Source organism: Phytopseudomonas dryadis, assembly GCF_004327355.1.
Taxonomy (GTDB): Bacteria; Pseudomonadota; Gammaproteobacteria; order Pseudomonadales; family Pseudomonadaceae; genus Aquipseudomonas; species Aquipseudomonas dryadis.
Genome location: NZ_QJUM01000023.1, coordinates 55,402 through 101,594, shown reverse-complemented (window position 1 = coordinate 101,594; position 46,193 = coordinate 55,402). Strand labels below are relative to the sequence as shown.

35 protein-coding genes (1 of these 35 running past the window's edge) are annotated in these 46,193 nt (G+C 67.2%); 14 read left to right on the top strand and 21 right to left on the bottom strand.

Annotated features, from left to right (window positions below):
• Positions 1-32 precede the first annotated feature (32 nt).
• The 21 genes from DNK34_RS18715 to DNK34_RS18615 form a co-directional block, all read right to left on the bottom strand.
• Positions 33-1,388, bottom strand: a complete 1,356-nt coding sequence (locus DNK34_RS18715; protein ID WP_131176630.1) for an efflux RND transporter periplasmic adaptor subunit — start codon at positions 1,386-1,388, stop codon at positions 33-35.
• Entirely contained in the window at positions 1,385-2,155 is a 771-nt protein-coding gene (locus DNK34_RS18710) for an efflux RND transporter periplasmic adaptor subunit (RefSeq protein ID WP_131176629.1), read from the bottom strand. The genes DNK34_RS18715 and DNK34_RS18710 overlap by 4 nt, the downstream gene beginning before the upstream one ends.
• Positions 2,145-3,848, bottom strand: coding sequence for a TolC family protein (locus tag DNK34_RS18705; protein ID WP_131176628.1), 1,704 nt, complete (start codon positions 3,846-3,848; stop codon positions 2,145-2,147). The genes DNK34_RS18710 and DNK34_RS18705 overlap by 11 nt, the downstream gene beginning before the upstream one ends.
• A gap of 23 nt (positions 3,849-3,871) precedes the next feature.
• Positions 3,872-11,194, bottom strand: coding sequence for a putative Ig domain-containing protein (locus DNK34_RS18700; RefSeq protein ID WP_131176627.1), 7,323 nt, complete (start codon positions 11,192-11,194; stop codon positions 3,872-3,874).
• 37 nt (positions 11,195-11,231) lie between these two features.
• Complete coding sequence (locus tag DNK34_RS18695) at positions 11,232-12,776, bottom strand: hypothetical protein (RefSeq protein WP_131176626.1); 1,545 nt, start codon at positions 12,774-12,776, stop codon at positions 11,232-11,234.
• Positions 12,777-13,226: 450 nt separating this feature from the next.
• Positions 13,227-13,676 (bottom strand): YbaN family protein, encoded by a 450-nt coding sequence (locus tag DNK34_RS18690; RefSeq protein ID WP_131176625.1) that lies wholly within the window; start codon positions 13,674-13,676, stop codon positions 13,227-13,229.
• Positions 13,677-13,767: 91 nt separating this feature from the next.
• Entirely contained in the window at positions 13,768-14,346 is a 579-nt protein-coding gene (locus tag DNK34_RS18685) for a TadE/TadG family type IV pilus assembly protein (RefSeq protein WP_131176624.1), read from the bottom strand.
• The gene (locus tag DNK34_RS18680; RefSeq protein WP_131176623.1) at positions 14,343-14,858 is read right to left on the bottom strand and encodes a TadE/TadG family type IV pilus assembly protein; all 516 of its coding nucleotides are present in this window, start codon (positions 14,856-14,858) and stop codon (positions 14,343-14,345) included. The genes DNK34_RS18685 and DNK34_RS18680 overlap by 4 nt, the downstream gene beginning before the upstream one ends.
• 3 nt (positions 14,859-14,861) lie before the next feature.
• Positions 14,862-15,713 carry a tetratricopeptide repeat protein gene (locus tag DNK34_RS18675; protein ID WP_165497330.1) on the bottom strand — a complete coding sequence of 284 codons (852 nt, stop codon included), beginning with the start codon at positions 15,711-15,713 and terminating at the stop codon, positions 14,862-14,864.
• A 14-nt stretch (positions 15,714-15,727) separates the two neighbouring features.
• Positions 15,728-16,726, bottom strand: coding sequence for a type II secretion system F family protein (locus DNK34_RS18670; protein ID WP_131176621.1), 999 nt, complete (start codon positions 16,724-16,726; stop codon positions 15,728-15,730).
• Complete coding sequence (locus DNK34_RS18665) at positions 16,723-17,712, bottom strand: type II secretion system F family protein (RefSeq protein WP_207401612.1); 990 nt, start codon at positions 17,710-17,712, stop codon at positions 16,723-16,725. Before DNK34_RS18665 ends, DNK34_RS18670 begins: the two co-directional genes overlap by 4 nt.
• Positions 17,712-19,079: a TadA family conjugal transfer-associated ATPase gene (locus tag DNK34_RS18660; RefSeq protein ID WP_131176620.1), complete on the bottom strand. Its 1,368-nt coding sequence runs from the start codon at positions 19,077-19,079 to the stop codon at positions 17,712-17,714. The genes DNK34_RS18665 and DNK34_RS18660 overlap by 1 nt, the downstream gene beginning before the upstream one ends.
• Positions 19,080-19,092: 13 nt before the next feature.
• Entirely contained in the window at positions 19,093-20,322 is a 1,230-nt protein-coding gene (locus tag DNK34_RS18655; RefSeq protein ID WP_131176619.1) for a CpaE/TadZ family protein, read from the bottom strand.
• A 31-nt stretch (positions 20,323-20,353) separates the two neighbouring features.
• Positions 20,354-21,004, bottom strand: coding sequence for a CpaD family pilus assembly lipoprotein (locus DNK34_RS18650; RefSeq protein ID WP_131176618.1), 651 nt, complete (start codon positions 21,002-21,004; stop codon positions 20,354-20,356).
• A gap of 11 nt (positions 21,005-21,015) precedes the next feature.
• Positions 21,016-22,566 (bottom strand): type II and III secretion system protein family protein, encoded by a 1,551-nt coding sequence (locus tag DNK34_RS18645; RefSeq protein WP_165497329.1) that lies wholly within the window; start codon positions 22,564-22,566, stop codon positions 21,016-21,018.
• A 42-nt stretch (positions 22,567-22,608) separates the two neighbouring features.
• Positions 22,609-23,541: a Flp pilus assembly protein CpaB gene (gene cpaB / locus DNK34_RS18640; RefSeq protein WP_131176617.1), complete on the bottom strand. Its 933-nt coding sequence runs from the start codon at positions 23,539-23,541 to the stop codon at positions 22,609-22,611.
• Positions 23,542-23,556: 15 nt separating this feature from the next.
• The gene (locus tag DNK34_RS18635; RefSeq protein WP_131176616.1) at positions 23,557-24,120 is read right to left on the bottom strand and encodes a prepilin peptidase; all 564 of its coding nucleotides are present in this window, start codon (positions 24,118-24,120) and stop codon (positions 23,557-23,559) included.
• 21 nt (positions 24,121-24,141) lie between these two features.
• Complete coding sequence (locus tag DNK34_RS18630; protein WP_131176615.1) at positions 24,142-24,342, bottom strand: Flp family type IVb pilin; 201 nt, start codon at positions 24,340-24,342, stop codon at positions 24,142-24,144.
• 113 nt (positions 24,343-24,455) lie between these two features.
• On the bottom strand, positions 24,456-25,862 hold the full coding sequence (locus DNK34_RS18625; protein ID WP_131176614.1) for a sensor histidine kinase: 1,407 nt from the start codon (positions 25,860-25,862) through the stop codon (positions 24,456-24,458).
• On the bottom strand, positions 25,849-26,514 hold the full coding sequence (locus tag DNK34_RS18620; protein ID WP_131176613.1) for a response regulator transcription factor: 666 nt from the start codon (positions 26,512-26,514) through the stop codon (positions 25,849-25,851). The genes DNK34_RS18625 and DNK34_RS18620 overlap by 14 nt, the downstream gene beginning before the upstream one ends.
• Positions 26,515-27,432: 918 nt before the next feature.
• Positions 27,433-30,186 (bottom strand): ATP-binding protein, encoded by a 2,754-nt coding sequence (locus DNK34_RS18615; RefSeq protein ID WP_131176612.1) that lies wholly within the window; start codon positions 30,184-30,186, stop codon positions 27,433-27,435.
• 152 nt (positions 30,187-30,338) lie between these two features.
• Here DNK34_RS18615 and DNK34_RS18610 point away from each other — a divergent pair, with 152 nt between their 5' ends.
• The 14 genes from DNK34_RS18610 to relA form a co-directional block, all read left to right on the top strand.
• A complete protein-coding gene (locus DNK34_RS18610; protein ID WP_131176611.1) occupies positions 30,339-31,046 on the top strand; it encodes a response regulator transcription factor in 708 nt (235 codons plus the stop codon).
• Position 31,047: 1 nt separating this feature from the next.
• Positions 31,048-32,379: a sensor histidine kinase gene (locus DNK34_RS18605; RefSeq protein WP_242675213.1), complete on the top strand. Its 1,332-nt coding sequence runs from the start codon at positions 31,048-31,050 to the stop codon at positions 32,377-32,379.
• Positions 32,380-32,476: 97 nt separating this feature from the next.
• On the top strand, positions 32,477-34,573 hold the full coding sequence (locus DNK34_RS18600; RefSeq protein WP_131176610.1) for a TonB-dependent receptor domain-containing protein: 2,097 nt from the start codon (positions 32,477-32,479) through the stop codon (positions 34,571-34,573).
• 86 nt (positions 34,574-34,659) lie between these two features.
• A complete protein-coding gene (locus tag DNK34_RS18595) occupies positions 34,660-35,613 on the top strand; it encodes an alpha/beta hydrolase (protein WP_242675355.1) in 954 nt (317 codons plus the stop codon).
• Positions 35,603-35,899, top strand: a complete 297-nt coding sequence (locus DNK34_RS18590) for a DUF3649 domain-containing protein (RefSeq protein WP_131176609.1) — start codon at positions 35,603-35,605, stop codon at positions 35,897-35,899. The genes DNK34_RS18595 and DNK34_RS18590 overlap by 11 nt, the downstream gene beginning before the upstream one ends.
• A gap of 4 nt (positions 35,900-35,903) precedes the next feature.
• Positions 35,904-37,490, top strand: coding sequence for a PepSY-associated TM helix domain-containing protein (locus DNK34_RS18585; protein WP_131176608.1), 1,587 nt, complete (start codon positions 35,904-35,906; stop codon positions 37,488-37,490).
• Entirely contained in the window at positions 37,487-37,813 is a 327-nt protein-coding gene (locus tag DNK34_RS18580; RefSeq protein WP_242675354.1) for a DUF3325 domain-containing protein, read from the top strand. Before DNK34_RS18585 ends, DNK34_RS18580 begins: the two co-directional genes overlap by 4 nt.
• A gap of 163 nt (positions 37,814-37,976) precedes the next feature.
• The gene (locus DNK34_RS18575) at positions 37,977-38,912 is read left to right on the top strand and encodes an ABC transporter substrate-binding protein (RefSeq protein ID WP_131176607.1); all 936 of its coding nucleotides are present in this window, start codon (positions 37,977-37,979) and stop codon (positions 38,910-38,912) included.
• A complete protein-coding gene (locus tag DNK34_RS18570; protein WP_131176606.1) occupies positions 38,909-39,922 on the top strand; it encodes a FecCD family ABC transporter permease in 1,014 nt (337 codons plus the stop codon). Before DNK34_RS18575 ends, DNK34_RS18570 begins: the two co-directional genes overlap by 4 nt.
• Positions 39,919-40,974 carry a FecCD family ABC transporter permease gene (locus tag DNK34_RS18565; RefSeq protein ID WP_131176605.1) on the top strand — a complete coding sequence of 352 codons (1,056 nt, stop codon included), beginning with the start codon at positions 39,919-39,921 and terminating at the stop codon, positions 40,972-40,974. Before DNK34_RS18570 ends, DNK34_RS18565 begins: the two co-directional genes overlap by 4 nt.
• A gap of 13 nt (positions 40,975-40,987) precedes the next feature.
• On the top strand, positions 40,988-41,806 hold the full coding sequence (locus DNK34_RS18560) for an ABC transporter ATP-binding protein (RefSeq protein WP_131176604.1): 819 nt from the start codon (positions 40,988-40,990) through the stop codon (positions 41,804-41,806).
• A 143-nt stretch (positions 41,807-41,949) separates the two neighbouring features.
• Positions 41,950-42,855, top strand: coding sequence for a cysteine synthase CysM (cysM, locus tag DNK34_RS18555; RefSeq protein ID WP_131176632.1), 906 nt, complete (start codon positions 41,950-41,952; stop codon positions 42,853-42,855).
• Positions 42,855-44,204: a 23S rRNA (uracil(1939)-C(5))-methyltransferase RlmD gene (rlmD, locus tag DNK34_RS18550; protein WP_131176603.1), complete on the top strand. Its 1,350-nt coding sequence runs from the start codon at positions 42,855-42,857 to the stop codon at positions 44,202-44,204. Before cysM ends, rlmD begins: the two co-directional genes overlap by 1 nt.
• 146 nt (positions 44,205-44,350) lie before the next feature.
• Positions 44,351-46,193, top strand: the 5' portion of a protein-coding gene (gene relA / locus DNK34_RS18545; protein WP_131176602.1) for a GTP diphosphokinase. Its footprint extends 401 nt past the window's final position; only the first 1,843 of its 2,244 coding nucleotides appear in the window; the start codon lies at positions 44,351-44,353; the stop codon falls past the right edge of the window.

The window sequence follows — 46,193 nt, the reverse complement described above, 5'->3', positions numbered from 1 at the left end:
AGAGGTGTATAAGAGACAGGGGCGGGGCTCATCTACCAGCCCAGGTGGACGCGTAACGCGGCCAAAGGCCGGCGCAGCAGGTAGCTGATCAGCAGGGTGCGTTCGCCATACAGCTTGGCCGTGCCCTTGAGACCGACCCGCAGGCGCGGGTCGGCCTGGTCGAAACCGGCCTGCAGGCGGTAGGCCATGCTGCCGTCCGCGCTCGCCGAGGCGCGGTAGCCATAGCGCTGCAGCGTGGCCGGCATGGGGCTGCCGGGCTGGCTGTTGAGGAACAGCAGCACTTCGGCGCCGGGCTGCAGGGCGATGGCATCGGCCACCGGCAACTGGATTTCCAGGCGCGTGTCGTGCGGGTCGGCGACCTGCATGATGCGCTCGCCCAGGGTCACCGGGCGGCCGATCCAGTCGCTGGGGTCGTCGAAGATCGCCACGCCATCGCGCGGCGCCAGGATCAGGCTGCGCTGCAGGCTGTCCTGCAGGAAGGCCTGGTCGGCGCGGGCCTGGTCGCGGCGGGTGATCAGCTCGGCCAGGGCGGCCTTGGCGCGCTCGTCGAACAGCGCCTGCTGACGCGTCTGGCGCAGTTGCGCATCGGCCGCGGCCAGGGTCTGCCGGGCCGATTCCAGACGGCTTTCCAGTTCGCGACGGTCCAGTTGCACCAGCGGCTCGCCGCTCTTCACCGCCTGGTTGGGTTGCACCAGGATACGTTCGACCACCGCCTGCTGGGGCGCGCGCAGCACCGCCGGCTCACGGGGCATGACCTCGGCCGGCGCCAGGACGGTCTGGTGTACCGGCAGCAGGGCCAGCAGCAGGGCCAGCGCTGCCGCCACCAGCAGCAGCCGGCGTGGGCGCACGCGCAGCAGACTGCCGGCCGTGCGTTGGCGGGCGCCGAGCAGGCTGGCCCAGGCGTGGGCATAGGCGTCCTGCAGCAGCTCGAGCAGGGCCCGTTGCGAACGCGCCAGCGTCTGTTCGCGGTTGAGCAGCAGGCTGCCGAGCACTCGGCCGTCGCGGCTTTGCAGCGGTACCCGCAGCAGCTGCGGCGCCAGGTATTCCTGCCACTCGGCGTGCGCCCCTGGCGCTGCGTCGGCGACGCCCAGTTCGCGCACTTCGCCGGCCCAGGGCTGCTGATCCCAGTGCCGGCACAGACGGCCGAGAAACAGCATCAGCGGCGCATTGGCCTCCACCTGGGCGAGCCCGGAGCAGGCGCTGATGCGGCCGCTGTCGGCGCGCCAGAGAAAGGCTTCCCGATAATCGAGCAACTGACGGGTGTCGTTGACCATCAGGAAGCCGAGGCTGGCGGCATCGTCCTGGGCACGGGCGCGCCGTTCGAGTTGCAAGAGCACGGCCATGCGTTCGGCACGCTTGTCGTGCAGGGGCGCGACGCTGGCGTTCATGGGCCGTCCGTCGGCGCTTGCAGGTGCGCCACGCCGCTCATGCCCGGCAACAGACCGGCGCTGTCGCCGGTGATGCGGGCGAAGACCTTGAGCGACTGGCTGAGCGGGTCGATGGCCGCGCCCAGGCGTTCGACCTGGGCCGGGTAGCGTTGCCCGGTTTCATCCAGTTGCACCTCGAAATCGACGCCGGCCTTCAGCCAGGACAACCAGGCCGACGGCACGATCAATTCCAGTTGATAGGCGCTGTCGTCGTAGATCGCCAGCAGCTCGGTACCTTCGGCGACATGCTGCCAGCGTTGCGCCATGCGCTGCGAAACGCGCCCGGCGAAGGGCGCATCGAGGGTGCAGCGCCCGAGCATGGCGCGGCCCACGCCGCTGTCCGCCTGGGCCACGGCCAGGTCGGCCTGGGCCTGGGCGACCTCGGCCTGGCTGATGGATTCCAGGGCATCGAGGCGCTTGGCCACGTCCAGTTTCTTCTGCGCCCCGCGCTGGGCGGCTTCGCTGCGGGTGAGCTGGGCGCGTTGCACCGAGCAGTCGAAGGCCGCCAGCCGCTGGCCTGCCTTGAAGCGTTCGCCTTCCTTGATCGTCAGTTCGGTGAGCTTGCCGCTGATCTCGCTGGACAGCACCGTCTGGCGGATCGGGCTGAGCTGCACGCGCAGTTCGCCACCCGGCTCATCGGCATGGGCGAAGTTGGCCGCGGTGGCGATCAGGATGGCCAGGATGGAGGACCAGCGGCCCTCCCTGGCAAGCGCCCGGTCAGCGGCCATTGACCTGCTCCAGCGGAACCAGTTCGGCACCGCGCAGCGAGCCGAGGCTTTCCCACATATCCAGGCGCAGGGTTCTGGGCTGCGCCTGCACCGCCTGGGCGACCAGCGGCGTGGCCGCTGCGGCGCTGACCTGGGGCGTGGCCACGCCGTAGGCGTTTTGCTGGGCGGCGGCGATGCCGGCCGGGACCACGCCCTGGCCCTGGTTCAGGCGCACGGCGTTGCCGGCGATGGCGCGGGTCAGCTCATCGACGCTGCTGCCGGCGATGCGCTGCGGCAGCGGGTCGAGGCCGGCGGCCTGGTACACCGCGCCGTGGGCGACCTGCAGCTCGGCGAAGGCACGGTCGCGGGTGCGCGTGGCCAGCACCGTCTCGGTGGCGGTGCGCACGCGTTCCAGGCGGCTCTGCGCCTGGCTGGAGAAGGCGCTCTCGCTCTGCCGCAGGATGCCGCGCTGCACCTGCTGCAGCTCGTTGGAGCGGGCGAACACCTGGCTGGAGCGCTCGAACTCGCGCCAGGCCACGTTGACCTGGGTGAGCACCGCCATGCGCATGGCCTGGCGGCGCAGTTCGGCGACTTGCAGGCGGGCTTCGCCGGTCTTCTTCACGGCCGGGTAGGCCAGCACGTTGAACAGGTTCCAGCTGACCTGCATGCCGGCGTCGGCCCAGTTGTCGTTGACCAGGTAGCTGTTGCTGTCGTAGTTGGCGCCGACGAACAGGTTGGCGCCGGGCAGCAGCTTGAGCATGGCGGCGCGGGTTTCCAGCACGGCGTTGCGCGCCTGGTAGCTTTCGCTGCGGATTTCCGGGCGCTGGGTCATGGCGGTGACTTCCAGGTCGGCCAGGTTGTAGGCCAGGCCCGGCTGGGTGTAGCTGGCATCGCTGGGCAGTACCAGGCTGAACGGGGTGGCTGGCGGCAGGTTCATCAGGCTGGCCAGGCGCGCCTTGGACACGGCCAGTTCGCCTTCCACCACTTCCAGCTGGCGGATCATTTCCAGCAGGCTCTTCTGGTAGCGCAGCGATTCCAGCGGCGGCACCAGGCGCTGGCGCTCGGTCTGCCGCGCCTGTTCCAGGGCACCGCGGGCGTCGCTCAGGGCACGCTGCACCTCCGGCTGCAGGCGCTCGGCGCTGGCCGCCTGCCAGTAGGCTTCACGCACCTGCTGGACGATGTCGGCGACCACCTTGCGCCGCGCCTCCTCGGCGGCCAGCACCTTGTTGGCCTGGGCCTTGGCGCTGAAGTAGCTGACCCCGAAGTCGAGCACGTTCCACGACAGGCGCAGGTTGGCGTCGCGGCTGGAGCGGTCGCTGCTGGTGGACGGCTCGAGGGACTCCTGGCCGGTGGTGACCGACTCGCTGGACGAACCGGCGACGTTGTCGCGTCCGCGCCAGCCGGCCGTGGCGGCCAGTTGTGGCAGCAGGTTGAGGTTGCTGACCGCCAGGCTGTTGTCTTCCAGCGCACGCTGCATCAGGCCCAGGCGCTGCTGCAGGTTGTACTTCACGGCCCGGGCCATGGCCTCGTCCAGGCTGATGGCGCGGGTCACCGGTTCCTGGCTGTCGAACATGGCGCGGCGATCCTGCTGCGCTTCGGCCAGTTGCTGCTCGGGGGTGAGTGCTTCCGGCGTGATGGCACAGGCGGACAGGCCCATGGCGGCACAAGCGATGGCCAGGCGCAGGGTGGAGCGGTTGAAAGCGTTGCAGTTCATTTATCGAAGATCCTTGGCAGTGTTCAGGCAATGTGGCGTGGAGTGACAGCGACCGGCTCCCCAGCCAGGTCACTGAGTTGCTCGAGCAGATCGAGGGCCTCGCTGAGCAGGGCGCCGGAGCTGTCCTGGCGCAGGCGCTCGGGCAGCGACTCGGCCTGTGGCGCGGTTGGCGGCGCGGCTTTGTCGGGCACGCCCTCGCCACGGATTTCCACCGGCGTGCGCTGTTCCCTGCCGTCCGCATCGCGGCTGATCAGGAGCAGGCGCAGCACGCCGTCGCGTTGCAGGCGCGCACTGTCGATGCGCAGCTCGCCGCTGCGCACGTCGAACGCGGCCCAGCTCGGCAGCGGCAGGCCATTGGCCAGGGTGACGCGTTGCGGCGTGGCGCCATCGGGCAGCGCGCCGGGCAGGCTCAGGCTGACGCTGCGGCCGCTGCCGCCGTTCAGCTCGACGCTGGCGCGCAGGGTGCCGCCGACGAAGCTGAAACTGCCGCCGTCGAAGCCCGGGTAGCCGCTGTCGCTCAGCACCCGGTCGGCGCCGGCGAGCTGCTGGGCCAGCGACGTGCGGTCGTCGCTCAGGCCGCTGCCGCTGGCGCGGAGCAGGGCCGGCTCGTTCGCCGCCGAACCTTCCAGCGCGAAGAGGTCGGGGGCCAGGGCCGGGCCGCCGAAACCGGAGCCGCCCGGGATGGCGGGGCGAGGCTGGAAGCCGGTCCTCAGTTCCGGTGCTGCCGGATCGCCGGATTCCGTTGCAGCGGCGCCGGCGACGACCAGGGTCAGGCTGCGTTCGGCGCTGGCACCGGCGGGATCGGTGACCTTGAGGGTCAGCACGATCTCGCCGGCGGCGGTCGGTGTGCCCGCAATGCTGCGCGTGGCCGGATCGAAGTTCAGCCCCTCGGGCAGGCCCTCGACGCTCCAGGCCAGGGTATCGCCATCGGCATCGCTGAACAGGCTCTCGGGCAGGGTGACGCTGTAGGCTTCGCCGGCGCTGGCTTCGGCCAGCGCGTAGTCGCCATCGCCGGTGACCGGCGCGCTGTTCTCGGCGGCGGCCTCGGCCACGCTCAGGGTCAGGTTGCGCTCGGCGCTGGCACCGGCGGGATCGGTGACCTTGAGGGTCAGCACGACCTCGCCGGCGGCGGTCGGTGTGCCCGCAATGCTGCGCGTGACTGGATCGAAGCTCAGCCCCTCGGGCAGGCCCTCGACGCTCCAGGCCAGGGTATCGCCATCGGCATCGCTGAACAGGGTCTCGGGCAGGGTGACACTGTAGGCTTCGCCGGCGCTGGCACCGGCGAGGGCGTAGTCGCTATCGCCGACGACCGGCACGCTATTGCCCGCCTCCGCGGCGTTGATGGCGATGGTGGTGGTGGCCGTGCCGCCGTTGCCGTCGGAATCGCTGTAGGACACGCTGAGGGTGACGCTCTCGCCGCCGTCGCCGCCGTCGCCGCCGTCGCCGGTGTTGGCGTAGCCGACGCGGTGCAGCACCGAGCCGACCTGGGGCCAGGTGGCGCTGTCGCTGAAGGTGATGACCCACTGGCCGGCGACGCTGTCGTCGACCGTGGCCACGACGACGCCGTTCTGCGAGAACTGCCGGGTGGCGCTGTCGTAGCTCCAGCCCCAGTCGTTCTCCTCGGCGCTTTCGACCCGGTAGCTGAAGACGTCGTCGGCGCTGGCGCCGCCCTCGCGCACGATGGTCAGCACGGCATTGGGGTAGGTGCCTGTCTTGTCCTTGATGCTGCTGTCGCCGACGATCTGGATGGGCTCGTCGCCCACGGTATAGCTGTTGGTGGTGCCCTCGAGGATGACCTCGACGGGCGTGGTGTCGCCGCCGCCACTGTTCTCGTCGGTATCGCGGGCGGAGAGCACGACGATGGCGCCGGAGTCGGAGTCGGTCACGTAGACGGAGCGGCCGTCGGCGGAGACGGTGATGTTGGACGCGCCGCCGAGGGTCGAGCCGAAGGCTTCGCTGGCGATGCGGCTGACCTCGGTGAGCAGGCCGGTGGCGGTGTCGCGGCTGTAGACGATCAGGGTGTTGCCGCCGATGCCGCTGAGGGCGTAGACCGCCTGGCCGTCGGCGGAGACGGCGATGTCGGTGAGGTTGACGCCGGCGGCCATGCTGCCCAGCTCGGTCAGGCTGCCGTCGCTGCCGACGGCGTAGATGACGACCTTGCTGGAGCCCTGGCTGAAGTTGACGGTGTAGAGGTAGTTGCCGTCGGGGGAGACGGCCGCGTCCTTGGCGTTGCCGCCGACGCTGTTGCTGGTCTCGCGCACGTCGCCGAGGGCGCCGCTGGCGGCGTCGCGGGTGAAGGCGTAGACGCGCCAGCCGTTGCCCACGCTGATGTAGACGGCGCTGCCGTCGGCGGAGACGGTGACGCTGTAGCCGCCGTCCCAGCCGTTCGAGTTGGTGGCGTAGGCGCCGACCAGGGTCAGGCTGTCGTCGGCCGGGTCGCGCTGGAAGGCGAGTACCTTGCCGGCGGAGGTGGAGGCGTAGAGCGACAGGCCATCGCTGGAAACGGCCAGTTCGGTGATGCCGCCGAGGTCGCCGCTGGTGCTGCTGTCCAGCGTTGCCAGTTTGCTCAGTGCGCCGCTGTCGGCGTCGCGGGTGTAGACGACGATGTTGTTGCCGTCGTCGCCGGCGACGTAGACCAGGCCGCCATCGGCGGAGACCACGATGGAGGTGGCGGAGGCCAGGGCGCTGTCGCTCAGGGTCAGGCTGTCGATCAGGGTCAGGGCGCCGCTGGCGCTGTCGCGGGCATAGACCTGCAGGGTGCCGTCGCCGACCACGTAGAGCTGGCTGTCGTCGGGCGCGAGGGCGGCGGCGCGGGCGCCGGTGTCGCCGATCACGCTGTCGAGGGTCAGCTCGCTGCTGTCCACGTCGGCCGGTTCGACCTCGGGGAAGGTCAGCCCGCTGTCGCCGCTATCGCTATCGCTATCGCTATCGCTATCGCTATCGCTATCGCTATCGCCATCGCCGCTGTCCTCGCCGCCTTCCCCGCTGACGGTCAGGGTGAGTTCGCGGCTGGCCGTCGCGCCGGAGGGATCGGTTGCGGTGACGGTCAGCGTATAGCTGCCGGCGCTGGCGATGCTGCCGGAGAGGGTGAGGCTGGCGGCGTCGAAGCTCAGGCCGGCGGGCAGGCCGGAGACGCTCCAGGTCAGGCTGTCGCCGTCGGCGTCGCTGAACAGGGTCGCCGGCAGGGTCGCGCTGTAGCGCTCGCCGGCGCTGGCTGCGGCGAGGTCGTAGCTTTCCCCGCTGGCGAGCGGCGCCTGGTTGATCTCGGTGACGGCGAGCTGCAAGGCGATGCTGGACGCGGTGTACTGGTCGGCGATGGACGCCACCAGGGTGATGGCGCTGCCCGGGTTGCCGCTGGTATTGGTGTAGCTGATCTGCCGCAGGACCGCGTTGGCGACACCGCTGGTGACGTCGGCGGTGAAGGTGATGGTCAACGCGCCGCCTTCGCTGGCGAAGGTGGCGATGGCGTTGCCGTCGAGGTAGATGACACCGTCGGCCAGGGTCAGGCCGTTGTCCTCGGCGAGGCCGAAGCTGTCGTCCGGGTTGGCGCCGTTTTCGCGGACAAGGGTGATGCTGGCGCCGTTGTAGTTGCCGGCGCCGCCGGCCAGGGCGTCGTAGTCGGCGTCGGCGAGGCTCAGGCCGGTGGCGGGGGTGAGGGTGGTGCCTTCGGTGTAGGCGACGACCACCGCGGTGCTGATCTGGCCCAGGCCCTTGCCGTTCCAGAAGCTGCCGTAGTAGAGGGAGGAACCATCCGAGGACATGGCGTAGCGCAAGCCCTGCGCACCGCTGGTGCCCAGCGTAGCGGACGGCGTCAGCGTGCCATCGGCGTTGACGCGGAACATGAGGATGTTGCCGCCGTTGAGGCCCGCATACAGCGCGGAACCGTCGGATGAGAGCGACAGGCCCCAGGTCTGTCCTGGGTTGTAGGTGGCGGCGCTGGTAACGGTATTGCTGTCCTTGTCGTAGTGCAGCACCTGGATGCCGCTCGTGCCAAGTGACACATAGACGTAGCCGCTGTCGGTGGCGGCAATGCTGCGCATGAAGGTACTGCCGCCAGACCAGGTGGTGGCATGGGTCAGGCTACCGTCGTCGCCGACGGTGTAGATGGCGACCCGGGAGCTGCCGGCCACGTAGACCACGCCATTGGCAATGGCCAGCGCGTTGGCGCTGCTGATGCCGTCGGTGTAGCTGCCGAGCAGGCTCAGCGAGCCGTCATCGGCGGTGGAATAAGCGTAGAGAAAGCTGTTGGATACGACGTAGAGCGCCTTGCCGTCGTCCGACACCACCATCTGCCGGACGGTGGACGAATCGGCGATCTCGACGCTCAGGCCGGTGGCGGCGAGGGTGCCGTCCGCGCCCACCTGCAGCGTCGTGACGGTGTAGGTGCCCGAACTGTTCTTGCCCACCAGGTACACGTACTGGCCGTCGGCGGAATACACCGCCGAGGAGGCGCTGTCCAGACCGTCGATTTCGATGCCGTTACTGTCGTCGCCGTCATTGCTCGTGCCCTGCACGAACTTCTGCACCAGTGTCAGGTTGCCTTCGCTGTCACGGCTGTAGACGTACAGCGTGCTGTTACCGCCAGGCGTCACCGTGTGTCCGCCTGAGTCATTGCCTACGATCAGCAGGGTGCTGTCGTCGGATGACAGTTCCAGGCTGTAGACGTTCTGACTGAAACCGCTGAGGTCGCCTTCGGCGGTATAGGTCAGGTCGATGTCGTCCGTGCCCAGCTGCGGCGCGCTGTTATCCGCTTCGGCCTGGGTCATCACCCGCAGCGTCAGGCTGCGCTCGGCACTGGCGCCCTGCTCGTCGGTGACGGTCACGCTGATGGTGTAATCGCCCACCGCGCTGGTGGTGCCGGAGAGGATCAGGCTGGCGGCGTCGAAGCTCAGGCCCTCGGGCAGGCCGCTGATGCTCCAGCTCAGGCTGTCGCCATAGTGGCTGTCGGCGTCGCTGAACAGGCCGGCCAGGGAGACGCTGTAGGTGCTGCCTTCGGTGGCCTGGGCGAGCGTGGTGGATGCCTCGCCGTTGACCTCCGGCGCGCGGTTGGCGATCTGTTCGACCACCAGGTCCAGGGACAGCGAGGTGCTGGCGCCATAGAGGTCCGTGACCGTGACCGTCAGGCTGAAGGTGCCGATGGCCGTGGTGCTGCCGCTGATGCTGCGGGTGGCGGAGTCGAAGGCGAGGCCCGCGGGCAGGCCGCTGACGCTCCAGCTCAGGCTGTCGCCGTCGGCATCGCTGAACAGCCCGGCGGGCAGGGTGGTGCTGTAGCCGGTCTCGCTGGTGGCCGCGTCCAGCGCATAGTCGCTGGCGACCTCGGCATTCACCTGGGGCGTGCCGTTGACGCGCAGCATCAGCGTCTGGGCGTTGCTGCTCAGGCTGCCGTCGCTGCCGAGCACGCTCAGGGTGATCAGGCTGCCCGCGGCGGCGCTGGCGTTGGCGTAGGTGAGCTGTCGCAGCACCTGGTTGGCGACCGCGGAGGTGACGTCGGCGGTGAAGGTCACGGTCAGCGTGTCGCCGCTGGCGCTGAAGCTGGCGATGGCGCTGCCGTCGAGGGTGATGCTGTTGCCCGACAGCGCCAGCCCGTTGCCGCTCTCCAGGCCGAAGCTGCCGGTGGCGACGCTGGCGCTGACCGTGAGGCTGGCGCCGTTGTAATTGCCCGCGCCGCCGTTCAGCACGGCGTAGTTGGCGTCGCTGAGCGTCAGCCCGTCGGCGAAGGCCAGGGGGCTGTCCTGGCTCAGGCTCAGCAGGCTGGTGTAGCGGCTGACGCTGCTGCCGGCCAGCAGGATCGACAGGCCATCGGCGGAGACGGCGATGGCGCTGCCCGCGTTGTCGACGGCGATGCTGCTGACCAGGCTCAGGCTGCCATTGTCGGCCACCTGGTAGATAACGACGCTGCCGTCCGCGGTCGCCACGTAGAGCAGGCCGCCGTCGTCGTCCAGGGCGATGCCGCTGACGCCGGCGAGCGCCAGCGTGTCGAGCAGGGTCAGCGAGCCGTCGCTGAAACGGTAGATGCCGAGAGTGCCGGTGCCGGGGTCGCCGACGTAGAGGTACTGGCCGTCCGCCGACGTCGCCAGGCTAGCGTTCACCACGCTGACGCTGAGCCCGCTGGCGGAAACGTTGCCGAGCTCGCTCAGCGTCCCGTCGGCGTTGCGCTGGTAGATCACCAGGGTGGCCGGGAGGACGACCCCGGCCCCGGAGTAGAGCACGTAGACGTAGTCGCCGGCGGTGGCGATCAGGCCGCTGCGGCCGCCACCGTTGCCGCTGGCGCGGCCGAGGTAGGCGAGGGCGCCGGTGGCGGTGTCGCGGGCGAAGATGACCACGTCGTTCCACTCGGTGCTGACATAGACATAGGCGCCGTCGTCCGAGATCGCCAGCCCGCCGGTGGCGTTGCCGTTCTGGGTGGAGACCGTGGTCGCGCCGACGATCTCGCCGTTCTCGGCGAGGCTCAATTGCACCACGTTGCCATTACCGGACAGGGTATAGATAGATTTGCCGTCGCCGCTGACGACCATGTGGCTGATGTTGCCGAGGTCGTCGCTGGTGAAGGTCTGCAGGGCGCTCAAGGCGCCCGAATCGCTGACGGCGAACACCTGGATGCCGTTGCTGCCGGCCACGTAGGCGTACTGGCCGTCGGCGGAGTAGACCACTTCGTTGCCGTCGCCGATGCCCAGCTCGTCGAGGCTGATGGTTTCCCGCGCCTCCAGCGAGCCGTCGCTGTCCAGCACCGGGGCGACGTTGATCCGGTTGTCGATGCTGACGCTGGCGCTGATGGCGCTCAGGTCGGCGACCTGGCCACCTTCGTCGCTGAGGCTGTGCAGGGTCACGGTGACGGCGCCGCTGGCCACCGTGTTGTCCAGCGCACGGTAGGCGATGCCGTCGATCAGCGTCTCGACGTCCGTGGCTGTGCCGGCGGCGGAGGCGATGCTCAGGGTGATGGTGGTGGTACCGCCGCTGACCGAGACCTGGTAGGCATAGTAGTTCTCGGTGGTTCCAGCGCCGGTTTCCAGCCTGATCTCGGTGCCGTCGATCACCAGCGCCTGGTTGCCGCCGCTGGCATCCACGCTGATCACCAGGTCCGCCAGTCCCTCGTTGTCGCCGGCGAGCGTGACCGCGACGTTCTGGAACAGATCCACCGCCGGGAAGCTGTCCGTGCCGTCGGTGATGGTGAGCGTAGTGTCGACCGGCGTCGCGCTGGCGCCTGGCGCGCTGGCGCTGGCGTCGACCTGCGCGGCGACATCGGCGACGGTGGTGACGGCGGCGGCGTCGAGCAGGATGCGCGGTTCCAGGGCAAGCGCCAGTCCGGTGCGCTTGATGCGTTTGCGGGCGTTCGGGGTGGTGGTCATGGTGGCGTCCTGTCAGGGAATGCGGAAACGGCCCGGGTCACTCGACCAGGCGGGCGTAGTACTCGTGCTTGATCTGCTCGGCGATGGCGGCGAGCAGGTTTTCGATCTGCGCCTCGCCCTCGTTGAAGGTAGGGGCATTGGCGAACGTCATGCTGCCGGTGCCCTGGGTGCAGATCTGCAGGCCGGGGCCGGCGACCCGGTCGAACAAGGTGCGACCGAAGTCCATCGGGTCTCCCGGACGCACGCCGATGAAGTGGAACTTGAGGTTGCGCTGACGGAAGCTGTTGCAGAGACTTTCGAAACGGCGGGCGGCAATGCTGATGGAGTCACTCGTCCCGTCGATGGCCTCGCCTACCACGGCGCTGTTGTAGCTGTCGGTGTCGAACCAGTCGCCAGTGGTATTGGCCAGCATGACGATGATCTTGGCGTTCTGCTGCTCGCCTTCGGCGAAGTCCAGCGGCAGTTCCTCGTCGCCCCAGCCGTTGCTGCCGCGCATTTCCGGCGAGAGGGCATGCGCGGCCCAGCCCATGCCGATGGCGTAGTTGACGTTGAAGCCGGTGTCCATCAGGGCCAGGCGCTCCTCGAGCGCGTCGACGTCGTTGGTCAGCGGCAGTACGGCGGCGGTGGGGCAGCCCTTGTCGGCGACGATGAAGCGGGTGTCGTTGGTGCCGCTGGCCTGGCCGAAGGTCGGATTGGGGCCGACCCAGCTGAGCCATTTGGCGCCGGGGGTATTTTCGGGCAGGTCGGCGCGGTAGTAGACCCGGGTGAATTGCCCGCTGGGCGACTGATCCCAGAAATAGTTCTGGCCAGGGTTCAGGCCGCGGTTCATGCACATCAGGTCGGAGGCGAGGTCGGGCATGCGCGCGTCGGCCAGGCTGCTGGCCTTGCCCGTGCGGAACAGCGAGGTCAGCTCCACCGGGCTGATGGCCAGGCCCGTCGCCCAGCGGCGCAGCCTGGCGATGCTGGCCTGCCGGCCGCCTTCGATGTCGAAGACGTTGACCGCCTGGCCGTAGGGCACCAGGGAGATCCAGACGCGCTGGTCGCTGTCGCCGTCGGTTCCCAGCATGCGCACGGCGAAATCCTTGGCCAGGCGGCGCAGGGCGGCCAGTTCGGTCGAATTCTCGGAGAGGGTGTTGGGCAGCATCAGGGCGATCTCGGTGGCGCGGGCGACCACCTCGACGGTGGAGTGCACGCTGATCCGTTTCACCTCGCCGCCGAGCAGCTCCGGGTTGGCCTCGAAGGTCACTTCGACCGTGTAGCGCAGACGCTGCTGGTCGTCGCTCGTCTGGCTGAGGACGATGTTCTCGCGGCCGATCTGCTCGCCCAGGGTGCTGTCCATGCCCAGGTTGTTGAGCACGTAGCCTTCGGCCAGCACTTGCAGCGTTTCCAGCGGCTGGTCGCCGTTGATCAGGCGCTCGTTGCCCACCGCCATGGCGGCGGCGTCGGTGGCGCGCTTGACCTGCCCGGCGCTGTTGGTCATGCGGCTGGTATCCAGGGTATAGGCGGTGGCCAGCAGGGCGCCGCCGATGGCCAGCACCATGAACGGGGCGACGCTGCCGCGCTGCTGCCGGCGGCGGATCATGATTGCTCACCCAGGGACAGGCCGAACGACGGACGTGGTGGCAAATGCTGTGTCATTGAGCGGGTTCGACCTTACCGTAGGCTGTATCGGAGCATGGGATTTCAAAGGCGAACAAAGATAAGAATAATTCCCAATATCCAGCAATCACCGCTTCATTAAGAATGCTTAATGAGGGGCTGCGTCAGACGGCGATGCGGCCTCGACGCAACGCGCGGCATGGCCGCGGCCATTGCATGCAGCCTGCTGCCGGAGTACGCCTTGCGGGCTGTAGGAGCCGCGCCCCCGCAGCGAATCGTGGCCATACCGCGATTCTTGCAGCATGGCCGCCATCGCATCGCGCCGGGGGCGACGCTCCTGCAGGGGCGGCGGTTTGCCGCTGGTCTGCAGGCACGCCTGCTGCCCCTGCGAAAAGCCTGTTCTGGCGAAAAACCTTATCCGATCAGCATTGCCCTAGCGGCTGCGTTCCAGGCCTGCATCGGCCGGTCGTGGCGGTTCTGCCCGCGACCACAGCCACCCGGCGCCGCATGCCATGCCGGCGCCGGCCGACAGCAGCAGCCACAGCGGTGGCTGGTGCCAGAGCAGCAGGCTGAAGCACAGCAGCATGCTCAGGCTGGCGATCCACTTGCTGCGGCGCGCCACCAGGCCGGCCCGCCAGTCGCGCAGCAGGGGGCCGAACAGGCGATGTCGCTGCAGCCAGTGATGCAGGCGCGGCGAGCTCTTGGCCGAGGCCCAGGCGGCCAGCAGGACGAATTCGGTGGCGGGCAGACCGGGCAGGATCACGCCGAGAATCGCGCAGCCCAGGCTCAGGTAGGCCAGCAGCAGGTAGGCCAGGCGTTTGAGACGGTCTGACGCGTTGGCCTGGCTGGGGTCGCCGGGGTGCTGAGTGGGATGGGCAGGCATGCTGAGGGTCCGTTGGAACGAGCGCGCAGTAAAAGGGCAGGGGCAGCGGCCAGCAAGTTAAAAGGTCTTCATGTTCGCCGGCGGCCAGTGCTCACTCTTCGTCGTCCACGCCGGCTTCCTCGCTCAGCGCCTGGTCCAGTTCGACAGTGTTGTAGAGCATGCGGCCGAAGGCGATGGCCTGCATGTCCTTGTCCTGCAGCAGGCCATTGCTGAGCGCCAGGTCGTCGCTGTTGCGGCACAGCTGCACCACCAGCAATGAGGTGTCGAGCAGTGTCTGGTCATCGTCCGCGGCCGTTCGTTCTTCCGGCAATTCGCCGGTGTAGCGATCGCCTTCCGCGTATTCGGGGCACAGCCCTTCCGCGCTGCCGCGGCGCAAGGGTTTCCAGGACATGCTGCGGTCGATGCCGACCTTGCTGATCAGCAATTCGTAGTCGCCGAGGATATCGGGGCTTGCCGCCTGGTCGATGAGGGCCTGCAGGCCGTCGCGGTCCAGGCGGTTCTGCATGGACAGGGTATTGGCGATGGTCGTGGCCGACTGCTCCAGATGCGCACGGGCCAGGCTGATGTTGTACAAGTCGCCGATCAACAGCGCCGCGCCGATCAGCAGTGGCAGGGAGAGGGCGCTTTCCACCAGGGCGTTGCCGCGCTGCTTGCCGGGTGCCGCTCTCATTCTTCCGACTCCGTTTCGCTTTCGCTGGTCAGGTTGCCGAGCAGTTGCCGGTACTGGTACTGGAAGGCGTCGCCGAGACCGAACAGCGCCGGCAGCGGCGTGATGAAGCGCTGGCTCATGTCGACGGTGACGCTGAGTACCGGAGGCGAGGCATCGGCGGCGTCGAGTTCGGCATCGGCTTCGCCGCCACCGAACTGGCGCAGGTTGTCGAAGGCCAGCAGGTCAACCTGTAGCTCGCTCTCGTCGAGCAACCCGTAGGAACCTTCCACCAGGCGCGTCTCGATGGCCTCCTGCAGGGTGTCCGGGCTCTGTTGGTAGAACGCGCGATCCTGGCGGAAGTCCTGCAGGGCGCGTTCCAGGGACAGGCTGCCGACGCCGATCATCAGGGCGATACGCGCCAGCTCGAAGATCATCATCACGCCGAACAGCAGCACCGGCAGGATCAGCGCGGTCTCCACCGCGGTGACGCCGTCCTGTCGGCGCAGCAGCGCACGGGGATTGGCCGGGTGCATGGCTCAATCCCGCTCTTTCAGGGCCAGGGGTTGCTGGCTGGCGGCCAGCAGTTCGCTGGCCAGGGGCGCACCGCCCTGAATCCGCTCCCGGGCGGCGCGGAATCCGTCGAGAATCCGGGTGGCGTACTCCTCTTCCAGGTTGTCGAGCAGGACGCGCTTGGCCGTGTCGTCATGGCCGGCAATCACATAGGCCAGGGCGAGGTTGAGTTGTAGCGAGATATCGCCTTGTCCGCGTGCCTGGTTGAGCAGGCCGATGGCCTGGCTGCTGTCGCCATTGGCCAGCCAGGACAGGGCCAGGTTGTTCAGTGCCGGACTGTAGCCGGGATCGCTGTGCAGCGCCTGTTCGAACTGCTGGCGGGCCTGTTCGTCGTGGCCCTGCAGGTTCAGGGCCACGCCCAGGCCGTTGTGCGCCTGCGGGTTGGCGGAGTCGGTCTCGAGCGCGCAACGGAAATCCCCTTCGGCCCGCTGCGCCCGGCCGAGCGCCAGGTGTGCGCGGCCGACGCCGTTGCACAGTGCCAGGCGTTGCTCGGCGGGCATGGCCTGGATGTCGCCGCCCAGGCTCAGGCGTGCCCGTTCGTACAGCGCCAGGGCTTCCTGGGGCGGGCGCACCGCGGCGGCGACCGTGGCGTATTCCAGCAGGTAGCTGCCATCCAGCTGGCCGCGTTCGTCCATGCGCGCATAGACCTCGTGGGCTGCCTGCAGGCGCTGGTTGTCGCGCAGGGTGTGGGCCAGTTTCAGGGCCTCGCGCGCCTCCTTGCCGAGGGGCGCCTGTGAGGACAACGGCGCGATGCCGGCACAGCCGCTGAGCAGCAGTGCGAACAGGGCAGGCAGCAGGACGGGACGATAGGCGGGCATGGCGGATTCTCGTGTCATTGGCTGAGCAGGCGGATGACGCGCACCATGGCCGGTGCGCCCATCATCGCCACGATAGGGGGCAGGATCAGGGTCATCAGGGGCACGCTGAGCTGGGCGGGCAGCTTGCCGGCGCGTTCCTCCAGGGTGAGGATCAGGGTCTTGCGGCTTTCCTCGGAAATGGTGCGCAGGGCCTGGGACAGCGGGGTGCCGTAGCGTTCGGCCTGGATCAGGGTGGCGACCATGCTCTCGATGCCTTTGGCGCCGGTGCGTTCGGCGAGGTTGAGCAGGGCGCGCGGGCGGTCGCTGAGGATCTGCAGTTCGGCGTAGGTGTAGCGCAGTTCGTCGGCCAGCTCCGGGGCGGACAGGGTCAGTTCCTTGGACACCACTTGCAGCACCCGGCCCAGGGGCAGGCCGGCCTCGGCGCAGATCACCATCAGGTCGAGGCCGTCCGGCAGGCTGCGCTCCAGGCGCTCGCCGCGCCGGGCGCTGCGCAGCTTGAGCCAGACCTCCGGCAGGGTGGTGCCGACGAACAGGGCGATCAGGCCACCGGCCAGGCCGTTGAGACCCAGGCGCGAGCCGGGTTCCAGGACGCCGAACAGCACCACGCCGGCCAGCAGCAGACCGAGGGCATACTTGCCGACCATCAGCAGGCCGAGGGCTTCCTGGCTGCGCAGGCCGGCCATGGCCAGCAGGCGGCGCAGCGTGTGCCGATCGTGCTCGGTGCCGGAGAGGCTTTCGCCGAAGCGCGCCAACGGCAGCAGCAGGGCCAGCAGGCGCGGCGGCAACTGCAGGCCTTGCTGGCGCAGGATATCGTTGCTTTGGGCGGCATCCCGCTGGGCGGCACCCCGCTGGGTGGCGCCTTGCCGGGTGGTGCGTTGAGTGCCGGGTTGCAGGCGCTCGCGCAGGGCAACCGGGCGGCGCCGCTGATGCAGGGCGATCAGCAGCAGGCCGACACCGGCCAGCAGGATGGCCAGGGCAACGCTGGCCATGGGCTCGTCGAGCCAACTGTTCATGACACCCTCCTGACCATCAGGTGGGTGAGCGTCAGGCCCAGGGCCACGCTGCCGAAGGCGTAGAACAGCACGACGTTGCCGGTGGGATCGTTCAGCAGGAAGTGAAAGTCCTTGGGCGAGTTGAGGTACATGTAGCCCAGGGCGAAGGGCACCAGGGAGGCGACGATCTTCGCCGAGGCGCGGGCCTCGGAGGTCTTGGCCTGGATCTTCAGGTGCAGTTCCTGGCGGTCGCGCAGGGTGGTGGACAGCCGGTCCAGGGTTTCGCCCAGGCGTCCGCCGGCTTCCTGGTTGATGATCAGGATCACCGCGAAGAAGCGGTATTCGTTGAGCGGAATGCGCCGCGCCGAATCCTGCATGGCCTGGCGCAGCGGTACGCCGAGGCGCAGCCAGTTGTCGATCAGGGCGAACTCCAGGGCCAGCGGCCCGGACAGGTTCGGCCCGACCAGGGCGAAGGCGTTGCTCACCGGCACCCCCGCCCGTGCGGTGCGGGTCACCGCGTCGATGGCCTCCGGCAGGCTCTGCCTGAGCTCGCGCAGGTGCTTGGCCATGCCGTTGCGATAGCCCAGCATCGCCAGCACGACGAACGCCAGCAGGCTCAGCAGCAGGCCGGCGAGCAACGGCAAGGGCGTCTCGCGGCCGAGCAGCACGCCGATCATCAGGCTGGCCAGGGCGGTCAGCGCCACGCGCATGCCCAGATTGTTCTGCCAGCCCAGCACGCTGAGGCCCAGCCAGACCCGGGCGATGCGCGGGCCGAGCACGGGCAGCTCGGCGAACGGCGTGCGTTGCATATCGAGCAGGATGCCCTCGACCGTTGGCCGGTCGCCCGTGTGCTGGCGCGGGCCGTCCAGCGCTTCCTTGAGCTGCCGCAGGCGCTGCGTCACCGCCTTGTCGTTCTGCCCGCGGCCGGACAGGCTGCGCGCGGCGAGCACGGCGAGGATCACCGCGACGAATACCAGCAGGGTCAGCAGGTCGAGTACCGCGTCCATCAGTGCTGGCCCTCGAACAGGTGGGCGTGGCTGGCGTAGAACTGCGGGCGCTGGCCGCTGGCGAGGTACTGGCCGGCCAGGCGGCCCTGGGCGTCGATGCTGCTGGTCTTGAAGGCGAACAGCTCCTGGCTCTGGATCACGTCGTTCTCCATGCCGCAGACCTCGGTGATCGAGACGATGCGGCGGCCGCCGTCGCGCATGCGCTCGACCTGCACGATCAGGTTCACCGCGCTGGCGATCTGCCGGCGGATGGCTTCCAGCGGCAACTGCATGCTGGCCATCATCACCATGTTCTCCAGGCGCATGATGGCGTCGCGCGGGGTATTGGCGTGTACCGTGCACAGCGAGCCGTCGTGGCCGGTGTTCATCGCCTGCAGCATGTCGAAGCTCTCGCCGCCGCGCACCTCGCCGAGGATGATGCGGTCCGGGCGCATGCGCAGGGCGTTGCGCACCAGGTCGCGCTGGTCGACCTTGCCGGTGCCCTCGGCGCTGACCGGGCGGGTTTCCAGGCGTACCACGTGGATCTGCTGCAGTTGCAGCTCGGCGGCGTCCTCGATGGTGATGATCCGGTCTTCATCGCTGATCTTCTGCGACAGGGCGTTGAGCAGGGTGGTCTTGCCCGCGCCGGTACCGCCGGAGACGATGATGTTGAGCTTGGCGACCATGGCCCGGCGCAACACCTCGACCATCTCCATGGACAACGCGCCGCGCTCGGCGAGGTTCTCCAGGGACATGTTGCGGCGCATGAACTTGCGGATCGAGATGGTGGTGCCGTCGATCGCCAGCGGGTAGGTGATGACGTTGACCCGGCTACCGTCGGCCAGGCGCGCGTCGACCATCGGGTGGCTCTCGTCGATGCGCCGGCCCACCGCCGCGGCGATGCGCTGGGCGGTGTTGAACACGTGCTCTTCGTCGACGAAGGTGATCGACGACAGTTCCAGCTTGCCGAAGCGTTCGACGAACACCTGGCCGGCGCCGTTGACCAGGATGTCGTTCACCGAATCGTCGGCCAGCAGTGGCTCGATGGGGCCGATGCCGACCATCTCGTTGAGCATTTCCTCGGCGATGGTTTCCTCTTCCTGGCGCGACAGCTGCAGGCGGTTGTCGTCGCAGATGCGCCGGATCAGCGTCTCGATCTGCCCGCGCAGCTTGTCGCGGCCCATGGCCGCCGCCTTCAGCGGGTCGATCTGGTCGTACAGGTAGCCGCGGATCAGCTTGCGATGCTGGGCGCCGAGGCTGTCGCCGGGACGGGCCTGGGCGTTGCGCTGCACGCTGGTGGCGCGAATCTCCTGGGTGGATTCGACGGCCGGCTGCGCGGCGACGGGCTTGCGCGGTTCGCGGATTCTGTTGGGGTGGCGGATGAGCATGGGCAGGTTCCTCTCAGGCCGCGGGCCGCTGACGGTTCAGGGCCTGTTTGAGGCGGGCGATCAGGCTGCCCGAGACGCTGGCGTTGCGTTTCGGCGTGTGCCCGGTGGCCAGGTCGGCCAGCTCCAGCAGGGCATTCTGGAAGGCCGGCGCGCCCTCCAGTCGCAGCGGCCCGGCGAGCAGGCTGGTGGCCAGGGCGTTGCCGGCATGCGGCAGCAGCAGGTCGATGCGACGCTCGATGAAGTCCTCGAACTGGGCGCGTTCGACCACCGGCGCGGCATGGTCGCGTGCGGCATTGGCCACCACCAGCAGTTGCTGGCCTTCGCTTTCGTCACCGATCTCGCGCAGCAGGCGATGCAGGTTGCGCGCGTCCTGCACGCTCAGGTCGGTGAGCAGGATGCGTGTCTGGGCGTGGGCCAGCACCTCCAGGCTACCGGGCGGGCAGCCGGCCGGCAGATCCCAGATCACCTGATTGAACAGGCGGCACAGGTTGCCGCCGAGGTCGAGCAGGTGTTCGCTGTCGAACGCTGCGGCGTTGCGCAGTAGCGGGGCCTGGGCGAGCAGGTGCAGGCGTTCGTTGATCCGGCCCATGGCCCGTTGCAGCAGGCGGGTGTCGATCTCGCTGCTGGACAGGGCGCCGGCCAGGCCGGCTTCGCCGTCGTAGCCGAGCAGCAGGTTCTGGTCGCCGTTGCTGCGGTCGAAGTCGACCACCGCGGTGGCGGTGTGGCGCTGTTGCGACAGCAGCAGGCCGAGGCCGGCGACCACGGTGCTGGTGCCGCAGCCGCCGGAACTGCCGGTGACGGCGATGGTACGCCCGCTGCGCACGCCGTGGGGATCGCCGTGGCCGACGCCGCGGGCGCGAGCCAGGGTGCTGGCCAGCAGATCCAGCGATACCGGCTTGAGCAGGTAGTCGAATACGCCGCTGTGCAGCAGGCTGCGGTACAGGTCGACATCCTGTTTGCCGCCCAGGGCGATGATGTGGCAGGCCGGGTCGCAGACTTCGCTCAATTCGGCGAGCGATTGCAGGGGCAGCGGGTCGCCATCGAGGTCGACCAGCAGTATCTCCGGGGACGGATGGCGGCGGCTCCAGTCGATGGCGGCGGCCAGACCGCCGGCACGGGCCTGAGCGGCCGTGCTGCCGAGGCGGGCCAGGTGCTGGCCATAGTGGCTGGCCTGCTCGCCGTCGGCGGCGAACAGCATCAGGTCCGCCGGAGTCTGGCGTGTGTTCAGCGAGGTGTCATTCATGTCGCGGTTCTCTTTGCGCCAGCCGGTGGGCTTAGTCCTGGAAGTCGATGTCGAGCAGTTCGCGGATCTCGTCATCGTGGTAGCGGCCAACGGCGTTCACCGCCGCCATGCCGTCGCCGGCGTCCAGCGTTTGCGGGCGCATCAGGTCGCGGGGATCGGAGACCATGCGGGCGATGTTGGCGCGGTTGGCGCATCCCAGGGGACCGACCGCCTCATAGGGTTTGACCGTCCAGGCTTTCGGGTCGGCGATGCTGCAGTCCGGCACCGTGACCACCAGGGCCTCGGAGACCACCTGCAGGTCCCAGTCGCTGGCGCTCGCGGCTTCCAGCCGCGATGGCATGACGATTACCTGATCGGCTGGCGCGCCCTGTTCGCGCAGCACGTCGGCCAGGCGTGCGGCCAGGCGTTCGCCGGTGGGGGTGTAGGGCTGCAGGGTCAGGGTCTGCCGTGACAGACGGCCCTGGGCGCGCAACAGGGTGTTGAGGTTGGCCAGGGAGTCGGCGGTGAAACTGCCGTTACCCGAGGCCTGCAGCGACGCCACCAGGGCGGACGGCGCCACCCTGGCCTGAGCCGCCGTGTCATAGGGCGCGAAGCGGCTTTCGCGCAACTGGTTGACGTGGCGGTCGCAACCACTGGCCAACAGGACCAGCGCCAGGAGCGACAGCAAGGGACGAAGGGGCATGGCGGTTCTCCTCAGAACAGATAGCCGGCAGTGGCCTGGGCAGGCAGCTGGGCGTCGAGGGCACGGATGCCACGCCCGGGGGTCTGCAGGTCGCCGGGGGCGGTGGGCTCGACCACGTAGGCGGTGGCGATGATCACCAGTTCGGTATCTTCCTGGTCGCTGGTCTCGGTCTCGAACAGCCTGCCGAGGCCGGGAATGCTCTTCAGGCCGGGAACGTTGCTGACCTGCTGGCTGATGTTGCTGCGCAGCATGCCGGCGAGGGCGAAGCTCTGGCCGCTGGCCAGTTCCACCGTGGTATCGGCGCGACGTACCTTGAACGCGGGAATGGTGAAGCCCTCCAGGGTCACCGAACCTTCATCGGAGAGGTCGCTGACCTCCGGGGCGACGTGCAGGCTGATACGCTTGGGCGACAGCAGGGTCGGGGTCATGCGCATGATCACCCCGTACTGCTTGAAGTCGATGGTTACCTGGTTGTTGGTGACGATGACGATCGGTACCTCGCCGCCGGCAGCGAAACCCGCGGTTTCTCCGGACATGGCGGTCAGGTTGGGCTCGGCCAGCACGGTGGCCAGGCCGTCGTTCGACAATGCCGTGAGCAGGCCGGCCACGGTGGTCGAGCCGTTGCGGTGGAAGCCGCCGGCCACGGCATTGGTCACGCTGGAGCCGCTGAAGGCGCCGGTAGTGGCGTCGAACAGCGAGGTGCCGTTGCGCAGGAAGTAGTTGCCATCCTTCAGCGCGATATCCCAGTTCAGGCCCAGTGAGGACGTCAGGCTGCGCGAGACTTCGACGATGCGTACGCTGATATTGACCTGGGCGGACAGCTCGACTTTCAACTGGTTGATCACCCTCGGCGCGCGGCCCTGGGCACCTTGGGCGGGCGCGCCGCCGGCGGCGCCATTGGCGCCAGCCCGGCTGGATTCGGCGCCGAGGTTGGCTTCCACGCTGTCCATGACCTGTTTGGCCTGCTGCGGCGTGCGCACGCTGCCGCGCACGATCAGGCTGCTGCCGGAGGGGACGAACTCCACCTGGGAACCGGGGATTTCGTTGGCCAACTGCTCGCTGAGGCGGCCGAGGGCGGCCATGTCCTGGCTGGCCACCAGGCGAATCGCCGAGATCACCTCGTCATTGGCATCCAGGGCATAGAGGGTCGTGGTGCCGGGGGCCTTGGCGAAGACGAAGACGCTACCCGGCGTGGGCACCTGGTAGCTGGCGATTTCCGGATTGGCCACCATGATGTTGGCCGCGGCGCGGGGCAACTGCAGCAGGCGGCCCTGGTTGAGCATCAGTTGCACGGTCTCGGTTTCCTCGACCTGCACCAGTTTCCGGCGCACCTTGCGTGGCGCCGGCTGCGGTGTCGGCACGCTGGGCTCGGCGGCTGCGGCCAGGCCGTTCTGGGCGTAGTACTCGCGCGCGAAGGCCAGGTCCAGGTCCGGGTTGTAGTCGGCAGGTTCTGCCACCGGCAGGTCGTCTTCCTGGGCCGCCTGGGCGAGTGCGGGAGTCAGGCTGCCCGCTGTAAGCAGGCAGGCCAGCGACAGGGCGAGAGGGTTGTACGCGAACTTCATTTTCGGTATCTCGGTTGGGCTGAGTGAGCGGCCTTGGCCGGCTCACCGGGAGCCAAATTGCACGGCAGTGGCCGCATCGCCACGGAAGGTATTGACGTTCGGCGCACTGGCCGGGGCCGAGGCCTGGTAGACGCCGGTGGTCTGCGCCAGCGTGGTGACCCGGTCGCTGCCGGGCTTGACCTGACCGTCGCTCTCTTCCAGGCGGCTGCGCAGTACCAGATGCAGGGTGCCGATCTGGCTGGCCAGGGCCAGGCGCTCGGCATAAGCGGGCGGCACTTCCAGCGTCACGATGTCCGGGTACGACTCCGGGTAGGCGTCCGGATTCTTCTTCGCGGCCTTGGGATCCGGCGTGGGCAGCGGTTGCAGCGGGCTGCGCATGCGGTTGTTGATCGACAGCACGCGCACGTCCTGCAGCAAGGTCTGGGCGGCCAGACGGGGGATCTGTTCCTGGTTCACGGGGTTCACCAGGGCCTGTTCCTGAGTGCGCTGCAGGTTGACCAGCACATCCACCCGATCGCCCAGGCTGAGCATGCTGTACAGGCTGGCGCTGTTGCTGGTGGGCACGGCGATGGCGCGCATGCCGGGCTTGACCACGGTGGCGATGAAGCCCGGTTCGTTGGCCTTGACCACCAGGTTGCTGGTCAACGCGGCACCGGCCTTGATCGGCTGGCGCACGCTGGCCCCGGTCAGTTGCTTGCCTTCCTCGCCGCCTTCGATGAAATACAGGCGCTCATCGTGCGCCGTCTCGCTGGCTTGCCAGCGCAGCGCCGAGGCATCGATGAAGTCGCCGGGCAGCAGGTCGCGGCTGGTTACCAGAATCGCGGGATGAACGGGCTTGGGTTCGACGACGGGGGGCGCTGTTTCGACCACCGCTGTCGGCGGCGGCGGCGGGGTCAGCAGGACCCGCGCCAGCAGGGCGGCGCTACCGGCAACCAGCAGGGTGCCGGCCAGGAGAAGGATGGAAGGGGTTTTCATGGGTGAACCGTGCACTCAGGAGTGAATGGGGCCGAACAGGGTGTAGAGGGCACCCGCGACGATGGCGAGGCCGTAGGGAATACCGGCTGGGCGCTGATCCGTCAGCACCGTCGGGACGGCAAGCGACAACCTCGGGCAGGACTGGGCGGCGCGTTGCCAGATTCTGGCCAGCGCCGTTTCCAGCGGTATCAGCAAGGGCAGCGCCAGTGCCAGCAGGCCACCGGCCAGGGCGGTGACGATGAGGAAGGTCATCTGCTTGTCCTGGCCCATCCACAGGCAGATGACCGCCATCAGCTTGACGTCACCGGCGCCGACGCGGCCGAGGCGGAACAGGCCGTAGCCGACCAGCAGTACCAGCAGTGCGCCCAGCAGGCTGCGGGCCATACGCTGGAACAACTCGGCGCTGCCCAGCTCGGCCCAGGGGCCGAGACCGAATGGAGCGCATGCCGGCAAGACCAGCCACAGTGCCAGCAACAACAGGATCAGCAGGTTGTGGATACGCCGGTAGAGCAGGTCGGAGCCACAGACGAAAGCCAGTGCCGGCAGCAGTACGATCAGGCTGAAGGTATCCGTGTCCATGCCGCGCTCCAGACCGGATGCCTACTTGCTGCTGCCAGGGTTGTTGGTGTTGGTGATCTGGTCGGCGATCGACGAGAAGCGTTCCTTGAGGGCGGTGACGAACACGCCGTCGGAGCCGAAGATCACGCCGATGGCTGCAGCCATGGCGGCGGCGAGGATGCCGTACTCGATCGCGGTGACGCCGCTTTCGTCGGCCAGGAACTGTTTGAAGTGCTTAGCCATGTGGCAACTCCTTGAATTCAGGTGGGTTTGGACAGGGCCTGGAAGAGCCTGGGATCGGCCGTTATTAGGATTCATTATCAGTTACCGTTCAAGCGACGCTTCATTAAGAATGCTTAAGGAATATGCCGCTCGGGCAGCGTGGCTGTCCTGATACGCAGCACGGCGCGCAGCCCCGGTTGGTTGTCTTCGAGCAGCAGCTCGCCGCCATGCAGTTCGGCGATGGCCTTGGTCAGTGTCAGTCCCAGGCCGTTGCCGGGGATGTCGCCACTGGTGTCCAGGCGTTGAAAGCGTTCGATGGCCTTGTCGTTGAGCTGCTGCGGGATACCTGGTCCGCGGTCGGCCACGCACAGGCAGCTGCAGTCGCGTTGCTGGTAGGCGCTGAGGAGAACCGGCTGGCCAACGGGCGCATACTTCAGGGCGTTGTCGATCAGGTTGGCCAGCGCCTGGAACAGCAGTGCCCGATCGCCGTAGAGCTGCAGGTCGCTGCCATTCACCTGCAGCGTGCAGGCCCGTTCTTCGGCCAGCGGCAGGTAGTAGTCGCAGATGTCTTCGAGCAGCTGGCGCGCCGAAACCGGGGCGAACTGATGGGCGCAACGGCCCGTTTCCACTTCGGCCACGCGCATCACCGCACGAAACAGGTTCTGGATGCGTTCGCCGTCCTGGACGGCGCGCAGCAGTTCTTCCCTGGGTTCGCCTTCGAGCATCTCGGCGGCATTGAGCAGCCTGTTCTGCAGGCGGGTCAGCGGGGTGCGCAATTCGTGGGCGATATGGCTGGTGATGTTCTGTATCTCGCCCATCAGCCGGTTGATGCGCTGCAGGGCCTGGTTGATGTCGTTGCCGAGTTGGTCGAACTCATCGTCCAGCCGCTCATGGGGCGCCGTGATGCTGTGGTCGCCGCTGGCGTAGCGCGCCAGTGCGTCACGGATACGGTTGATGCGATACAGGTTACGGATACTGAAGGGCAGGCTGATGATGAGGATCGACAGCAGGATGATCAGCAGACCGGCGCCAGCCATCAGCGGAATGATGCGTGTGCGTTCCAGCATCGGCTGCAGGTCGTAGGCGCTGAAATACTGACCGCCGTCGGATAGCGGTACCACCAATCCCAGTATCTCGGTCGGTTTACCCTGGGCATTGAGCAACTCGGCATGCCGCCATTTGGTGTTGCAGGGCTGTGGGCAGTCGATGCCGGGCAGCAGTGTCGCATCGCCATAGAGGATGTTGCTGTGCCCGTCCATGACCAGGGAGTGGCGATCCTTGCGCATTTCGAACGGCAGTGTGTAGCGCAGCGCCATTGCCACGTGTGTCGCCTGCGCCAGACGCCCGTGCAGTTGCTGGGTGCGTATGTCGGTGAGGATCATGTCGCGCACATGGCTGCGCATGACGATTTCGAGCAGGTGATTGCTCAGGATGATCGAGGCCAGGGCGATCAGCAGGGAAATGAAGGCCACCGTGGCGGCCTGGCGAAAACTACTGGTATTGAGCAGTTGATGCAGGGCGCGATGCTTAACCAAGGACATAGCCGATCGCCCTGATGGTGCGGAGCAAGGCCGGCTTGAAATCCTTGTCGATCTTGTTGCGCAATTTCGACAGGTGCACGTCGATCAGGTTGGTCTGTGGGTCGAAGTGATAGCCCCACACCTTCTCCAGCAGCATGCTGCGGGTAACCGTCTGGCCACGGTGTTCGGCCAGCACCTGGAGCAGCTTGAACTCCTTGTCGGTGAGGTCGATGCGTTGCCCCGAGCGCGAGACTTCGCGCCGGCTCAGGTCGATGCACAGATCCTCTATATGCAGGCTTTCGCCCGCTTGCATCTGGGGTCGGCGACGGGTGAGCAGCTCCAGGCGCAGCAGCAGTTCGGTGAAGTCGAATGGCTTGCCCAGGTAGTCGTCGGCACCCGCCCGCAATCCTTCGATGCGATCCGCGGTCTGGTCGTTGGCCGAGAGAATGAGTATGGGCGGGTGGGGGCGGCCATGCAGGCGTGTGAGCACCTCGATGCCATCCATCTTCGGCAGAATGCGATCGAGCACGACCACATCGAATGCCTCGTTCTGGATCATTTGCAGTGCGCCTTCGCCGTTATCGACCATCCTGCAGTTGTGGCCCGATGCCTGCAATTTGCTGCTGATCCAATGGCCAACGGAAACGTCGTCTTCTATTACGAGCACACGCATGCACACATCCTCTCCCCAGTCCTTTCCAGACAGGCGCCTTTCTAGCAAGCGTGCCGGGCTGGTAGGGATTAAGAATTCTTAACTCTATTGGTAATGATTCTCATTATATGAGATCCGAGAGAAATAGGTAAGGTATTTGACGTGTTTGCTCGAGGCCGGTTGGGCGGCTTGGGGACAGCATCATGCCGTGCTCGCCGGCGAGAGCGGCCTTCGAGCAAAAACGCTCGAGGCTGGAAAGCTGGACGAAAGAGCCCATGGGGTTTGCTTGTCGTTCAGCCTCCAGCCTCAGCGCTCCTACCGGCCGGCCGCTTTCGCCGGCGAGAGCGGACAGTAGGCATGATGGCTTTCGTGGGAGGGGCTTTAGCCGCGATTGGGCCGTCAAGGGCGTGCAGAGCCCGCGGCCAAAGCGGATCGCCGCCCGGGCCCTCCTGCAGTCACAGGGCGTAGGGTGGACGACGCTTCACCTACGCGGCCCGACCCGTGCACCGCTCTGCAACCGCGATGGTGGATGAAAAGAGCGTCGGCTACGCGCCCCGATCCACCCTACTTCCAGGCATCATCTACCGGCCGCCCGCGCCTTTGAGCAACCCCTCAGCCGGTTCGCCCGGGTACGGTATTTGATCTGCGCTGCGGCACTGGTGTCGCGACACAGATCAAATGTTGGTCGCGCGGTATCTGCGCGCAGCATGGCCACATTCGCGTAGGAGCCGCGACCTCGCGGCGAATCGTGGCCATACCGCTTTTTGCAGCATGGCCGCCATCGCATCGCGCCGGGGTCGGCGTTCCTACAGGCGAACCCTGATTCCGAATGGGCTCTTGCAGACCAGGGGGCAAGACGGTATCTACGGCTGCCATCCCCATTACGCGTGTTCCGTTCGCCGCGAACACCCAGGTCGACATATGACCGTTGTCGCGACATTAGAGATTGAGCTGCGTCTCTTGGCGCAGGCGTTCTATGGCTTGCTCGAGCTCGTCCAGGCCGCTGGTGACGATGGATTGATCCTGTTTGAGCAGGGTTTCGCTACGCTGGCAGGCGGCGCGCAATTGCGGAACGCCGCAATAGCGGGTGGCGCCATGCAGGCGGTGGATGCGTTCGATCAGGCTGTTGCGATCACCATCGGCACGGGCCTGGCGGATGGCCTGCAAGTCGCCCGGCAGGCCGGCCAGCAGCATGCTCAGCATGTCCGCGGCGAGATCGGCCTTGCCGGCGGCCAGGCGCAGGCCTTCCTCGTTATCCAGTACCGCGGAATCGGGGCCGTCCGCGATATTGACCGCGCTGTCCTGGCCGGCACCGCGCAATGCCAGCCCCGTCCACTTGAGCACCACCTGAGCCAGTTGGCGTTCGCTGATGGGCTTGGTCAGGTAATCGTCCAGGCCGCTTTGCAGCAGGTTGCGTTTCTCGTTGGCCAGGGCGTGGGCGGTGAGGGCGACGATGGGGACGGGCGTGCGGCTGTTTTCGCTTTCCCACTGGCGGATCGCCTCGGTGGTCTGGCGGCCGTCCATGCCGGGCATCTGCACGTCCATGAAGACCAGGTCGAAGTCCTGCCGCTGGGCCATCGCCAGGGCCTCGAAGCCGCTGCTGGCGACGCTGACCTGGGCGCCCATGTCATCGAGCAGGGTCTGTACCAGCAACAGGTTGGCGGCGTTGTCGTCGACGCACAGAATGGCTGGCGAGCGTATCGCCGCGCGCGGTGTTTCCAGGCGTGCCTGGCGCGGCGCTATCAGTTCGGCCAGTGAGCGTTGCAGCTTGCGCGTGCAGGCGGGCTTGGCCTGCAACTGGCTGTGCCAGTCGGGCACGCAGTCCTGATACAGCGCCTGTTCGGTGGTGGGGCACAGGACCAGGGTCTTGCAACCGAGGTGTTCCAGATCCCAGATGCACTGGCCAAGGCGTTCCGGCGGTAGTTGCCCGGCGGTGACCCCGAGCACGGCGCAACTGAAGGGTTGCCCGCTACGGCTGGCGGCGGCGACCGCTGCGCACAGGCTGTCCAGGTCGCCGAACGTGCTGACCTGCAGGCCGCAGTCTTCCAGTTGGTGCTGCAGCGCCTGGCGCGCCAGTTCATGGTTTTCCAGGATCGCGGCCGCGCGCCCCAGCAGTGGCGCCCGTGGTTGGTCCTCGGCATCGCTGCGGGCCTTGGGCAGGCTCAGGCTGACCCAGAACTCGGAACCTTCGCCCGGGGTGCTGTCGACGCCGATCTCGCCGCCCATCTGTTCGATCAGGCGTTTGGAGATCACCAGTCCCAGGCCGGTGCCGCCGGCCTGGCGGGACATGGAGTTGTCGGCCTGGCTGAAGGCCTGGAACAGGGCGCGCAGGTCCTCTTCGGCGAGGCCGATACCGGTGTCCTGCACGCTGATGCGCAGTTGCGCGCGGTCGGCGCTCTCTTCCTCGAGCATGGCGCGGATGACGATGCTGCCTTCGTGGGTGAACTTGATCGCGTTGCTCACCAGGTTGGTCAGCACCTGCTTGAGGCGCAGAGGGTCGCCGGAGAGGGCGACCGGCGTGTCGCGGTACACCAGCGACAGCAGCTCCAGCTGCTTTTCGTGGGCGGCGGGAGCGAGGATGGTCAGGGTGTCCTGCAGCAGGTCGCGCAGGTTGAAGGGAATGTTCTCCAGCACCAGCTTGCCGGCCTCGATCTTGGAGAAGTCGAGCACCTCGTTGATGATGCCCAGCAGGCTGTCGGCGGATTTCTCGATGGTGCTCAGGTAGTCCTGCTGGCGCGGGCTCAGCTCGCTTTTCTGCAGCAGGTTGGTGAAACCCAGGATGCCATTGAGCGGGGTGCGGATCTCATGGCTCATGTTGGCCAGGAATTCCGACTTGATGCGGCTGGCCTCCAGCGCCTCCTTGCGGGCGAAGTCCAGTTCGATGTTCTGGATTTCGATGGTTTCCAGGTTCTGTCGGACATCCTCGGTCACCTGGTCGATGCTGTGCTGCAGTTCCTCCTGGGCATTCTGCAGGGACTCGGCCATGCGGTTGATGCCCGAGGCCAGTTCGTCCAGCTCGTGGCTGCCCAGGGGTGGCAGGCGCGTTTCCAGATGGCCGTCCTTGAGCAGGGCGACGCCATGCTTGATGCGCAGCAGCGGGCCATTGATGCTGCGGCTCATGCGCAGCGCCAGCAAGCCGGTGATGATCAGCCCGGTGATCACCAGCAGCAGGCTGGTCAGCAGGCTGCGGTAACCGCTGAGCAGGGTGTTGTGATGCGACAGTTCCAGTTCGACCCAGCCGATCAGGCGACCGCTCGGCGCGGCCAGCTCCTCGCCGCTGAGGCTCAGGTGCTGTTCCATGACCGGCAGCAGGAAGCGCGTGGCGTCCTGGCTGCTGCGCAGGGCCACGCCGAGGGTATCACCGTCGATCCTGGGCTTGTCGTTGAGCATGCTCGGGCCGGCATGGGCCAGGCGGCTGCTTTCCACGGCGAGAAAGCTCACCGCGCGGACATCGGGTTGTTCCAGGGCCTGGGTGGCGATGCGCTGCAGCAAGGCCGCATCGCTGTGCAGCAGAGCCGGTGCGGCGAGGGGCGCCAACTGTTCGGCGATCATGTGCCCGCGTTGCAGCAACTGGGCCTGCAGGCCGGACAACTGCATCCAGATGAAGTAGCCGCCGAGTACCAGCGCCAGCAGGCTGGTCGGCAGCAGGGTGAGCATCAGTACCCGGCCTTTGATGCCAATATCCTTGAACACGCGGTGTCTCCCCCTCAGCGATGCAGGCAGTGTAGCGACTCGGCGCCGCGGAATCTTGCCCCCTGTGCCGGTGTGGATAATTCGATCAGCGCTTACCTGTAAGCTGGGTAATGGTTAGAATTGTTCGCATTTGCTTTCAGAGGCACATCACCATGCCGTCCGCTTCCAGTGCTGCTACCCGTATCCTCGCGGTCGAGGACGATCCTTCGCTCGCGGCTCACCTGCAGGCTCACCTGCGGGACAGTGGCTATGACGTCACCCTCAGTCAGGATGGCCGTCAGGGGCTGCTTCTTGCCCAGGAGCAGGATTTCGACCTGATTCTGATGGACATCCTGCTGCCCGGCAGCAATGGCCTGGAAGTGCTGCAGCAGTTGCGCAAGCACCGCAGCGTGCCGGTGATCCTGATGTCGGCCCTGGGCGCCGAGCAGGATCGTATCGCCGGCTTCAGCAAGGGCGCCGACGATTACCTGCCCAAGCCTTTCAGCCTGGGTGAACTCAGCGTGCGCATCGAGGCGATCCTGCGCCGGGTGGCCTACGAGCGCCGCGAGCAGCCGCCGCTCGGAGAGAGCACGCTGACCTTCGACGAGGCGCGCTCGGATGTGTGCTACGAAGGAAAATGGGCCTGGTTGACCCCCACCGAATACCGCGTGCTGGAAACCTTTTCCCGCCACGCCGAGGAAGTGTTGAGCAAGGCCTTCCTTTATCAGCACGTGCTGCACCGCGGCTATGCCCAGCACGATCGCAGCCTGGACATGCACGTCAGCAACGTGCGCCGCAAGCTCAAGCGCGTCGGCTACACCGGCATGCGCCTGGAGTCGGTGTGGGGCAAGGGCTACGTGCTGACCGGGCAGGAGAGCTGAAGTGCCGGGGCGACACTCGCTGTTCTGGAAGCTGGCAACCGTGCTCGCCCTGTTCTGCCTGTTGGTGGTCAGCCTGCATGTCGATCTCGGCAGGCGGGTCAACGAGGCGACTTCGCGGCTGTCCGAGCCGGCGAAGCGGAGCCTCGCCAACTATGCGCGGGAAGCCGAGGCCGCCTGGCGCGAGAGCGGGGCGGCGGGTGTCGATGCCTTTCTCCAGTCCCTGCGCGAACGTGAGGGGGTGTGGGCCGTGGTCGTGGACCAGCATCAGCGTTCGCTGTCTTCGCAGCCGCTGCGCAGCTCCGAGCGGCAGCGGCTGGACTTCGTCCGCCAGCTCGACTGGTCGGTGGGGCGCCCCGGCGGCCTGCCGACCTTCTCCATGCCGTTCAGTGACGGCACGTCGCGCCTGGTGATGGACCTACCCCAGCGCTTCAATCCCCGTGAATACCGTGAGCTGTGGGACGTCCTGCTGCAGAAGGTGCTGCCCGCGTCTCTGGCGATACTGCTTGGGCTGCTGCTGTACCGCATGTTCATCGCCCCGCTGGTGATCCTGCGGCGCCAGGCGAATGTCCTGAGTTCTGGAGACCTGGCGGCGCGCGTCGGCCCGCCGGTGGTGGCGCGCAAGGACGAGTTGGGCGAACTGGGGCGTGCCTTCGACCATATGGCCGAGCGGCTGCAGGGGACGGTGGCCTATCAGCGGCGCCTGTTGCGCGACCTGTCCCACGAATTGCGTACCCCCCTGAGCCGCCTGCGCATAGCCGGCGAGCGCGAGCAGGATGGCGAAGCCCTGCGCCAGCGCCTGGAGCGGGAAGTGCAGGGCATGGAGCAACTGATCGGCAACACCCTGGAACTGGTCTGGCTGGATACCGAGCGCCCGAGCCTGCCGCTGGAGCCGGTGGATGTGGGACGGCTGTGGGAGGTGCTGCGGGAGAATGCCTGCTTCGAAACGGGCTGGCCGGTCGAGCGCATGCCCTGCGAGCTGCCCGCCGACTGCCGGGTGAAGGGGAACCTGAACGGCTTGGCGCAGGCCCTGGAGAACGTCCTGCGCAACGCTATCCGCCATTCCCCGGAGGATGGCGTGGTACGTCTGTGCGGCTGCCGCGACGGCGAGTACTGGCAGCTGTGGGTCGAGGATCAGGGGCCCGGCGTCGAGGCGGACGAACTGGAGCGCATCTTCCAGCCGTTCACGCGTCTCAGCGCCGCGCGTCCCGGTGGGGATGGTTTCGGCCTGGGATTGGCCATCGCCCGTAGCCGGGTGCAGCTGCAGGGCGGCCAGTTGTGGGCGGAGAACGCCGGGCCCGGATTGCGCCTGAAGCTGCGGTTACAAAGTGTATAGTTTGTAAATGAAATTTACTCTCATTTGAGTCTGCATATCATCTTCGTCGGCAGTCTGCCCCCGCCATGCCAACACGACACGATAATGAGAGTGCGCCATGACTTCGAAAAGGTTTTCCATGAACCCGATCAGTGCTGCCCTGCTGGTTCTGGGTAGTGCTTCCCTGCACACCGTCGCACAGGCCGCTACTGACACCGATCCCCTCGAGCTGGACAGCGTCAGGGTGGTCAGTGCTGCCGGCTTCGAACAGAACATTGCCGATGCGCCGGCCAGTATTTCCGTGGTGTCCCGCGAAGAGCTGGAGAAGCAGTCCTACACCAGCGTGATCGATGCGGTCAAAAACATTCCGGGCGTCTACGTGACCGGTGGCGGTAACTCGCAGGACATCAGCATCCGCGGCATGACCAGCGACTACACCCTGGTGCTGGTGGACGGCCGTCCGGTTTCTGCCGGTCGCGCGGTTCAAACCAATGGTACCAGTGCCGGCAAGCAGCAGGTTTCCCTGCCGCCCCTGGCCATGATCGAGCGGATCGAGGTCATTCGCGGCCCCATGTCATCCCTGTATGGTTCCGAGGCCATGGGCGGTGTGATCAATATCATCACGCGCCGAGCCACGGATGAATGGCACGGCACCGTTCGTACCGAATACACCTCCTCTCTGAACGACATCAGCAACGACGAAGCGCATACCGAGATCTATGCCGGCGGTGCGCTGATCCCCGGTCTTTTGAGCCTGCAGGTCAACGGCGCCTACACCGGCGTCGACGAAAGCGATTTCGTTGGTGGCAGCGAAAGTTCGGAAAGTAATCCCGAAACCAAACGCAAGAATGCCGGCCTGGAGTTCAGCCTGACCCCGACCGAGAGCGATCGCATCTCGCTGGGTTATCGCGACACGACTCAGGAAACCACGCATACCGCGGGCAAAAGCACGCCAGTGACGGCGACCGCTCCCGCGGGCACGGCATCGACCAGCCGCTTCGACAAGGAAATATGGACGCTGTCGCACGATGGCAACTATGGCGACCTGCTGATCAACAGCTATCTGCAGCGCGATTACTCCGAGCGGGTGCAGGATCTTCCCATGGAAGAAACGATCAACCTGTTCAACACGCAAGGCACCTACTTCTGGGGCTCGCACACCGTTACCTTCGGTGCCCAGTACAAGGAGGAGGAGTTCGTGAACGGACAGAACGTCCTGTTCAACGACAACATCCCGGGCGGGGTGAGGAAGGCGGATCGCTGGATCGCGGCGGTATTCACCGAGGTGGATTGGGCGATTACCGATGATCTGTCGGTGACCACCGGCCTGCGCTACAACGATGACGAGTTCTTCGGGGCGCACCTGTCGCCGCGGATTTACGGCGTTTACCAGTTGATGCCGACCCTCACCCTCAAGGGCGGTGTGTCCACCGGTTACCGGCAGCCGACCCTGAGCCAATCCACGGAGGGCTTCGGTGGGCGTACAGGGGGCGGCGGCTCGCCGAACGTGAGCACCACCGGCCAACCCCTGCCACGCGCCTTGAGCATCGGCAACGCCGATCTCGATCCGGAAACCAGCACCAACTATGAGGTGGGCTTCGTCTACAACGATCCATCTGTCGGCCTGGGAGCCAGCCTGATGGTCTTCCACACCATCTTCAAGGACAAGCTCGCGGAAGATCGTTACTGCACCAGCACTGGTGCCGCGAACAATAACGACGTGGCCAATTACAGCTGTGTCTTTGGCGGCAACACCTTCTACTTCCTCAGCACGACCAAGAACATCGACGAGGCCGTGATGCAGGGGGTCGAGCTGACGCTGGATTACGATTTCACATCGGACCTGCAACTGAGCACCAGCTACACCTTCACCGAATCCGAGCAGAAAACCGGGGAGTTCAAGGGCGAGCCACTGAACAAGCAGCCCCGGCACATGTTCAATGCCAACCTGGACTGGGCGGCGAGCAACCGGCTCAACCTCTGGACCCAGTACAACTACCGCAGTCGTACCTCCGACTACCTGAGCCGCACCAGCATGAGCGATAGTACGCCGGGTTATGGCTTCGTCGACGTGGGGGCGGTGTACAAGCTGACCGAGAGCGTGGATGTCAAGGCCGGCCTGTACAACGTGACCAACAAGGAAGTCACCAACTCCGACTACGACGTGGTTCTGGACGGTCGCCGCCTGAATGTGGGGCTGACGATCGACTTCTGAGTGATGGACGCACTGTGCTGCAAGGAAACCGCGGGCAGGGCCTGCGGTTTCTGCGTATACCTTCGCAATCGTCCCGGGTGGGCATCATGCTTCGTTCCCTGTGTTGCCTCTGTCTGATGGCGCTGCTGTGCGCCGGCCCGGCGTTTGCCCGGCCCGACCTTTCCGAGCCGCTGGGGCCGACCGTGGCCGACCGCGGTTCGGCCTTCTACCGTTTCGAAACCCTGGAGATGGCCTCCCTGGACGGCCAGCGCCAGTACCGTATCTGGATCGCCACGCCGAAACGCGCGGCGCCGGCTAGCGGATATCCGGTGATTTACCTGCTCGACGGCAATGCCGCCCTGGGCGCCCTGGAGGAACAGCGACTGGCGGATCTGGATGAGCGTGGGCCGCCGCTGCTGGTCTTCGTCGGCTATGCCACCGAGCTGCGTTTCGATGTCACCGCCCGTGCCTACGATTACACGCCGCCGCTACCGGGTGGAAAGCCGGTGATCGATGACCTCGCCCGTGAACGCCGGGGCGGCGGGGCGGAGCTGTTCCTCGATCTGTTGCAGCAGAAGATCAAGCCGCAGGTCGAGGCGCGCGCTCCCATCGACCCGCAGCGACAGAGCCTGTGGGGGCATTCCTATGGCGGCTTGCTGGCGCTGCACTGCCTGTTCACCCGACCACAAGCGTTTCAGAACTATATCGTCGCCGATCCGTCGATCTGGTGGCAGGACGGTTTCATCCTCGACGAAGAGAAAGCCTTCAGCGCGCCGGCCGAGGCTGTACGGCTGGTGCTGCTGAGAGGCCTGGGCGAACGTCCGCGCGCCAAGGACGATGCAGTGACCGCCGCCAGGCGCAAGGCCGTCGCCGCCGTGCCGGAAGATGCGGCCGCGCGCATGGCCGAGCGGCTGGCGGCCTATCCCGGCATGCAGGTGAGCTATCGCGAGTTCGCCGATCTCAGTCATGGCCCGATGTTGCCGGTCTCGCTCTTCGAGGCCCTGCGCAGCGCTGCGGGCGCCGTACCGAACGATAACAAGGATACCGCCGATGGCCGCTAGAAAATCTTCCGCTCCCACGGGGGCATGGCGAGCCGTGGTGCTGCGCATTCTCGCGGCGGTTCTCGGCGGCTATGCCGTGGCCTACGCCTTCACCGCTGCGTTGGCCCGGCTGTTGCCGCTGGCCAAGGTCGATGCGCTGATCGTCGCCAGCCTGCTGTCGTTCGCCATCTATACCCTGGCCATCCTCTGGGCTTTCTGCGCGGCCAGTGCCTGGCGCGCCTGGGCGGGCATGGGCGTGGCGTTGCCGTTGGCGGCTATCGGCTTCTGGCCATGGGCTGGAGCCTGAACGGATGAAAGCGCAGACCCTTACCCAATCGATGGCCTGGCTGCACACCTGGGCCGGGCTGATCTTCGGCTGGCTGCTGTTCGCCATTTTCCTCACCGGAACCCTGGCGGTGTTCGACAAGGAAATCGGCTACTGGATGCAACCCGAGCGGCGTGCCGCCGGGGTCGATCAGGCGCAGGCGGCGCAAGTCGCGCTGGCCTACCTGGGCGAGACGGCGCCGCAGGCGCGAACCTGGAACATCGGCCTGCCCAGTGAGCGTTCGCCGGGCCTGCAGGTATCCAGTGGCGAGGGGCGACGGGGTGGCGGACAGGTGCTCGACCCGCTTACCGGCGAAACCTTGCAGCCGCGCGAGACGGCGGGGGGCAACTTCTTCTTCCGCTTCCACTTCACCCTCAACATGCCGCGCAACCTGGGGATCTGGCTGGTCGGGCTGGCGGCCATGGCGATGTTGGCGACCCTCGTCAGCGGCATCGTCATCCACAAGAAGTTCTTCAAGGAGTTCTTCACCTTCCGCCCGGCCAAGGGCGCCCGCTCCTGGCTCGATGCGCACAACGCCAGTGCCGTGCTGGTGCTGCCCTTCCACCTGATGATCACCTACACCGGCCTGGCGATCTTCTACCTCGTCTATATGCCGGCCGGGGTACAGGCGCTCTACCAGGACGACCGCCAGGCGCTGTTCGCCGATATGGGCTTCCAGCAGCGTGGCGAGGCCAGGGGCGAAGGGCGTGGCCGGGGCGAGGGCGGCGCCGAGCGTGCTCCGGCGACTGCCGTGCCGATGCTGCCCATCGGGCACTTCATCGCCGCGGGCGAGGCTCATTACGGCAAGGGCGCGCTGGGTTCGCTGAGTATCAGCAATCCTGGCCGAGCCGATGCCCAGGTGGCGGTCAGCCCGGTGCTGGGCAATCGTATCGAGCTGACCAAGGGCGAACGCATGCTGTTCAATGGCGTGACCGGCGAGTTGATACAGGCGCCACCCCCTTCGCGTGCCAGCGTGCTGACCCAGCGGGTCATGGCCGGCCTGCATTTCGCCCAGTTCGGCGGCTACCCGATGCGCTGGCTGTATTTCCTCTGCGGGCTGGCCAGTTGCGCGATGATCGCCACCGGGCTGGTGCTGTTCACCGTCAAGCGCCGGCGTCGGCAGCAGGAACTGAGCCCGGCGACCTACCGGTTGATCGAGGCGCTGAATGTATCCTGTGTGGCGGGTCTGGGCCTGGCTTGCGTGGCCCTGCTGTGGGCCAATCGCCTGGTACCGGCCGAGCTGATCGGTCGTGCCGATTGGGAGGTGCGGGTGTTCTTCGCCGTATGGCTGCTGAGCTTGCCCCATGCATTGTGGCGAGCGCCGCTACAGGCCTGGCGTGAGCAACTGATCGCGGCGGCGCTGTTGTGCGCCGCCCTGCCGCTGCTGGATGCGTTCGGCGCTTCGCCCTGGCTGGATCTGCTGGCCGGCGATGGCATGCGTTTCTGGCTCGACCTCGCGGTGCTCGGCCTGGGCGCGGCCCTGGCCGGTTGCGCCTGGCGCATGTCGCGTTCGGCTGGCGAGAGCAGGCCGAGGGGGCGGGAGACCCCGCGCGTGGCGCAGGTGAACGGATGATCATGCTCGCCCTGGCGCTGACCCTGAACTATAGCGGCATGGCGCTGCTGTGCCTGGGCCTGGCCCGTCATTACAAACAGATCGGGGCCAAGGCGCCGCCGGCACATTTGCTGCGCGCCTTGCGCATCGGCGGATGGCTGGCGCTGGCGCTCGGTTTCTGCGCCAGCGCGCAGGCCTGGGGCTGGGCGATGGGATCGGTGGCCTGGTGCGGCCTGGCCTCGCTGGGCGGCCTGCTGGTCGCCTTGCTGCTGCCCTACCGACCGCGTCTGGCGCTGAACCTGGCGGGGTTGCCCATGCCGCTGGGCCTGGCGCTGCTGCTGTGATCGCAGTGTCCGGTAACAAATGACGAGCGTGCAGCCCTGATGGGGAACATGCGAAAATCCGCTTTTGTCGTGACAGGGCCACTCAGCCCGTGGGCGATGGGGCGGAGCTGATTGCGCCGGTTTGTTGGCCGGCATTTGCTCATAGGTAGAGAAGGATATGCTCATGAATTTCACGATTTCCACTTGCACCCGCCGCCTGGCGCGCACGCTGGCCGTTGCCGGTCTGATCAGCCTGGCGCCGTTGGGGCTGGCCGTCGCCGAGTCGCGCACGATCGATACCGCCTTTGGCGAGGTCGAGCTGCAGGGGACGCCGCAGCGGGTGATCACCCTGGGCGAGAATCCGCTGGACGTCGCCCTGTCCCTCGGCGTGCAGCCTCTGGGCAGCGTCGCCACCCGGGGCGGCAATGACGTGTCCGCCTATCTCAAGGACAAGGCCGGGGCCATTCGAGTGGTCGGTACCGCCCGTGAAACCAACCTGGAGTCGGTGTTCGCCCTGCAACCCGATCTGATCCTGGCGTCGCCGGAGCTGGACAAGGATCAGTACCAGAAACTCAGCCTGATGGCGCCGACCATCGTGCCCAAGGGCAATTCGTTCCAGGACTGGCGTGTCAACGTCGAGCTCTATGGCCAGGCCCTGGGCAAGGGCGCCGAGGCCAAGGCCGCGATTGCCGCCATCGACCAGCGCATCGACGCCCTCAAGGGCAAGGTCGAGCCGGGCCAGGTGGCGTCGGTGGTGCGCTGGAATCCCCAGGGCCCGGGCGTGATGTCCAGCCACCTGTTCGTCGGCCAGTTGCTGGCGCAGCTCGGTTTCAAGAGCACGGCGATGGCCGAGGCGTTGACCACGAAACCCCATAGCGATGCCCTGAGCCTGGAGAACCTGTCGCGCATCGATGGCGACTGGCTGTTCCTCGCCACCCTCAACCCCGATGGCGCCAAGGCGCTGGAGCAGGCCCGTCAGCAACCGGCCTTCGCGCGCCTGAAAGCGGTCAGCAGTGGCCATGCCGTCAGCGTCGACGGGCAGATCTGGAGCAGCGGCAGTGGCCCGTTGGCCGCGCAGGTCATCCTCGATGACGTGGAGAAGGCCTTGTCCGGTCAATGATTGCAGCGGGGAAGGGCGCGCGCCTGCCGCTGTCGCGGGCATTGGCGCTCTGTGTCGGCCTGCTGCTGGCCCTGTGCCTGGCCAGCCTGCTGATCGGTGCGGGCGAGGTCGGTGTCCTGCGCAGTGCGCAGGCGCTGTTTGCGACGGCCGATGGCGAGGCCCGTTTCGTGCTCTTCGAACTGCGCCTGCCACGCACCCTGCTGGGCGTGCTGGCGGGCGTGGCCCTGGGCGCGGCGGGTGTGGTGCTGCAGTCGGCCACGCGCAACCCGCTGGCCGAGCCGGGCCTGCTCGGCGTCAGCGCCGGCGCTTCCTTTGCCGTGGTGCTGGCGATCAGCCTGGGCGCCAGCGCGGCGACCCTCAATCTCGGCGTGGCCATCGCTGGCGCCCTGGTGGGTTGCCTGCTGGTGCTGCTGGTGACCCAGGTCCGCGGCGTCGGCGACGACCCGGTGCGCCTGGTGCTGGCCGGCGCGGCGTTCTCCGGGATTCTCACCGCCATCAGCACGCTGATCCTGCTGCACGATCAGCGCAGCGCCGACGAAATCCGCTTCTGGATCATCGGCGCGCTGGCCGGCAGGCCACAGGACGTGCTGACCTGGAGTACGCCGGGGCTGCTGCTCGGTCTGGCGATCCTGCTGCCGCTGATCCGGCCGCTGTCGGCCCTGGCCCTGGGCGAGAAAATGGCCACCGGGCTGGGTCATCACCCGGCGCTCACGCGCCTCGGTGCGCTGCTCGGGGTCGCCGTGCTGGTGGGCACGGCAACGGCGGCGGCGGGGCCGATCGCCTTCGTCGGCCTGGTGGTGCCTTTCGTGGCCCGGCGCCTGGTGGGGCCGGACATTCGCCGCACCATCGGCCTGTCGTTGCTGCTCGGGCCGAGCATCATCCTGTTCGCCGATATCCTCTCGCGCTTGCTGGTCAGCCCCTATGAACTGCCGATCGGCGTGGTGACCGCCTTGATCGGTGCGCCGGTATTGATCGCCGTGGTCCGCGGGCACAGGATGCCGACCCTATGAATCATGCATCTCTCAAGGCGCCGGCGGGCCACTGGCTGCTGGCCTGCGGCCCCTGGCGCGTGCTGCTGCATCGTCGTGGGCTGTTCACCGCGCTGGGCCTGTCCGCTGCGCTGCTGGTGATCGCCGCGATCAGCCTGGCCTCCGGTGCCGCCGGGCTGGCACCCTGGACGGCCCTGGCGGCGGCCTTCGGCCAGGGCGAGCCGATGCACGTGTTCCTGGTACAGGAGTTGCGTCTGCAGCGCCTGATCGCCGGACTGCTCACCGGCGCGGCGTTCGGCATTGGCGGCTGCCTGCTGCAGACCCTGGCGCGCAACCGCCTGGCCACCCCCGGGGTGATCGGTATCGACGATGGCGCCACGGCGTTCGCGGTGGCGTCCATCGTCGCCGTGCCGACCAGCCTGGCGCCTTCGATGCTGGCCTTGGCCGGGGCCACCACGGCGGCGGTGCTGGCCTTCGGCCTCAGCGCCGGAGCCGGTGCGCGCGGTTATCGTTTCATCGTGGTGGGTATCGCCGTGGGCGCGGTGTTCGGCGCGCTGACCAACCTGATGCTGGCGCGCGCCGACATCGACGCCGCCAACCAGGCCTATCCGTGGACGGTGGGCAGCCTCAACGCCCGTCCGGCGCTGGCGATCTGGCTGCTGGGCGTCGGCCTGCTGGTGTGCCTGCCGCTGGTCAAGTACCTGGGGCGGGTGCTCAGCCTGATGCGCTTTTCCGACAGCGTGGCGATCGGCCTCGGCGTGCGCCTGCAGGCCATGCGCATGCTGACCCTGGTGACCACCGTGCTGCTCACGGCGCTGGCCGTGGCGGTCGCCGGCCCGGTCGGCCTGGTCGCCCTGGCCGCGCCGGAAATGGCCCGTTACCTGAGCGGTCATCGCGGCGTGCCGGTATTGTGTTCGGCCCTGGCCGGGGCGTTGCTGATGACCTGCGCGGACTGGGTCGGGCGTACCTGGCTGGCGCCGATCGAAATTCCCGTCGGCGTGATCACCGCCGTCGTCGGCGGACCTTACCTGCTGTGGATCCTGCTGCGTCAGCCATCGCGCAGGTTGACATGAGACGAGACGCCCGATGACCACTTCCAATCTGTTCGCCACCCGGCCTGACGCCGAAGTCACCCTGCAGGCCGAGAACCTGAGCCTGGGCTACCCCCATGCTGCGATCATCGAGTCGCTGTCGCTGCGCATTCCGCCGGGCCGGGTCACCGCCATCGTCGGGCCCAATGGCTGCGGCAAGTCGACCCTGCTGGCCGGGTTGTCGCGACTGCACAAGCCCAGTGCCGGCGCGGTGTTGCTCAATGGCCGGGCCATCGGCAGCCTGCCGTCCAAGGAAGTGGCGCGGCAACTGGCCCTGCTGCCCCAGGACGCCTCGGCGCCCGACGGCCTGACCGTCTCCGAACTGATCCGTTTCGGTCGCCAGCCGCACCAGAGCCTGCTGCGCCAGTGGTCGGCGGAAGACCAGGCCATCGTCGACGAAGCCTTGCGCGTGGCGGATCTGCAGACGCTGGCCGAACGCCCCCTGGAGTCGATGTCCGGCGGTCAGCGCCAGCGCGCCTGGATCGCCATGGCGGTGGCCCAGCAGACCCCCTTGCTGCTGCTCGACGAACCGACCTCGGCCCTCGACCTGGGGCACCAGATCGAGGTGTTCGAGCTGATCCGTGACCTGGCCTCGGTCGGCAAGACCGTGGTCATGGTGGTGCACGACCTGTCCAGCGCCTGCCGCTATGCCGACCACCTGGTGGCGATGAAGGCGGGGTGCATCATCGCCGAGGGCGCGCCGACGCAGATCGTCACACCGGCGCTGGTCGAAGAGCTGTATGAGGTGCGCTGCACGCTGATGACCGATCCGGTCAGCGGCACGCCGCTGATCGCCGGGGTGACCCGGAGGTAGCTGCAAGCCGCAAGCCACAAGCCACAAGTAAAAGCCGTTGGCGGTCGGTTCGTGCTTTTTCTTGCCGCTTGAAGCTTGGAGCTTGCGGCTGCTTTTGCCGTATCATGATCGCCCCTTCCAGCCGTCTGGACTCGATCGACGCCATGACCCTGCAATACCCCACCATTGCCGATTGCGTCGGCAATACCCCCCTGGTTCGCCTGCAACGCCTGCCTGGCGACACCAGCAATACCCTGCTGGTGAAGTTAGAGGGCAACAACCCGGCCGGTTCGGTGAAGGATCGCCCGGCGCTGTCGATGATCAACCGTGCCGAACTGCGCGGCGACATCGGCCCCGGTGACACGCTGATCGAGGCGACCTCGGGCAATACCGGCATCGCCCTGGCCATGGCGGCGGCGATCAAGGGCTATCGGATGATCCTGATCATGCCCGACAACTCCAGTGACGAGCGCAAGGCGGCGATGACCGCCTATGGCGCCGAGCTGATCCTGGTGAGCAAGGAAGAGGGCATGGAGGGCGCGCGCGACCTGGCCCTGGCCATGCAGGCCGAAGGGCGCGGCAAGGTGCTCGACCAGTTCGCCAACGGCGACAATCCGGTCGCCCACTACACCGGCACCGGCCCGGAAATCTGGCGCCAGACCCATGGCCGGATCAGCCACTTCATCAGCTCCATGGGCACCACCGGCACCATCATGGGCGTCTCGCGTTACCTCAAGGAACAGAATCCCGCGGTGCGCATCATCGGCCTGCAGCCCATGGAAGGTTCCGCCATTCCCGGTATCCGCCGCTGGCCCGAGGAATACCTGCCGAAGATCTTCGAGGCCGAGCGCGTCGACCGGATCGTCGACATGGCGCAGAGCGAAGCCGAGGACGTGATGCGACGCATGGCGCGTGAAGAGGGCATCTTCTGTGGCGTGTCCTCGGGCGGCGCGGTGGCGGCGATGCTGCGCCTGTCGCGCGAAGTGGAGAATGCGGTGATGGTGGCGATCATCTGCGACCGTGGCGACCGTTACCTGTCCACCGGCGTGTACGACGCAGCGGCCAACTGATGGCCCGCAAGCACGGCGGTCTGCGCTTCCAGCCCAGTGGCGGGGCCCGTGCGCCGCAACTGCCGGTGGGCAAGAAGCAGCGCCTGCGGATCGAGCGCCTGGCCAACGATGGCCGCGGCATCGCCTTCGTCGAAGGGCGTACCTGGTTCGTCAGCGGTGCCTTGCCGGGCGAGGAGGTCGAGGCGCGGGTGCTGGGCGCGCGCAGCCAGGTGGTCGAGGCGCGCAGCGAGCGCGTCTTGCAGGCCCGCCCCGAACGCCGCAGCGAACCCTGCGTGCATGCCCGCGTATGCGGTGGCTGCAGCCTGCAGCACATGGCCCATGGCGAGCAGCTCGCGCTGAAACGGCGCCTGCTCGCCGAGCAGTTCAGCCGTCTGGCCGATCTCCAACCCGAGGCCTGGGCCGAGCCCCTCAGCGGCCCCGAGTTCGGCTATCGGCGCCGCGCGCGGATCGCCGTGCGCTGGGACCCGCGGCAGAAGAGGCTGGAGGTCGGTTTTCGTGCCGCGGCCAGTCAGGACATCATCGCCATCCAAGACTGCGCGGTGCTGGTACAGCCCTTGCAACCGATTCTGCGCGCCTTGCCGAGCCTGCTGGCAGGTCTGCACGCGCCCCGTGCCATCGGTCATGTGGAGCTGTTCCATGGCAGTTCCAGTGCCATGCTGATCCGCCATACCGCGCCGCTGGGCGAAGTCGACCTGGCCCGCCTGCAGGCGTTCTGCACGGTACATAAGGCCCAGTTGTGGCTGCAGGGCGAGGCCGATCCGCAGCCGCTGGACGCGACCCTGAGCCTGGGCTATCGCCTGGAGACCTGGGATCTGCAACTGGCGTACCGGCCCGGTGATTTCGTCCAGGTCAACGCGGCGGTGAACGAGGCCATGGTGGCCCAGGCCTTGCAATGGCTGGCGCCACAGGCGTCGGAGCGGGTGCTCGATCTGTTCTGCGGCCTGGGCAATTTCGCCTTGCCCCTGGCCCGGCTGGCCCGCGAAGTGGTCGCCGTGGAAGGTGTGCAGGCCATGGTCGAGCGGGCGGCGGACAACGCCCGGGCCAACGGGCTGGCCAATGCGCACTTTTTCCAGGCCGATCTGTCCAACCCGCTGGTCGAGACCGGTTGGGCCACAGGCGGCTTCGAGGCGGTGTTGCTCGATCCGCCTCGCGATGGTGCATTGCAGGTGGTCAGACAGATCGCCAGCCTCGGCGCCAGGCGCCTGCTGTACGTGTCGTGCAACCCGGCGACGCTGGCACGCGACAGTAGCGAATTGTTGCAGCAGGGTTACCGGCTGAAAAAAGCCGGTATTCTCGACATGTTCCCGCAGACGGCGCATGTCGAGGCGATGGCCCTGTTCGAGCGTTGAGAGGGTGACTGGCGACGCCTGACGGCTCGGCCAGACGAATTGCAGTGGCGCACAGGGATTGCGCCTGATGTGGTTAAACCGACCGGCTCGCAGAAGCCCGGCGACATTCGGCGGGGCATGCCCCCGCGGTAGGGAAGGTAAGCAAGATGGTTCAGGTTAGAGTGCACCAGCCGATCAATGATGATGGCAGTATCAATCTCGAGGCCTGGCTGGAGCACGTCACCAGCGTCGACCCCGCCCTCGATCGCGATGCGTTGCGCGATGCCTGCGAGTTCGCCCGTGCCGCCGAGCAGCAGGCCAACGCGGCGCAGAACCTGTGGACGGAGGGCGCCTCCAGCTTCAGCGCCGGCCTGGAAATCGCCGAGATTCTCGCCGACCTCAAGCTCGATCAGGATTCACTGGTCGCGGCTGTCATCTACCGTGGCGTGCGCGAAGGCAAGATCACCCTGGCCGCGGTGCATCAGCGCTTCGGCCCGGTGGTGGCCAAGCTGATCGAAGGCGTGCTGCGCATGGCGGCCATCAGCGCCAGCCTCAATCCGCGCGACTCCCTGGTGCTCGGCTCCCAGGCCCAGGTGGACAACCTGCGCAAGATGCTGGTGGCCATGGTCGACGACGTGCGCGTGGCGCTGATCAAGCTGGCCGAGCGTACCTGCGCCATCCGCGCGGTGAAGGACACCGATGACGAGAAGCGTCAGCGCGTGGCCCGCGAAGTCTTCGACATCTACGCCCCCCTGGCCCACCGCCTGGGCATCGGCCATATCAAGTGGGAGCTGGAGGATCTGTCGTTCCGCTACCTGGAGCCGGAACAGTACAAGCAGATCGCCAACCTGCTGCACGAGCGCCGCCTGGATCGCGAGCACTACATCAACGAAGTGATGGAGCAGCTGCGCGAGGAACTGGAAGCCACCGGTATCAAGGCCGATATCAGCGGCCGGGCGAAACACATCTATTCGATCTGGCGCAAGATGCAGCGCAAGGGCCTGCAGTTCAGCCAGATCTACGACGTGCGCGCGGTGCGCGTGCTGGTGCCGGCGGTGCGCGACTGCTACACCGCCCTGGGTATCGTGCACACCTTGTGGCGACACATTCCCAAGGAGTTCGACGACTACATCGCCAACCCCAAGGAGAACGGCTACCGTTCGCTGCATACCGCCGTGCTCGGTCCGGAGGGCAAGGTGCTGGAGGTGCAGATCCGCACCTCGGGCATGCACGAGGAAGCGGAACTGGGCGTATGCGCCCACTGGCGCTACAAGGGCACCGACGTCAAATCCGGCTCCAGCCACTACGAAGAGAAGATCTCCTGGCTGCGCCAGGTGCTGGAGTGGCACGAGGAGCTGGGCGACATCGGTGGGCTGGCCGAGCAGCTGCGCGTCGATATCGAGCCGGACCGGGTCTACGTGTTCACCCCCGACGGCCATGCCATCGACCTGCCCAAGGGCGCCACGCCGCTGGATTTCGCCTACCGGGTGCACACCGAGATCGGCCACAACTGCCGGGGCGCCAAGATCAACGGGCGTATCGTGCCGCTCAACTACAGCCTGCAGACCGGCGAGCAGGTCGAGATCATCACCAGCAAGCAGGGCACGCCGAGCCGCGACTGGCTGAACTCCAACCTGGGCTACGTCACCACGTCGCGGGCGCGGGCCAAGATCGTGCACTGGTTCAAGCTGCAGGATCGCGACCAGAACGTCGCCGCCGGCAAGACCATGCTCGAGCGCGAACTGGCACGGGTGGCGCTGCCACCGGTGGATTTCGAGAAACTGGCCGAGAAGGCCAACCTGAAAACCGCCGAGGATCTGTTCGCTTCCCTCGGCGCCGGCGACCTGCGCCTGGCGCAACTGGTCAACCTGGCGCAGCAACTGGTCGAGCCGGAGCGCGGCAGCGAGCAGCTCGAGCTGATTCCGCGCAAGGCCCAGGGCTTCAAGCCGGGCAAGCGCGGCGATATCCAGATCCAGGGCGTCGGCAACCTGCTGACGCAGATGGCCGGCT

What these genes read in the sequence shown, in the direction of transcription:
- cysM (WP_131176632.1), top strand. Translation starts at nt 41,950, where the DNA reads ATGACCCTGCAATACCCCACCATTGCCGATTGCGTCGGCAATACCCCC.
- DNK34_RS18715 (WP_131176630.1), bottom strand. Translation starts at nt 1,388, where the DNA reads ATGAACGCCAGCGTCGCGCCCCTGCACGACAAGCGTGCCGAACGCATG.
- cpaB (WP_131176617.1), bottom strand. Translation starts at nt 23,541, where the DNA reads ATGAAAACCCCTTCCATCCTTCTCCTGGCCGGCACCCTGCTGGTTGCC.
- DNK34_RS18655 (WP_131176619.1), bottom strand. Translation starts at nt 20,322, where the DNA reads ATGAATGACACCTCGCTGAACACACGCCAGACTCCGGCGGACCTGATG.
- DNK34_RS18560 (WP_131176604.1), top strand. Translation starts at nt 40,988, where the DNA reads ATGACCACTTCCAATCTGTTCGCCACCCGGCCTGACGCCGAAGTCACC.
- DNK34_RS18660 (WP_131176620.1), bottom strand. Translation starts at nt 19,079, where the DNA reads ATGCTCATCCGCCACCCCAACAGAATCCGCGAACCGCGCAAGCCCGTC.
- DNK34_RS18670 (WP_131176621.1), bottom strand. Translation starts at nt 16,726, where the DNA reads ATGAACAGTTGGCTCGACGAGCCCATGGCCAGCGTTGCCCTGGCCATC.
- DNK34_RS18610 (WP_131176611.1), top strand. Translation starts at nt 30,339, where the DNA reads ATGCCGTCCGCTTCCAGTGCTGCTACCCGTATCCTCGCGGTCGAGGAC.
- DNK34_RS18650 (WP_131176618.1), bottom strand. Translation starts at nt 21,004, where the DNA reads ATGCCCCTTCGTCCCTTGCTGTCGCTCCTGGCGCTGGTCCTGTTGGCC.
- rlmD (WP_131176603.1), top strand. Translation starts at nt 42,855, where the DNA reads ATGGCCCGCAAGCACGGCGGTCTGCGCTTCCAGCCCAGTGGCGGGGCC.
- DNK34_RS18645 (WP_165497329.1), bottom strand. Translation starts at nt 22,566, where the DNA reads ATGAAGTTCGCGTACAACCCTCTCGCCCTGTCGCTGGCCTGCCTGCTT.
- DNK34_RS18690 (WP_131176625.1), bottom strand. Translation starts at nt 13,676, where the DNA reads ATGCCTGCCCATCCCACTCAGCACCCCGGCGACCCCAGCCAGGCCAAC.
- DNK34_RS18680 (WP_131176623.1), bottom strand. Translation starts at nt 14,858, where the DNA reads ATGCACCCGGCCAATCCCCGTGCGCTGCTGCGCCGACAGGACGGCGTC.
- DNK34_RS18580 (WP_242675354.1), top strand. Translation starts at nt 37,487, where the DNA reads ATGATCATGCTCGCCCTGGCGCTGACCCTGAACTATAGCGGCATGGCG.
- DNK34_RS18595 (WP_242675355.1), top strand. Translation starts at nt 34,660, where the DNA reads ATGCTTCGTTCCCTGTGTTGCCTCTGTCTGATGGCGCTGCTGTGCGCC.
- DNK34_RS18710 (WP_131176629.1), bottom strand. Translation starts at nt 2,155, where the DNA reads ATGGCCGCTGACCGGGCGCTTGCCAGGGAGGGCCGCTGGTCCTCCATC.
- DNK34_RS18700 (WP_131176627.1), bottom strand. Translation starts at nt 11,194, where the DNA reads ATGACCACCACCCCGAACGCCCGCAAACGCATCAAGCGCACCGGACTG.
- DNK34_RS18625 (WP_131176614.1), bottom strand. Translation starts at nt 25,862, where the DNA reads ATGTCCTTGGTTAAGCATCGCGCCCTGCATCAACTGCTCAATACCAGT.
- DNK34_RS18695 (WP_131176626.1), bottom strand. Translation starts at nt 12,776, where the DNA reads ATGATCCGCCGCCGGCAGCAGCGCGGCAGCGTCGCCCCGTTCATGGTG.
- DNK34_RS18675 (WP_165497330.1), bottom strand. Translation starts at nt 15,713, where the DNA reads ATGCCCGCCTATCGTCCCGTCCTGCTGCCTGCCCTGTTCGCACTGCTG.
- DNK34_RS18685 (WP_131176624.1), bottom strand. Translation starts at nt 14,346, where the DNA reads ATGAGAGCGGCACCCGGCAAGCAGCGCGGCAACGCCCTGGTGGAAAGC.
- DNK34_RS18585 (WP_131176608.1), top strand. Translation starts at nt 35,904, where the DNA reads ATGAAAGCGCAGACCCTTACCCAATCGATGGCCTGGCTGCACACCTGG.
- DNK34_RS18565 (WP_131176605.1), top strand. Translation starts at nt 39,919, where the DNA reads ATGAATCATGCATCTCTCAAGGCGCCGGCGGGCCACTGGCTGCTGGCC.
- DNK34_RS18570 (WP_131176606.1), top strand. Translation starts at nt 38,909, where the DNA reads ATGATTGCAGCGGGGAAGGGCGCGCGCCTGCCGCTGTCGCGGGCATTG.
- DNK34_RS18665 (WP_207401612.1), bottom strand. Translation starts at nt 17,712, where the DNA reads ATGGACGCGGTACTCGACCTGCTGACCCTGCTGGTATTCGTCGCGGTG.
- DNK34_RS18635 (WP_131176616.1), bottom strand. Translation starts at nt 24,120, where the DNA reads ATGGACACGGATACCTTCAGCCTGATCGTACTGCTGCCGGCACTGGCT.
- DNK34_RS18620 (WP_131176613.1), bottom strand. Translation starts at nt 26,514, where the DNA reads ATGCGTGTGCTCGTAATAGAAGACGACGTTTCCGTTGGCCATTGGATC.
- DNK34_RS18705 (WP_131176628.1), bottom strand. Translation starts at nt 3,848, where the DNA reads ATGAACTGCAACGCTTTCAACCGCTCCACCCTGCGCCTGGCCATCGCT.
- DNK34_RS18630 (WP_131176615.1), bottom strand. Translation starts at nt 24,342, where the DNA reads ATGGCTAAGCACTTCAAACAGTTCCTGGCCGACGAAAGCGGCGTCACC.
- DNK34_RS18575 (WP_131176607.1), top strand. Translation starts at nt 37,977, where the DNA reads ATGAATTTCACGATTTCCACTTGCACCCGCCGCCTGGCGCGCACGCTG.
- DNK34_RS18600 (WP_131176610.1), top strand. Translation starts at nt 32,477, where the DNA reads ATGACTTCGAAAAGGTTTTCCATGAACCCGATCAGTGCTGCCCTGCTG.
- DNK34_RS18590 (WP_131176609.1), top strand. Translation starts at nt 35,603, where the DNA reads ATGGCCGCTAGAAAATCTTCCGCTCCCACGGGGGCATGGCGAGCCGTG.